Origin of the sequence: Flavobacterium ovatum, from assembly GCF_040703125.1 — a bacterium.
GTDB classification, from domain to species: Bacteria; Bacteroidota; Bacteroidia; order Flavobacteriales; family Flavobacteriaceae; genus Flavobacterium; species Flavobacterium ovatum.
The window spans coordinates 1,787,812-1,845,482 of record NZ_CP160035.1; the positions used below are offsets into that span (position 1 = coordinate 1,787,812).

Sequence of the window (57,671 nt, forward strand, 5' to 3'; positions counted from 1 at the left end):
GAATTGAACGAAGATGATAATCTTGATGGATTTATCGTTCAATTGCCATTGCCAAAACACATTGACGAAGAAAAAATACTTTTAGCTATTAACCCAGAGAAAGATGTAGATGGTTTTCATCCAACCAACTTTGGAAGAATGGCGCTAGATATGGAAACATTTCTACCTGCTACTCCTTATGGAATTATGGAATTACTAGAACGTTACAAAGTAGAAACATCGGGTAAACATACTGTTGTAATTGGTCGTAGCCACATTGTTGGACGTCCTATGAGTATTTTGTTGAGTCGCAAAGGATATCCTGGAGATTCTACGGTTACTTTGGTACACAGTAGAACCAAAAACATCGAAGAATTCACCAAAAATGCGGATATTATTGTTACTGCGTTGGGTGTCCCAGAATTTTTAAAAGGGGATATGGTTAAGGATGGTGTTGTTATTATTGATGTGGGTATTACTCGTGTTGATGATGCATCAAATCCAAAAGGATATGTAATTAAAGGAGATGTTGATTTTGCTTCTGTAAGTCCAAAATCATCTTTCATTACGCCAGTTCCTGGTGGAGTAGGGCCAATGACCATTGCGATGTTACTTAAAAACACACTTCTGGCTCGAAAGATAAGAGCTCGAAATAATCAATAAATTTTAAAGAAAACCTACTTTTTAAGTAGGTTTTTTTATGAATTGGCTATTTTGATTTCTTTTTTCAGTAAAGTAAATACTATTTTAGAATATAAATAATTCTATATTTGGGAATGACAAAGATGCTGATTAAGCACTTTTAAAAAATAGTAACTTTTAAAAATAGTAAATAAAAATGCAAACAGCAGCTGTTTACACCTTGAGTCCACCAGGGATTGAGCTTAGTAATGTAGAAGTGAAATTAAGTGGTCAAATTTCATTTTCACAAGCTCGTTCTAAAACGCCTTTACCAGCTTTAGTAGAAGCTTGTAATAACCCGGACCATTCTGAAATATGCGTTAGTGCAGTCGTTTTTATTGATGCCGCACAACCAGCGCCATCCATTTCAGTAAATCAATTGTATGTGATTAGTAGTGTTGGAACACCACAATTACAGTTTTTTATCAGTTATGATTTGCCGGAAACTGAAGCGAGTAATTTTCAAGCCTATGAGGTGAATTTTGAAGCGAGTACTGAGGGACTTCCTGTAGGAGTGTCAATAGATATGATTCACACTATAGAAACTTTTTTATGGGATACAGATCCCGTAGCTTCGAGAGGTACAGTTGCAAATGTAAATCAACCATAATAAATTATTTTTTTTAATGATTAAAAAAATCTTTTTTTGTTTTTATTTAGTACCAATCATTTTATTTTCTCAGGAAAAATCTACGGATTATTTGGTGGGAAAGGAAATGCAGAAAATAATGAAAACCTATCCAAAAGAAAAAGACTTTATAAAATCCCATTCTTTTTTTACGAAAAAAGAGTGGGATTCTACTTTGTATTACACAGCCCGGCATTTGGCACAGTCTAAAAATATTGAGTTGAATACGTATTCTCATTTTATGAGAGGAACTGCTTTCTATCAAAAAAAAATTTTTAAACAAGCGCAATCAGAGTTCCTTGCGATTTCTTCTCATTTTCTTTTTGCTTCTGTTGTACAATACAAAATAGGAACCTCTTTAATTCAGCAAGAAAAATACAAAGAAGCAATCCCTGTTTTTTTAGCTATTCAAAAAGACAGTACTAATCTTTATTACCCTTATTTAGGCAAAGAATTATTGAATAATTTGAGTGTTTGTTATTTGCTTTTGAAACAATTGGATAAAGCAGAAGGTTATTTACTTAAATACAAAGAACTAGTAGAAAAAAGTAAAGATACGCTCAAATTGATTCTGTTATATAATAATTTGGGAACAATGTATTATGAACAATACAAGGATAAACAAGCCATCCCATATTTTATAAAATCCTATCATTTAGCACAAAAAACCAAAGATTTAAGTTTTAAAAAAGATGCGGCCTTGAATATGGCAGTTGTGGAAGAAAATCGCAATAATTTGTCAAAAGCTATTGCCTATAGAAAAGAATATGATCAATGGAAAGATTCCGTAAATGATCAAAATAAAGTGTGGGCGGTTGCACAACTCGAAAAGAAATTTGCTGTCAAACAAAAACAAAAAGAAGTAAACTTACTCACTGCCGAAAATAATACCCGTTTGGCAGAGCGTAGGGGTTTGCTGTCATCAATGACTTTGATGTTACTATTATTAGCAGGTGCGGCTTATTTTTACCGTCAAAAAACAAAACAAAATAAAATTATATCAGAACAAAAAGCCATTTTGGATGATTTGAATGCAACCAAAGATAAATTGTTTTCGATTGTTAGTCACGATTTGCGGTCATCGGTTAATGCTTTGAAAAGTAGTAATTCGAAACTTCAAAAAAATCTTTCTACTCAGGATTATTCGGCTTTAAATAATCAATTAGAAACCAATAGTGCTATTGCTAATGGTGCTTATAATTTATTGGATAATTTGTTAAACTGGGCACTGCTCCAAACCCAGCAGTCGTTTTTTTATCAAGAATCGGCACATTTATTATCGTTGGTGAATCAAGTAGCTTATAATTACGAGCCCATTATGAAAAATAAAGGGATTGTTTTTGAAAATAAAGTAAGTAGTTCCCTTTTTGTTTTTGTGGATACGGATTCGTTTAAAATTATTCTTCGCAATTTAGTTGATAATGCAATTAAATTTACTCCTGAAAACGGAACAGTAAAAGTATATTCACAAGCTTTTACAGAAGGTTTTGTTACGCTTGTAATTGAAGATTCTGGAACAGGAATGCCGGAAGAAAAACGCCAAGAGTTATTGAGACCTACTGTTTTACTTTCTAAAAAAGGAAAAGAAGAAGGTGTAGGAACAGGATTGGGAATGCAGTTGTGCAAAAGTTTGATCGAAAGGAATGGTGGCGAATTTGATATTGAGTCAGAGGTGAATAAGGGTACTAAAATGATTGTGCATTTTAGATTGCCTGTTGTTGTAGATTAATACTGCCGTTTTTTATCGAAATGAGTGCTGATAATTCCATTTTTTCCTGTTATAACTAATGTTTACTGATCGCTTGCCCCAGGTAGTAGCGGCAGCCCCGATTGAAAAAGACTATTTTTTACGGGAAGTACAGAGCGACCAACGGAAGCTCCTGTACTGACCTAGTAAAAAAAGGATTTTGAATGAGGGCTAAAGCGAATGACTGGAATAAGGCACTAAAAATCATTGTTGCGGAAAACGTCATTCTGATTAGTGGGAAGTCCAAAGTTTCTTTATATTTGTGACTCTAGAATTACAAATAAATTCCCTATAATAGACTGATGGATACTATTAATGTGTTGATTATTGAAGATACGCCTGCGGAGAGTGATGCTCTTGTAGAAGTGCTAATGGAAAATAATTATGCCGTGGTTGGTGTGGCGCGTACGAATGCCGAAGCCTTACAACTATTTTATAATAATCCTGTTGATATTGTGGTGATTGATGTTTTCTTGAACGGAAACCCCGATGGAATTAATTTTGCCGAGACTATTAATCTTGTTCCTAATGCTTCCAAACCTTTTGTTTTTTTAACTAGTTCGAAAGACAGACAGATTTTTGAAAGGGCAAAGTTAACCCAACCTTTTAGTTTTTTAATGAAGCCTTTTAATGAATTGGAAATTCTCTATGCTCTGGAAATGGCTGTAGAAAAATTTTATGGGCAGCCCAATGTTTTTTTGAGCGAAGATCAGGATACGGTGGTGACGAGCGAATTCCTTTTTATAAAAAAGAACAAAGCCTTGAAAAAAGTCCAACTCACCGATATTTTATACGTTGAGGTAGAGGATAGGTATTGTAACATTGTGACCGAGGCTGAAAAGTTTGTGGTGATGATGTCATTGACCAAAATCATGGAACTCTTAGATCCGAAGATTTTTAATCGTACGCACCGAAATTTCTTGGTGAATGTGGAAAGAATTGTTGAGATTGTACCTCAAGATAATTTGATTCTATTACAAAATAATCATAAGGTGCTGTTGAGTGATAAGTACAAAGACTTTGCAAATCAATTTCGAATTTTAAAATAAAACTTGTTTATAAGGAGTTGTAATTCTGGATCAGTTAGTAAATGTTTTATGTATGATTAATGTCAAGCGTTAATTTAAAATCAAAAAGTGATTTCGCTTTCAAATAAAGCGATACTTTTGTAACGGTTTAAAAACTAAGAATACAATGAACGATTATTATAAGCAATGGTTAAACTGATGTAGCTCTGGAAAATATTTCAAGAAGCATATCTTAATATATAATTTTGAAATGAGAGTTTTTTACAAAAATAACATTGGTTTGATGGAGACTCCTACTTGGGAGCCAAATTGCTGGATTAATATAGTGTCTCCAACTGGAGAGGAAAAAAGATATTTACTTGATGAACTTCAATTTCCAGAAGCTTTTTACAATGATATAGAAGATATTGACGAGAGACCTCGTATTGAAATTGAAAACGGTTGGTGTTTAATTTTGATGCGAATTCCTGTAAAAAGTAATGATGTAAAATTACCTTTTAATACTATACCAGTTGGAATTGTGTTTAAAGATGATGTTTTTGTAACGCTGAGTTTTCATCAAACGGAAATGCTGACAGATTTTGTACTTTATACCCAAAAGAAGAAAATCATTATTAAAGATCACTTTGATTTGGTTTTACGATTGTTATTATCTTCAAGTATTTGGTATTTAAAATATTTAAAGCAAGTCAATCAAAAAATTAAGTTGGCTGAAGATAATCTCGAAAAATCAATTAAAAATGAAGAATTACAAGCGCTGTTACAGATAGAAAAATGCTTGGTGTTTTTTATGACTTCCCTAAAAGGGAATGATATTCTGCTACACCGTATTCGAAATATTAAGTCTATAAAAGTTGTTCTTGATGCTGAGTTATTGGAAGATGTGGAGATAGAGTTGCGTCAAGCACAGGAAACCACAAATATTTATAGTGATATCTTGACAGGGACGATGGATGCTTATGCCTCGGTGATTTCTAATAATATGAATACCATCATGAAGCAAATGACTTCCATCTCTATTATATTAATGATTCCCACGGTTATTGCTAGTTTTTACGGAATGAATGTCCCCAATACATTACAGGGAAATCCTTTTGGGTTGTGGATTATTGTGTCCATATCAATAGTGTTTTCTGTTTTTGGAGTCTTGTTATTTAAAAGAAAACGTTGGTTTTAATCTAAAACTAGCCGAGGTATCTATCTCCTGACATAGTTTTACCATCTTATGTCATCTTTTTTATAGAAGCGCTTTTTCTGAAGTAGTTTTAAAGTATTAAATCACTTTGAAATGAAAAATATCAATCTTAAATTTAATAGTATTCACCAGTTATTTGAAGATGTTAGTCTGTTAAATAGGTTTTCTATTTTGGGGATTTTTTTTTTATTAATAGCCTTTTTTGGTCTTTCTATCGAGTTTTTGTTGATGGACTAATATTTCGTATTATTAAATAATTCTTAGTTCCATTTGCTTCGCAATTGTCTCTTCTAAGTTCTTTAAAACAATTGGTTTGGTGATAAAGTCGTCCATTCCATTGGCAATAGCTTTGATTTTATCTTCGTCAAAAGCACTTGCCGTTACCGCGATGATTGGGATACTCTTCCTTTTGTATTTGGGAGAAGAATGAATTTTTTTCGTAGCTTCAAATCCGTCCATTTCAGGCATGTGCAAGTCCATGAAAATAATGTCATAATCATTTTGTTCAAAAAGAGGAACGGCTTCTTTTCCGTTATTGGCAATATCTACAGGTATGCCAAGTTTGTCTAGTAATTTTCGTAGTACTTTTTGGTTGATTAAATTGTCTTCAACAATCAAGGCCTTGTGTACTATTAAATCATTAGTAGTGAAGGTGGAGTTGTTTTTATTTTCAGTAAGTATAGAATTAGTGTCCAGTTTAAATGGAATGTCAAAACTAAAACTAGAACCGCCTTCTTTCAAGGCTATAATGTTTAATTTACTACCTCCCATTAAATGAATAAGTTGGTTTGAAATGGTTAAGCCTAGTCCTGTTCCTCCATATTTTCTAGTGGTTGTTAAATCTGCTTGTTCAAAGGCTAAGAGGAGTTGCTCCGTTTTTTGTACATCAATACCAATGCCTGAATCCATTACTTTAAAATTCAAATATTGAATATTGTCTTTTTTTTCAATAAGTTGGATTTCTAATTTGACATCACCTTCTGAAGTGAATTTAATAGCATTGTCTAATAGATTGATCAAAACTTGTTGTAATCTTAAGTTATCACACAGAATGTTATTGTTAATTTGGTCATCAAAATTAAAATGTAGTGCGATATTTTTATCCTTGATACGGTATTCAAATAATCGGATTAATTTCGATAATTCTTTTTTCAAATGAATAGAGTGTTCACCCAGTTTCATTTTTCCTGCTTCCATTTTAGAATGATCCAAAATCATGTTGACAATTCCTAAAAGATGATCCGCACTATGTTCAGCAATTTCTACATATTCAGATTGTTCACTGTTTAAAGGGCTTGTTTTAAGGATGTTTAACATGCCAATTACACCATTAAGTGGCGAGCGAATTTCATGGCTCATATTGGCTAGAAACTGCGTTTTGAATTTGGCAGTATTGTTTGCAACTTCTGTATTCTTTTCCAAAGAAAGTAAATTTTCAGTTATTTTTTCTTTTAGGATATTATAACTATTTAATAAATAATCGACTTCCTTGATGGAAGATTGATGGTGTATTGTTGTAGTGGTATTCTTAAAATTGGAAAGAATAAAATTAGAGATGTCTAACGAAAGTAATTTTATGTCTTTTGTGAAGTATTTAGAAATATAAAGGCATAAGAACAATGCAATTGCAATCATTAATAGTGTTTGCCCTAATTGAAAATAAAACAACATCATTTTTAAATGATTAATTCGGTTTTCATTATGACTAATGATGAGTTGAAAAAGTTTTTCAATTTCATCATTTAGCTGGTTTATTTTACCATTTAGACCTTGGTTTTGATTGTCGCCAAGCTGGCTTCCTAGTGATACTAAGGTGTCAAAGTAATTTTTATAAGATTGTACAGTTACTTTAGTAGTTCTGTCAATTTCGTTTGAAGTGATAGTGTTATAGTATAGATCTTCAAACTTTTGAATATAGCTGTTTTCGGAGCGCAATAAGTAATCTTTCTCATGGCGGCGGAATTGCAGTACAATGGAGCGTTTTAATTTTTTTTGATTTTCTAATAAATGCGCTTGGTCTCGCATTTTTCCTTCTATGCCATAATCTTTAAAGCCTCGAATTAATGCAATCCTTTTGTATTCAGTAATAGTAGAAGAGAGGCTGTCAATTTTGTTAAATAGACTAACCATAAGTTTTTGGTTAATATCAATATTGAGCTCTTTCGATTTATTTAAAATTATATTGACTTCTTCTCTTTGGTTCTTTAAGTTTGAAGTATATTGTTTTAAATCCTTTTGATTATGGTTGATATAAAAATCTTTCTCTTTATATCCATAGAGTAAAAAAGTTTGGAATCGTTTGATATTGGTGCTAAAGTCTTGTGAAACACGATAGGATTTATAACTAAAATCGTTTAGATGATCAATTTTTCGGTCAATAGCTAAGTAAAATAGAAACCAAATAACGATTAAAAAAATCATTATTGTGAACGATAAGAATATTTGAACTCTAAAATCACGAACGTTAGGTAGTGAAAATTTCAATTGCGGTATATTAAATTATAGACGCAAAATTATGAGGATACTAAAGAAAAGAGATTAAAATAACTCGAACAAAAGGTTAACTAATTGTTTTCAGTTTTTTCGAATTCAATTACTGAGGCACTTGGATTTGGGAATAAAAAAAGGAAAATCTAATTTTCCTTTTTTTGTAGTTTTACATTTATGTTTTAAATATTTGACCTCTTAATAATCCCCACGTTTTCTAAACCTTGGGTCGTTTTTATTGATAAATTCGGTTCTTCTATTGGTAGATTCTGCTTTAGGCAAGCTAGCTTCTTCAGTTTTACTCGAAGGCTCGATAAGTTCGTTTAACTCCTTTATTTCAGCTTCGGTCAAATCACGGTAGCGTCCAACAGGTGTATCGAGTGAAATATTGATAATTCGAATACGTTTCAACGCCGTTACATCATACCCTAAATACTCAGTCATTCTACGAATCTGGCGATTCAGTCCTTGCGTTAAGACAATTTTAAAAATGTATTTTGAAATTTGTTCTACTTTACATTTTCGAGTAACAGTGTCTAAAATAGGGACACCATTTCCCATACGTTCTATGAAGCGGTCTGTAATTGGTTTGTTAACGGTAACGGTATATTCCTTCTCGTGATTGTTTCTAGCGCGTAGAATTTTGTTAACAATATCGCCATCATTGGTCATGAAGATCAAACCTTCACTGGCTTTATCCAATCTTCCAATCGGGAAAATACGTTTAGGGTAATTAATATAATCTACAATATTGTCGTGTACATCGAGATTAGTAGTGCATTCGATGCCTACGGGTTTGTTGAAAGCTAGGTAAACTGGTTTTTCGCGACTTTCACGAATCAATTTACCGTCAATACGTACTTCGTCAGATGGGCTTACTTTAGTTCCTAGTTCTGGAACTATTCCGTTAATAGTAACCCTTCCTTGTTCGATGTATTTGTCGGCTTCTCTTCGAGAACAGAATCCTGTTTCTCCGATGAATTTATTGAGGCGTTTTAGATTGTCTTCCATCTTGCAAAAATAGCAAAATTAGTTCGTCTGTTTACTATGGTTTTGTGAAAATCAATGAATCGTAAAAGTGCGGTAGAAACTAATTTTTCTAGATTTTATTTGTTGTCAAACAAAAAAGAAACCACTTGATTGTAAAGATTTTCATCATGTAAACCATGTCCCAAACCTTCAGTTTCAATAAAAACAGCATCTTCCCATGCATTTGCTATTTTTTTTCCTTGGTCAAAAAGAACAACCGTGTCATGAATATCATGTGCAATAAACCCTTTTGTTTTGAATTTGGAAACAAAGTGTTTTCCAGTGAATTCGTCTAATTGTCGTTGGAATACTTTAGAATACTTTACTTCTAGTCCTTTTACGATAGAGGAATTTAGGCACAACAGGTTGGTGTAATTATGAAGAATGGTCTTGAAGTCATTTGGCGCTCCTAGAATCACTATTTTTTCGATAGAAGTATTTTGATAATGAGATTGGTAATACAAACAAGTTTGTCCACCAAAGGAATGTCCAATAAGATATTTAGGCTGGTATTCTTTGACTAAAACATTTATCCATTCCGCATATTTTGGGACTGTAAATTCTTTTCCGCCAGAAAGTCCGTGACCAGGTGCGTCCAAAGCAATAATAGTGCTGCCGGTTGCTTGTAAGTAAGGGAGTGTTTTTTTCCAACGTGAGGAGTTGCTTTCCCAACCGTGGACTAATAAAATGACGGTGTCATTACCTTTCCAAGTATAGGTAGCTATTTCTTCATCCTTATAATAGAATTTTTTGAAATCTGCTTTAGCTAGCGTTTTGGATGATTTTTTTGTAGATAATTTTCCTTTTCTTGGTTGGCTAAAAAGATTAAAAGCCAATAGGTTTGCTTTTTCTGGAAAGGCAAAGCTTATCAAGTTAAGATAAAAACCAATTGATTTGGTAAAAATAAAATAAAAGGCTCTTTTCATATAAAAAAAAGCCACGCTTGTGTGCGTGGCTCATATTGTTTTTAGAAAGTAGAAAATAAATTTTCCATTTTTTCTTTTTCTTCTTCAGCTAGTGAGCTATCAACTAAGATTCTTCCAGAATGTTCATCAGTGATGATTTTCTTTCTAGAAGCAATTTCAACCTGTGTTTGAGGTGGAATTGTAAAGAATGAACCTGCAGAAGCTCCTCTTTCAATAGATACTACTGCTAATCCATTACGAACACTAGAACGAATTCTATCATAAGCAGCTAATAATCTGTCTTCGATAGTTCCTCTGAATTCTACAGATTTTTCAGTTAAGAAAGTTTCTTCTTTGGCAGTTTCAGACAAAATTGATTCTAATTCTGCTTTTTTATGTTTCAAGTGGTTTGATTTTACTTCTAATCTTTCTTTAGATTGTGAAATAACTTCTTTTTTATGCTCGATAGTAGCTTTCATTTCTTTGATTTGCTTGTCAGCCAATTGAATTTCAAGTTCTTGAAATTCTACTTCTTTAGTCAAAGAGTTGAATTCTCTGTTGTTACGAACAGTTTCTTGTTGTTTGGTGTATTTTTTTATAGACTCTTTGTGTTCATCTATGGCATTTTTTTTCGATTTGATTTGATCTTCAATACTCTCAAGATCAGTTTTTAATTTTTCAGAACGTGTAGTTAAGCCTGCTACTTCATCTTCTAAATCCTCTACTTCTAAAGGAAGTTCTCCTCTCACGTTTCTAATTTCGTCAATTCTAGTGTCGATTAATTGTAAATCGTAAATCGCTCTTAACTTTTCCTCAACGCTTAATTCTTTCGTATTCGTCATATTCTATAGGTACTTAACTGGATTTGTATTTTCTTCTGATAAAATGATTGCAAAATTAAGTATTTTTTTCCTAAGATACTCAACAATATAGTTTTTTGTATAGCGTTCTGATTCAAAATGTCCAATATCTGCCAAAATAAGTTGATTTTCGGCCTCATAAAACTGATGATACTTCAAATCAGCGGTCAAAAAAGCATCTGCTCCAGACATAATTGCATTTTTGATAGCATAACTTCCAGAACCTCCGAGTACCGCAACTTTCTTGATTTCTTTTCCCAAAAATGCCGAATGTCGAATTCCGTCCGCCTGCATTTTATCTTTAACCAATAGTAAAAAATCCTTTTCGTTCATGGGTTTTACCAATTCGCCTACCATTCCTAAGCCTATATTTTGATGTGTGTTTAGAATATCATAGATTTCATACGCCACTTCTTCATATACATGATTGGCAAACAAGGCTTTCAGGATTTTACTTTCCAAATGTTTTTCAAAAGTTATTTCGATCTTGACTTCGTGACTTTCTACAAATTCAAATCGAGCGCCAATCTCAGGATTACTATGTTCGTTGCCCATATAAGTTCCAATCCCCTTGGAGTTGAAACTGCAATTTTCATAATTTCCAATCATTCCCGCACCAGCATCAAACAGGGCATTACGAACCTTTTCTGCATTTTCTGCAATGGTATAAGTGATCAATTTTCGAATAAAATTCGTTTTCGGAATCAATATTTTAGTGTTTTTTAGCCCCAAGGCATCACAAAATATTTTATTCACACCATTTTGATGATTGTCCAAGGCCGTATGAACCGCATAAATCGCTATATCATTTTTAATCGCTTTGACCACTGCGCGCTCTACATAGTTCTTGCCCGTTATTTTCTTAAGCCCCGCAAAAAGTATCGGATGAAAACAAACCACCAAATTACAATCTTTGGCAATCGCCTCATCAATCACGTTTTCGAGTGCATCATGACAAACCAAAACACCAGTAGCTTCGGTATTGGTATCACCAACCAATAAACCTACATTGTCAAAATCTTCGGCATATCCCAAGGGCGCCATCTCTTCAAGTACAGAAAGGATTTCTTTTATTTTCATTTTGATTTTTTTTCGAATAAACAAATTAACGAATAAACCAATTAACTATAAAATGAAACCTACACGAATTTTGTATCTTTGTTATTCAAAACTACAGTTATGACCACTATTACCTTAAAAATCGATAAACGTACCAAAGCGGGGAAAGCTTTTATGGCGATGGTGGAGTCTGTCTTTAAAAATGTAGAAGGAATTGAAATTGTAGAAAACCAACTTGATGAAGTTCGTGAAGAAGGAAGTGTTTACAATCCTGAGTTTGTCAAAACGGTGTTGGAATCTGCAAAAAGTAAAAAAAGAACTGTTATAGATCCGGATGATATATGGGGAAGTATATCGTAGATTTTGAAGATGTTGCATGTAAAGATTTGAAAGATCATTATAAATCAGAAAATCAATCTACGATAAAAAAAATCGAAAAAATATTATTAGAACTTACTGAAAACCCTTTTTTAGGAGAGAGACAACCAGAGGGATTAAAATATAATTTTAAAGGATATTGGTCAAGACGAATTAATAAAAAAAAACAGAATGGTTTATCGAGTAGAAACGAATATAGTTACCTTATATGTGGTTTCTGCAATGGGGCATTTATTCGGATAAATAATTATGAAGATACTTAGAAAATTACTCTTTCCATTTGCGTTATTATATGGTTTGATAACTGCTATTCGAAATTTTCTTTTCGATCAAGGATTAAAAAAACATACCACTTTTAATGTTCCAGTAATTGCGGTGGGAAACCTGAGCGTAGGAGGAACTGGTAAAACACCACAAATCGAATATTTAGTTCGTATGTTAAGTGATTCTTATAAAGTAGCGACTCTAAGCCGTGGTTATAAAAGGCAATCCGAAGGTTTTATTTTGGCCGATGAAAATGCCAACGCGTTAATTCTAGGAGACGAACCTTTTCAATATTATCAAAAATTCCCGAAAATTCAAGTCGCAGTAGATGCCAATAGAACCAACGGAATCTTCCTATTGCTTTCACAAAAAGTAAAACCCGAGATCATTTTATTAGATGATGCTTACCAACACCGAAAAGTAAAAGCAGGATTGTATATTTTACTCACAGCTTACGGAGATTTGTACGCGGATGATTTTATTTTACCGATGGGAAATTTAAGAGAAAGCAGGAGCGGAGCCAAAAGAGCCAAAGTTGTTGTCGTGACCAAATGCCCTGCAACACTTTCTGTCGAAGAACAACAAGAAATCACAAACAAACTTAATTTAAATTCCAATCAAGAATTGTATTTTTCGACCATTCAATATGATACAGTAGTATATGGAAAAAATGAGCAATTAACCGTAGAGGCTCTCAAAAGCAAGCAGAAAGTTTTATTAGCCGGAATTGCAAAGCCCAAGCCATTCTTTGAGTATTTAAAAAACGATCATGATCTTTGTTTAACCTATCCCGATCACCATCATTTTTCCGATAAAGATTTGATAACTATTCAAGAACAGTCTAAGGGGAAAATCATCATTACAACCGAAAAAGATTATGTCCGATTAAAAGATAGTATTCTTAAAGAACAATTATATTATCTGCCTATTCAAAGTAAATTATTAACGAAAGTAAATCAATTTGAAAACTCAGTTTTATCGTTTGTAAAACAAACTTTTAAAAGTTAGTTACCATACATTTTAAAAAAAAATCAACCTTGTCTATCTTTGATAAGGTTGGTTTTTTATAAATAACCGTATAAATTAGCATTGTCTTAATGCTGTTTTATACGGTTAAAATTTGTTTTATTGTTACAATTTAAACCCATAAGCCAAACGCAATGCGATTTGATTAGTATCGTATTCTGTATATCCTTCGTATCGTACACTTACGTCAATATATTTGGTTGCGTAACCAATTCCAGGTGCAAATAAATAAGTATGTTGGTTTACATTATTGGTAACAGCAAAAGCCCCACCTACTTCTCCCAAAACATAAAACTGATCTTCCCAAACAAAGGCTTTAAATCCGGCTTTAACTGGAATAATACCTAGATCAGGTCGGTTATTGCTAATGAATAAATTAGTGAAACCTGTTGTTAAAATCAATGAAGTCTTTTTTGATAGATCGTATTGTAATCTTGCATCGGCTCCTAAAGCATAGTTGTAAAAATCTTCATTAGTAGGTGCTCCAACATTTAGGCCAAATCCTAAACGGAAGCCTTGATCGTAATTAGCTTTTTCCTTTTGTTGCGCAGATACTACATTACATAATAAAGAAGCAAATCCTACTATAGCTAAACTTTTAATTTTCACAGTCGTTTTCATAATTTTTTAATTTTGATTTATAATTTTATTAAGTTAATAATAACCTTGATGTCACTTCAAGATTGTTTAAACAAATGTATTGGTTTAACAAAACGCAATGTTATAGCATTTATTTTGATTGTTATATAATTTTTAGATTCTAATAAATATGCCTGTTATAATAATGATAAAATTCTATAATGGGAATGAAATTAAAAGCTTCTGCTTACCTTTGCCCACTCAAAAAAAAAACAATTTGACTTTATCTATTTATACAAAAGAATTCTCTTATAATTTTAAATTAGCTTATCCTATTATTATTGGAATGCTAGGGCATATTATCGTAGGTATCGTTGATAACGTCATGGTGGGACATATTGGACCTACAGAGTTAGCAGCGGCTTCTTTAGCTAATAGTTTGGTTTTTGTTGCTATGTCATTGGGAATTGGTTTTTCAACAGCGATTACGCCAATGGCTGCTGCAGCCGATGGTAAAAAAGATATTAAAGAAGGGAGATCCACCTTTCATCATGGATTGTATTTATGTACCATTTTAGGATTGGTACTTTTTGGTGTGATTCTAATTGGGAAACCTTTTGTCGACATGATGGGGCAGCCGGAGAATGTAGTGGTTTTGGCTAAGCCTTTTCTGGATATAATTGCTTTTTCGTTAGTGCCTTTAATTATTTTTCAAGGCTACAAACAATTTGCCGACGGAATGAGTGAGACCAAATACTCCATGTGGGCAACATTACTAGGGAATGTGGTCAACGTGATTTTGAATTACGTTTTGATATACGGTTTTTGGATTTTCCCTGAATTAGGGTTTATAGGTGCTGCAATAGGAACCTTAGTGTCTCGTTTTGTGATGTTAGGGTATATGCATTATAAAATGAAAAATAATGAAAAATTTCATCCCTTTTTTGAAGGATTTTCGATAAGAAAAATTAAGAAATCAGTCAATATAGAAATCATTAAACTAGGAGCTCCTTCAGCTATGCAAATGTTTTTTGAAGTTGCCTTGTTTACTGGAGCTGTTTGGCTTTCGGGTCTTTTAGGAATTACTAACCAAGCGGCAAACCAAATTGCTTTGAGTTTGGCATCTTTTACCTTTATGTTTGCCATGGGGTTGAGTGTTGCGGCCACGATTAGAGTAGGAAATCAAAAAGGATTGGGTGATTTTAAAAAATTGAGAATTGTAGCATTGTCCATATTTTTATTAGCGATTTTACTCGAAATATTTTTTGCGATCATCTTTGTATTGTTTCATGATTATTTACCGCTTTGGTTTGTAGATAAAAATAATCTTGCTGATCTAGTTCAAAATACAGAAGTTTTAACCATAGCATCGCAATTATTATTAGTAGCCGCTGTGTTCCAAATTTCTGATGGGATTCAGGTGGTTATGCTCGGGGCATTACGAGGGTTACAAGATGTGAAAATCCCCATGTATATCACCTTTATTGCTTATTGGGTGGTTGGGTTTCCAGTTTGTATTTGGTTAGGTTTGTTTACAGAATTGAAAGCAACTGGAATCTGGATTGGACTTTTGGCAGGATTAACAACAGCCGCTTTATTTTTGTACCTTCGCTTTAATTATTTGACCAAAAAATTAATTGGTTAACAAACTCCAAAACAAATTAAAATGATTGTATTAGTTTTTATCGGTATAGTTTTAATAATTATTAGTTATTCTGTCAATGCCAATCCAAGTCCGTTGACGAAATTCTCAAATATTTTTAGGATTATCGGTTTCTTGTTGGCTTTAATTGGTGTTTTTGCTACAGCTTTTAAACAAGTTGACGCAGGAAAAGTTGGGGTTAAGTCGTTATACGGAAATGTACGCCCAGATATATTAGAAAGTGGTTTGCATGTGATTAACCCATTGCTAGATGTGACTATTTTTGATGTTCAGACTCAAAATTATACGATGTCTGCGGATCATGCTGAGGGAGCACAAGAAGGGGATGATGCCATTCGAGTTTTATCTAATGACGGACTGGAAGTAGTGATTGATTTGACTGTTTTGTATAAAGTGATGCCTACTGATGCACCAAAGATTTTTAAGGGAATTGGAGTGAATTATATTGATAAGATTGTGCGTCCAGTGACGAGAACACGTATTCGTGACAATGCAGTTTATTATGATGCCATAGCTTTATATTCGACTAAAAGGAACGAGTTTCAAGACCGTATTTTCAAAAGTATCGAAGCCGATTTTAAAACAAGAGGTTTGATTTTAGAGCAGTTGTTAATTAGGAATATCAATTTACCAGCTTCGGTAAAAACGACTATCGAAAGTAAAATAAATGCAGAGCAAGATGCGCAAAAAATGCAATTTGTACTCCAAAAAGAGAAACAAGAAGCGGAGCGTAAACGTGTAGAAGCGCAAGGTATTGCCGATTACCAAAGAATTATTTCCCTTGGTTTGACCGATAAGCAATTGCAATATGAAACCATAAAAGCTCAAAAAGAATTGGCCGCATCACCCAATACTAAAATCATTTTTATGGGTAGTAAAGGAAGCGCACCAATTATTTTATCAGATAAATAATTTAAAGATTTTTGATCAACGATTAACGATTTTTGATTTTTATCCCATTGCTCATAACTTATAATTTATAACTCATAATTCATAACTCATAAAATGGAATTACCGAAATTTTTACTTGGAGACAATACAGATTGTCCAGACGACATTTTTATCGTTCACTTAGATTACCCAAGATTCATTATTAACCTAAAAGATGATGAGGTAGAATTTATGGAAGAAGCTGAAGATCTAGACGAATCGGAACTGAACGTAGAAATGGAGGGTTTAATCGAAGCAGCCAATTCTTTTTATGATCGTGAAATGGAACGCTACGAGAAGGAATAAGTATTAAGTATAAAGTAGTATTAAAGTATCCTCAACAAGCAATGTTGGGGATTTTTTTTGGATTAAGTGAGGTAAAAAAAATCCGATTCACTTTCGTAAATCGGATTTTTATATATTTAAAAATGTTATTCTTACAAGTGAATTACTTCTCCGTAAGCATCTGCAACCGCTTCCATAACCGCTTCACTCATGGTTGGGTGAGGGTGAATCGATTTTAGGATTTCGTGTCCAGTCGTTTCTAGTTTACGCGCTACAACTGCTTCAGCAATCATATCAGTAACACCAGCACCAATCATGTGGCATCCTAACCATTCGCCGTATTTAGCATCAAAGATTACTTTTACAAATCCGTCTGAGTTTCCAGAAGCTTGTGCTTTTCCAGACGCTGAGAATGGGAATTTTCCAATTTTTAAGTCGTATCCTTTTTCCTTAGCTTGTTTTTCGGTCATACCAACCGAAGCAATTTCTGGAGTAGCATAAGTACACCCTGGTACGTTTCCGTAATCAATTGGGTCTACGTGCATTCCTGCAATTTTCTCTACACAGTTGATTCCTTCTGCAGAAGCTACGTGAGCCAATGCTTGTCCTGGAGTTACGTCACCAATAGCGTAGTAACCTGGGATGTTTGTTTGGTTGTAAGCGTTTACTAAAATTTTATCTCTATCAGTAGCAATTCCTACTTCTTCAAGTCCTATGTTTTCGATGTTCGTTTTGATTCCAACAGCAGATAATAAGATGTCAGCTTCAAGAACTACTTCACCTTTTGCTGTTTTAACAAATGCTTTAACTCCGTTTCCTGTAGTGTCAATTTTCTCAACAGAAGAGTTAACCATTACATCAATTCCTGATTTTTTCAATGATTTTTCCATTTGTTTAGAAATATCTTCGTCTTCTACTGGAACAACGTTTGGCATAAACTCAACAATAGTTACTTTTGTTCCCATTGAATTGTAAAAGTGAGCAAACTCAACTCCAATAGCTCCAGATCCTACAACGATCATTGATTTTGGTTGTGTAGGTAAAGACATTGCTTGGCGGTAACCAATTACTTTAACGCCATCTTGTGGCAAGTTTGGCAACTCACGAGAGCGAGCTCCTGTAGCGATAATGATATGGTCTGCACTGTATTCCGTTACTTTGTTATCTTTATCAGTAACATCAACTTTTTTACCCGCTTTTATTTTTCCAAAACCATTGATAACGTCAATTTTGTTTTTCTTCATCAAGAAGGTAACACCCTTACTCATTCCAGAGGCAACACCACGGCTACGTTGTATAACTGCAGGGAAATCTTTATCGAATGATGAAACAGTCAAACCGTAGTCAGAAGCATGTTTTAGATAATCAAAAACTTGAGCTGATTTTAATAATGCTTTCGTAGGGATACAACCCCAGTTCAAACAAATTCCACCAAGGTTTTCTTTTTCAATTACAGCAACTTTAAATCCTAATTGTGATGCTCTAATGGCTGTAACATATCCGCCTGGGCCACTTCCTAAAACTATGATGTCGTATTTCATTTTATTTCTGTTTTATGTTTTTTAAGTTGTAAAATTGGAATTAGCAAAAGTTCCTTTCAATTTTGTTTTTTCGCTGTTAATTGATTGGGCGAATTTAAGAATTTATTCTGTTTTGAGAAAGTTTCAATGTAATAAAGTATTAAACTAACAAAATTTCAAAAAATCACGATTATTTTAAAATGCTTTGCATTATTGATAATTAACGGATCCTTTGCTGTCACTTGGGTGGGGACTTATTGAATAATTAGTTAGCTACTGAAAACTGCGAATCATATAAGTTTTTATAGTAGCCGGATTCTTTGTTGATTAATTCTTGATGTGTTCCTTGTTCTACGATCAATCCTTGGTCCATAACTACAATTTTATCAGCATTGACAATAGTTGCCAAACGGTGTGCAATCACAATCGAAGTTCTACCTTGGGTAATGGTCTCGGTAGCGCGCTGAATTAATTCTTCAGAATAAGTATCAATTGACGAAGTAGCTTCATCTAAAATCAAAATACTAGGATTGCTCACATACGCACGCAAAAACGCAATCAGTTGTCTTTGTCCTGAAGATAACATGACGCCACGTTCTTTTACATCAAAATCATAATTGTCAGGTAAAGTCATGATAAAGTGATGTACACCAATTTCTTTGGCCGCTTCATATACCTGTTCTCTAGTGATTTCAGGGTTGTTCAGTGTAATGTTGTTGTAGATGGTATCAGCGAATAAAAAAACATCTTGCAATACCACGGCAATTTGCTTTCGCAAAGAACTCAATGTATATTCTTCGATGTTATGATCATCAATACAAATCGTACCACTGTTGATTTCGTAAAAACGATTCAGTAAGTTGATGATAGTAGATTTTCCAGCACCTGTAGAGCCTACAATCGCCACGGTATCTCCCGCTTTAACTTCTAAATTAACACCTTTAATCACCTCTTCATTAGGAATGTATCCAAAATGTACTTTCTTAAACGAAATATTTCCATCAAAAACTGGAGCTTCTTTTTTACCAGTATCTTGAATTTGGTCTTGAGTATCCAAAATTTCAAAAACACGATTGGCAGCGATCATTCCCAGTTGCATCTCGTTGAATTTATCTGCAATTTGTCGCAGTGGATTAAACAGCATTCCAATAAACATGGTGTATGAAAATAGATCTCCAAAAGTGGTGAAGTTATCGCCGTTTAAAATTTTGATACCACCGTAAAGCACTACGAATCCTAATGTTAAGGATGAAATAATATCAGCAATTGGAAAGAAAATTGAGTTGTACAAAATTGTTTTGATCCAAGCCGTCTTGTGTTTGTGGTTAATATCTTTGAATTTATCAGACTCAATAGTTTCACGGTTAAAGAGTTGAACGATTTTCATTCCCGTTACACGTTCTTGAACAAAGGTATTCATATTGGAGATTTCCGTACGTACTTCCTCAAAAGCCACTTGCATTTTGCGTTGAAAAATACGAGTAAAAAACACCAAAATAGGCATAGCGATAATGACAATCCAAGTTAGTTTCCAGTTCATGTATAGCATAAAACCCAGAACTACCACCATTTTCATCAAGTCACTGATAATCATAAAAAGTCCTTGACTAAAAATACGAGCAATCGCTTCAATGTCAGAAACTGAACGGGTTACCAATTGTCCAACTGGAACCATGTCAAAATATTTCATCCTAAAACTTAAGATATGTTTGAATAGTTTGACACGAATATCTTTGACAATATCTTGCCCGAGCCAGTTGGCCCAGTACACAAAAAAAAATTGTGAAAAAACCTCCAATAGCAAGACAATCCCCATCAAGCAGATATAGAGTAAAAGGCCATGTTGATCCTCTGTTTGGATGTAGCCATCTACCGTTTGTTTCAATAAATACGGACGTAAGGCCGCAAAAATAGATAAGGAAATGGCGAAAATAACCACACCATTAAAACGCCATTTATAAGGCTTGGTATATTCTAAAATTCGTTTGAATAATCGTATGTCGAATGCTTTTGCTTTCATTTTCAATGCTGTTTAGTTCCTTTTTTTAGGAGCTATTTATTTTTATATTTCATTTACGCCTTGACCTGCTGTTCGTTTCAATCTTTTTATCCCTGAAAAATCGGGATAAAAAGGATTTCCACTACCATCAGGGCTAGGGAGGAAATTTTTATTTTCAAAATTACGCCTTACTCTAAATAAGGATATACAATTTTGGTCAAGTACAAGCCGTGAGCAGGTACGGAAATACCGGCTTTGTCTCTGTTTTTACTTTCAATAATTTTTTCAAAATCATCCACGCTGATTTTATGCATGCCCACGTTGACCAAGGTGCCCACAATGGCGCGCACCATATTTCGCAAAAAGCGGTTGGCTGAAATCGTGAAAACTAAATCGCTTCCGTTTTCTTGCCAATGCGCTTCAAAAATCGTGCAATCAAAAGTATTTACATCTGTATTTACTTTGGAAAAACACTGAAAATTGGTGTGATTGAATAATATTTTAGCAGCTTGGTTCATCAGTGCGACATCTAACTTTTGATTGAGAAACCAACTTTGTTCGTTCAAAAAAACGTTTTTTATCGTGTTGATGTGGTATTGATAGGTTCTTTTGGTCGCATCAAAACGGCAATGGGCTTCGTCTGTAACCAATATAATGTCGAAAATCGCGATGTCTTTGGGTAAAAACGAGTTGAGTTTGTATATCAGTTTTGTAGCATCGATGATTTTATCACAGTCAAAATGCGCAAACATTTCACGTGCGTGAACACCAGTATCGGTACGACCAGCACCCATGGCGTTGATTTCGCTATTTAGCAAAACAGACAGCGCTTTATTCAGTGTTTCTTGCACAGAGGCTGCGTTGGGCTGGTATTGCCATCCGTGATAAGGTGTTCCGTTATAGGCTAATTTTATAAAATATCTCAAGGCTGTGGTATCGCAAATTTCTAAAGCTTCAAAGGTACAAAGTTTTTGTGTTGTGAAAAGGTTAAAAATTCAGGAATAAGGATTTGTGATTTAGGATTTTTGAATACAGAATGTATATCGGATAAATAACAACTTGTAGGTTTTATTGAATGGTTTTATTTTGAAACGTTTCGTTAATTAGAATTTTCAGCCGTACCGAAATCCTTATTCAAAAATCCTAAATATTTAACAGATCAAATAGTATCTTTGGTTTTTTAAATTTGAAAATGAAGAAGATTTTACTGCTTTCGGACACGCACAGCCATATTGATGATACCATTTTGAAATACGTAGCACAAGCCGATGAGGTTTGGCATGCGGGTGATATTGGGGATTTGGTAGTTACAGATACATTAAAAAAACACAAACCCTTGCGCGCAGTTTATGGGAATATTGACGATGCGCAGGCGCGAATGGAATTCCCGTTACACAATCGTTTTATGTGCGAAGGGGTTGATGTTTGGATTACGCACATAGGTGGGTACCCGGGGAAATACAGTTCAAATATTCGAGCGGAATTGACGGCTAATTCTCCCAAATTATTTATTTGTGGGCATTCTCATATTTTAAAAGTGCAGTTTGATAAAAAACTCAATTTATTGCATATGAATCCCGGTGCTTGTGGTAAAAGTGGTTTTCATCAAGTGCGTACGATGTTGCGTTTTGTGATTGAGGGTGATAAAATAAAAGATTTGGAAATTATAGAAATCGAGCAAAGAGTCTAGTTACGTTCTATATTCAATATGTGCTAAAATTGAGATTGTAGTTCCGGAATTAATAGTTGATTTTATTTTGAGTTTTCCCTCCATATTTTTGATTCGAGCTCGAATTTGGTTGAGCCCAAAACCTTCAATGATATTGAATTTTTTAGTGTCAAAACCTTGGCCATTGTCAGTTATTTGAATTATTAAGTTGCCATTCTTTTCGGTAAGTTTGAGTTTAGCCTGATTGGCTTGACTGTGTTTGATAATGTTATTGAGGAGTTCTGTGATTATAAAATACATTTTCATTTCAAATTCTTCGTTATATCGAGTATGAGTGTCTTCAGGGCCTTCGTATTCAAAATGTAAGCTCGAATTAGAGTTTTTTTCGCATAAGTCGTGAAGTGCATAATAAAGTCCAAAACGCGCTAGCAGAGAAGGAAGCAATTGGTGTGATAGATCTCTTACCTTGTCATGAGCATCGCGAAGTATTGATTTAGTTTTGATTAACTCTTCTGAAGACTCGGGTTTTTTAGCATTCAATACACTAAGATGCATGTCTGCGGAAGAGAGTAAAGCGCTGATGTTGTCGTGAAGAAATGAAGCTATTTTTTTTCGTTCCATTTCTTGGCCGTTCATAGAGGCGTTGATAATGTTTCTTTGAATTTTACTTTGAATGTTTTTCAGGTCGTTTTTTTGTTTCAACTTGGTGTTTTGAAAGAAAAAGTAAAAAAGAATGATGATGACAATCAAAGCCGAAATTATAATTACGCTTATGCGCTTATTTTTGGTTTGGTTTTCAATCATCAATTGTTCTTTGGTTTTAAATTTAGTTTCGATGTTGTCAATCTCTCTTTTGTATTCATCTAATTCCAAATTGATGCCTGCAACATTGGCCTTTTTTAGCTTTTCTTCATCATTTATTTCAGATGTGAGGGTGTTGTATAAGTTTAGATTCTGATATGCTTTTTGAAATAGTTTGTTTTTGAATAAAAATTTCGAATATTCTAAATGGGAAAATGATAAATCCGATTTTTCGTTTTCTTTTCGACCGCATTCTATCGCTTTTTCGAAATATTTTACGGCTAATGCATTATGTTTGATATGTGAATGATACATTCCGTTTAGCATGTTTAAAGCTATAATAGAGGACTCTTTTCCGTATTTTAGATGGTGTTTATTGATGAATTCTAGATAAGGCAATCCTTCGTCAAAGCGACCGATGTCAAAATAAGCCCATGTGATATTGAGTTTGGTAAAAACAATTTGTGTGGTGTCTTTGATTTTATTGCTGTATTGAAGTGATTTTTTATAGTAATAAATTCCTTTCGCATATTCTTTTTTATCAAAACAGTAGATGTTGGCAAGGTTGTTATTAAGCCAATTTTTGAGTTTATTGTTATTTGTTTTTTGGGCATACAATAGTCCTTTCTTGTAATAAAAAAAGGCTTTTTCAAACTCAGTTAATTCATCAAAATTGGCCGCAATAGTATTGTAGCAATTGGCAATTAAATTGTTGTTTTTGATTGCAATAGCATATTTTAAAGCTTTGCGGGATTTTTTTAATGATTCTTCATGTTTTTCTTCCAGCATTAAGCGAGTCGCATCCTGAACTAGTTTGGTAGTTTCTTTTTCAGTTGGGATGTTTTCTTGAGAAAAGATAGCTTGGTTAGCAAAAAATAGTGTTATGTGAAGAAATAAAACAAGCCGTATTGTTCTCATAAAAGGAGTTTGTGATTGGTCTACGATTTGATTAAATTGTTCTTAATAGCAAATTTAACGATGCTTATCGTATTTTTGGCTTTCAGTTTTTTGATGATATTTTTTCGATGCGTTTCAACGGTATTGGTACTGATGAATAATTTTTCGCTAATTTCCTTCCCGCTGAATTCTAATGCTATTAGGGTGGTGATTTCAATTTCTCTGTCTGTTAAAAGCGAGGTGGTGGAGATTTTTTTGGGAATTAATTGCGGGTTATTTTGGGTAGCGGTATTGAATATCTTTTCTCTTACAACTTTGCAAAAATACTCTTCGCCATTCGCAACGGTTTGTATGGCTTCGACGATGTTTTCACCCGCACACTGTTTCGTTAAATAGCCAGAAGCACCTAAATTCATTACTTCTTTGATGATTTTTAAATCATCATAACTAGAAAGAATGATTACTTTACAAGGGAAACCTTTTTTATTAAATTCCTTTATAACTTCAATTCCGTCCTTTTTAGGCATACTGATGTCTAAAATTAAAATGTCGCTATTGTTGGCTGTGACTTCTTCAAAAATCGAACTACCATCAAGAGAAAACCCTACCACTTCAAAGTTTGAAACAGTGTTTAATAAAGTCTTCATGCCATCAATAAGAACATGATGGTCATCAGCAAGATGGATTCGTATTTTTTCTTTCATTGGACTGTAGGTGAATTTTCAAATTTAATAAAAAAAAACGTTAGAATAATTTATTGATGGATTGACTTCTGTATGAAGTGATGATGTAATTCAATCGCAGTCTATTAGTTATTCAGTTCAGTTAATTTTGGGTAATCTGCCTGATGAATGGTCGATTATTTAAAAGTAAGGTATTTTTGCTTAGGGATACAAAAAAACCCGAATATAAAATTCGGGTTTCCTTCGCACTAATAAACTAAGTTTATAGGTTTATCTCAATCTATCCACAGATTTTACAAGATCTTCGTCCTGTTTGATGGCCTTATTAGCAAGTACTAATAATACGATAGTAACAATAGGAAGAAACATCCCAATACCTTTCTCCGAAACTATTTCAGTTCCTCCAGATAAGTTTAGTGAATGATATACAAATAATCCTAATAAAATTAAATTTAATATGATATTCAATCTGCCAAGGACAAATTGACTTTTTCTCTTTTTAAAGGAAATAATACTAAATATACTGAGAGTTGTACTCAGTCCAAACAATATAACGAACAATTGATTTTGCATAAAAAAATAATCATCACCATTGTTTATTGTCCATAAAGGGAAAATAAAGGGTAGAATACCTGTAGTTGCAAAAGCAAGAAATAAATAAATAGTTTGAATTCTCTGTATCATTACGGGTTATTTGTAGCACAAAAATATATTTTCTTTTTTTAAAATACTATTGTATCATAAAATTTTATTCGTATTATTGCATAACAATACCGTAAGCACTTCATACTGCGGTCTATTCAAATTAAAAATATACTACCTATTTTTTTAGTGTTTCCAAATTAATTAAATTCAAAGAACTTTCATGTTTGATATTTCTGCATTAAAAGAAATGAAGCTAGCTGAGCTTCAAGAAATAGCTAAAGCTGCTAAAACTATAAAATTTAATGGTGTTAAAAAAGAGACTTTAATTGGTCTAATTTTAGGCCATGAAACAAGTGTGAAGGTTGACTCAGGATCTGACGTCAATACTGAAGCAAGTGATGATTCAGATAAGCCTAAGAGAGCACGAATACTTCCTGTGAAAAAGGCAGTTATATCTAAAACTACATCAAAAAAAGCTATAGAAAAGGAATCGTCAAATGGTGACAATGATTCTGTAGTGGAAACTGAAGCAGTTCAAGAAAAAGCAATTGTCGAGGTCAATGCTGAAGCCGGAGATCCAGAAAAAAAAGGTCCTAAAATTGTAAAGTTTAGTAAGTCAGCTTACGAACAGAAAATTGCACTAAAAAAGGAAAAAGAGGAATCTAAGGAATTAGTCAAAGAAACTGTAGAAGTCGTTGAAAATACGGAAGCAACAGAATCAAATAGTCCAGCTAAAAAGATAAATCCAAATCAATTAAATAAGCAAAATCCAAATTTTAAAAGTAAGAAAAGTAACTTTAGAGATGCTGATTTTGAGTTTGATGGAATTATAGAAAGTGAAGGTGTGTTAGAAATGATGCCTGATGGGTATGGTTTCTTACGTTCTTCTGATTACAATTATTTAGCTTCGCCAGATGATATTTATTTGTCAACTTCACAAATTAGATTGTTTGGACTAAAAACGGGTGATACTGTAAAAGGAGTCGTAAGACCCCCTAAGGAAGGAGAGAAATTTTTTCCTTTAGTTCGAGTTCTCAAAATTAATGGTCACGACCCACAAGTGGTGAGAGATAGGGTTTCGTTTGAACATCTTACTCCTGTTTTTCCTTCAGAGAAATTTAAATTAGCCGAAAGACAAAGTACGATTTCAACTCGTATTATTGATTTGTTTTCTCCAATTGGTAAAGGACAACGTGGTATGATTGTCGCTCAACCTAAAACGGGTAAAACTATGTTGTTGAAAGAAATAGCAAATGCTATTGCGGCCAATCATCCTGAAGTTTATTTAATCGTTTTGTTAATTGACGAACGTCCTGAAGAGGTTACTGATATGCAACGTAGTGTAAGAGGTGAGGTTATTGCTTCTACTTTTGATAGAGAGCCTCAAGAGCATGTAAAGATTGCTAATATTGTTCTTGAAAAAGCTAAAAGATTAGTGGAGTGTGGACATGATGTAGTAATTCTTTTGGATTCGATTACTCGTTTGGCAAGAGCTTATAATACAGTGCAGCCAGCTTCTGGAAAAGTATTGAGTGGTGGTGTGGATGCGAATGCGTTACAAAAACCAAAACGTTTTTTTGGTGCTGCCCGTAATGTAGAGAATGGCGGTTCGTTAAGTATTATTGCAACAGCTTTAACTGAAACAGGTTCTAAAATGGATGAAGTTATCTTTGAGGAATTCAAAGGTACAGGTAATATGGAGCTGCAGTTGGATCGTAAGATTGCAAACAAACGTATCTTCCCGGCTATTGATTTGACTTCTTCTAGTACAAGACGTGATGATATGCTTTTGGATGAAAATACATTACAAAGAATGTGGATCATGCGTAAATATCTTGCTGATATGAATCCTGTTGAAGCAATGAGCTTTATAAACGACCGTTTTAGAAAAACTAGAAATAACGAAGAGTTCTTGATTTCGATGAATGATTAATTCAAAATTCAATTTCAAAAGGCAATGAAAAATAAATAAATTCAATTTCCGATGAAATTTCTAAAATAAAATAAAAGTAAAAGCTCCGATTTCATATTGAAATCGGAGCTTTTTTATTATAGATAATTCAATTGCTTTTTGACTTTTGAAATTGACCTTTGATTTTTATTTACTGTTTTCTTTCTAATAAAGCCATGTAAAAACCATCAAATCCAGATTCTGAAGCTAAAATTTTATCGTCTTTAATGAAGGTAAATTGCTTTCCGATTTCAGTAGTTAAAAAACGTTCTACTTGTTCTTGATTTTCGGATGGTAAAATAGAACAGGTAGCATAAACTAGTTTTCCACCTGGTTTTACAATTTTAGAATAACTTTCTAAAACCTCTGCTTGTATTTTACGAATATTGTCGATGAACTCTGGTTGCAATTTCCATTTTGCATCTGGGTTTCTTTTTAAAACACCTAAACCACTACAAGGAGCGTCAATCAAAACACGGTCTGCTTTTTCGTGTAAACGTTTGATTATTTTTGTGCTATCAATAATACGGTATTCAATATTAAAGGCGCCATCACGTTTAGCTCTTATTTTTAATTGCTTTAATTTACTTTCGTATAAATCCATAGCAATTAACTGCCCTTTGTTTTCCATCAAGGCAGCAATATGCAATGTTTTTCCTCCAGCACCAGCGCAAGTGTCTACTACTCTCATTCCTGGTTTTACATCAAGGAATGCGGCAACCAATTGCGAATTGGCATCTTGTACTTCAAAAAAACCTTGTTTGAAAGCATCAGTCATAAAGACGTTTGCTCTTTCTTTTAAAACCAAAGCATCGGGTTGTTTCTCTAAGGGATCTGTGTGGATATCTAAATCCATCAAGATAGCTCTTAGGTTTTCCTTAGTCGTCTTAAGTGTATTTGTTCTCAAAATCACTTTCGCAGGTTGGTTTTGAGCTGTAATTTCTTTCGACCAAACTTCTTCCCCTAGTTCTTTGACACATGCCTCATCCATCCAATCTGGAATAGATTCTTTGATAGCGCGTGTTTTTGATAATTCAGCAAAACGCCCTTTAATTTTTCTCTCCGGTGTACCTTCCAATTGACGCCAGTCAGGAATTGGATACCCTCTTAAAACTGCCCATACTGAAAACATTCGCCATAAGTTATCACGGTCAAAAGGTTCTTTTACTTCTGCAACTTCTGCGTATAGTCTTTTCCAACGAACAACTTCGTATATAGTTTCGGCAACAAATTTTCTATCTGAACTTCCCCAACGTTTGTCTTTTTTTAAAGCTCTTGCAACCACTTTGTCAGCGTATTCTCCTTCGTTGAAGATGGCATTTAGAGAATCGATTGTGGTGTAAACTAAATTTCTGTGTAATCTCATTTTAATTAATTGAGCTGCAAAGGTACTATTAATTGATTTGAAAGTTTAATTTAAAATTCATGAAATTAATTTATTCTTTTTGGGATAAAAAAACACCGTTTTTAAAAGGACGGTGTTTTGGAATTTTTATGTTTTGGTGTTATTCTACACGTGTTAATCCTACAAGTTCAGGGGCGTGAAGCACCATTGGAAATTTCTCTATTTTAACGGAACTACTGTCTAGTCCAAAGGCTCTTTCTTCTGATAAGCTTAGTTTTTTGATGAAAAAATATGAGTTCATCACAATTTTTTCATACCATCTTAAGTCACTGTCGTTAGAAAGAAATTTTTCTGATAATACAAATTTGAAATCACCAAGGATATTGTTTTTGTTCAAAGATTCATATCTGCTGGTAATATCTACTTCGCCTTTCTGGACCATATCCTTAATCACCTCTTTGAACATAAGGTTGATTTTAGTAGGTTCTCTAAACCCTAAGTTGAAATCGATACGATATAAATCGTCTTTTAATATTTCGGTTACTCGGTATTCTGTTTTATAAGGTTCAGTCAGAATATTCACATGGACAAACCAATAAATATCTGCCCTTTTAGGTCTTTTTTGTAAAATGGAATACATTACCTTTTCTTCAATTTCATCAGAGCGATTGGCGTTAGTCATATAGACTAAATGGGTAGCATATTTAGGAATGCTAAGATCAACACTCAATTCTTTTAGAACTTTTTTATAGTCTTCTATTTTTACAATTTTAGTATAGCTTTTATTTATTTTTTTGGCAAGATACCAAGTTGTCATTATTGAAATTAGTACAATTGCAATCATTAATGTTACATAGCCACCATCTGCAAATTTGGTTACGTTGGCAGCAAGGAAGCTTAGTTCGATCATTAAATAAATTGTGATCAAAGGAACCATGAAGTATAGTTTTACTCTTTTCATTATCAAATAAAAGTTGAGTAAAATAGTGGTCATAATCATGCAAAGGATAATCGCTAATCCATAAGCATGTTCCATGTTACTTGATTCCTCAAAATGGATCACAATACCTACACAACCAAAAAATAATAGCCAGTTGATAGAGGGTATGTACAATTGTCCTTTGAGTTCAGTAGGGTATTTAATTTTTACCTTTGGCCAAAAATTTAAACGCATCGCTTCGTTAATTAAAGTAAACGAGCCTGTAATTAAAGCTTGGGATGCAATTACTGCTGCTAATGTGGCAATCATGATTCCAAAAGGTTGAAACCAATCAGCCATTATCAGGTAAAACGGATTTCCATATTTTCCGCCTAAAGTTTCTAAAGTCTGTCCTTCGTGGTGAATCAAATAAGCTCCTTGTCCAAAATAGTTTAGTAGTAAAGTTGCTTTGACAAAAATCCAGCTGATGCGAATGTTTTTTCGTCCACAATGTCCCATATCTGAGTAAAGAGCTTCAGCTCCCGTAGTACATAAAAAAACTAATCCTAAAACGAAAAACCCTTCCGGATGTATGGTTAGTAGGTGATAGGCATAGTAAGGGTTGAATGCTTTGACAACTTCAGGGTGTTTTACTATTTGTATGATTCCAAGAATTCCTAGCATGCTAAACCAAATTAACATCATGGGAGCAAAAAACTTACCTACCAATTTAGTTCCAAATTGTTGAATTGCAAATAAAACAAACAAAATTCCGATTACAATAGGTATAGTGTTTATTTCTGGGTAAAAAGTTCTAATTCCTTCTACCGCTGAGGAAACTGAAATGGGGGGTGTGATAATTCCGTCAGCAAGTAATGCACTTCCTCCAATAATGGCGGGGACTATTAGCCAAGTAATTTTTGTTTTTTTTACTAAAGCATAAAGGGCAAATATTCCACCTTCTCCATGATTGTCTGCACTCAAAGTGATGAGGACATATTTGATAGTTGTTTGTAGTGTTAATGTCCAAAAAACAGCGGAAATACCGCCTAAAACGACATCAGCGTTAATGGTATGGTCGCCAAGAATAGCTTTCATTACATACAAAGGTGAGGTTCCAATATCTCCGTATATAATCCCTAATGTTATTAATAGGCCTCCTAAAGATAATTTAGTATGTAAATCTTTATGTGATATGCTCATGTAGTATTTTTAAAAACAGTTCAAATTTACTCTTTTTTAATAAATTAGATTAGTATTCTTAAAAAAAGCACAAAAAAAACACGGTCTGTTAAACCGTGTTTTATTTCTGTATTTAATTTTGGTGTTAGGTTCTTCTGTTGCTCATGCTATTAGAAGAAGAATTTCTACCGTTATTTTCTGAATTTTGTGGTCTACTTTCTCTTACTGAGTTAGATTTACTTTCGGAAGAACGACTTTGTTGAGGAGCTGATTCTCTAGCCGAACTGGATCTACCTTGAGAATTGTCTCTAGAACTTCCACTTGATTGAGGAGCGGACTCTCTAGCCGAACTGGATCTACCTTGAGAATTGTCTCTTGAGCTTTCACTTGATTGAGGAGCGGACTCTCTAGCGGAACTAGATCTACCTTGAGTGTTGTCTCTTGAGCTTCCACTTGATTGAGGAGCGGACTCTCTAGCTGAACTAGATCTACCTTGAGAATTGTCTCTTGAGCTTTCATTTCTTTGAGAAGATGATTCTCTTGATGTACCAGACTTGTTTGGAGTATATCCTCTTTGTGATGATGATCTGTCTGAATTGCTCACTCTTGGAGAGCCATTTCTATAAGAATCACTTTCATTTCTTGAAGTCGAAGTTCTACTGCTTCTTCTCTGGTCAAGCTCATAACGATTTGTTACAGATGAGTTTCGTCTTGAAAAATTATGATCAGGATGCATACGCTCATAGCCATTAGAACGTCTTGTGCTGTATAGTGTTGCCGCATAACTACTACGTCTGTAGTTTACGTAGTTGTAAGAGTTGTGAAAATTAATAGACACTTGGATATTAGATCGGTATCTATAAAGTGGGTAAGGATTCCATGCATAATAATAAGAAGGATAGAAGTTCCAATACCAATTAGATACATAAGGACGATAATTGCCTACATAAAAAGAAGCGTAGATTAATGGTTGGCTATAGTATACAGGCTCATAAATATAATTAGGACCATAAATGTATTCGTTCCCTACAAATTGTATCTGAATATTATTGTATCTATCTCGTTCAACATCGATTGTAGCAACATCTTGATAGACATCACGATCAATTACAGACTGTATAACAATCAAATGAATATTACGATCTACAGTTTCTATTACTCGTAAGTAATCAACACGATTATCATAATTTAAATCCAAATTAGATATTTGAATTTCAGGGTCGTTAAGTCTTCTTTCAAAGTCTTGTAAATTTCTTGAATCACCAAAAAGCGAAGCTACAGCTCTTATATCTAAATTGTCGCTTATTTCATCATTCATAGTATTTACTCTTCCATATTGTGCTTGTGTTTGAAAAGCAAAAAGGAGGGTTATTAAGCTTGCTATTAGAGTTTTAGTTTTCATGACGGGTAGTTTTATATTGAATAATTACTGATATCCAATTACTGTGCCAATAACTTTTTGTAGCAATGTTGTTTTTTTGATTTAGGTTGTTTTAACTTTTAAATATAAGTTTAACTTTTATTCATAATGGGTGAAAATCCAGTATTTGTAATTTATAAAACAATAGAAATTATTTGGAAATTAGTAGAGTTTTGCGTAAAAAAAAATCCCAATCTCGAAGCGATAGCTACTTGATTGGGAATAATAAAATTAATTTTTTGAGTTTTTTTCTTTATACTGTTGAAGTAGTTTTCGGTTAAAGTCTTCTTCAGCTTTTTTTAATTTAATGATTTTGATTTTGGGTAATACCCTCTTTAAATTGTTAATCAAATTTTTTCTAAGTTGATAAAGCTCCTCATCAGTGCTTTCAATTTGTGAAAGTAAATCGCTGGCTTCCTTTTCTTTCATTTTATTTAAGATCTGATCTTTCATTAAATTCCGATAAGTTTTGATTTTTTGATGCCTGATTTCGAATTGTTTGTCATCAAAAGTGTTGTAAATAGGCCAAAATTTATCTGATTCAGTAGAGGACAAATTTAACTCTGAATTGAAAAAAGCAACTTTTAAATCTTTAATTTGGTCTCTTTTTTCGGACATCCCTTGCTGAGCATATGAATAAAATGACAAGGTTAGTAAAAGAAAAAGTATTTTTTTGAAATTCATTTCGTTATGTCTTTAATTAGATTCTGTTGATAAATCAATATCCATTTCATTAATATCAATCGCAACTGTGGACTTCAAGTTGTCGATATCTTCATTGTCCAGTAAATTAATGATATCGTATTGGGTAACATTTGATTGATAACTCAAATAATTTTCAATAGCGCTATCGTCAATTTCTGTTGTTTTTGTTGCTGTAGTATATATGATTGGTATCAATAATGCAATTACAAAAACAGCTGCCACCATTAATATAATATGCTTTCTATTTCTGAAAATAGAAATTAAGTTTGACTCTTTTTCAGGTTCAGGTAAATGTTGCATTACTCTTTCTGATAAAGTATCAAAATAATTATCTGGTGTTTTAAAACCAGTACTTATTTTAGGGGTTGTATCTAATTTAAATTCTTTCATGATATAGTTTAGACTAAATAAGCTGCTAAAGGTTTAATTGTTGGTAATAAATGCTTCAATTTTTTTTACAGCATGATGATAAGACGCCTTTAAAGCTCCTACTGAGGTTCCTACTATTTCAGAAATCTCTTCATATTTTAACTCTTCGAAATATTTCATCTTGAATACTAATTGTTGTTTTTCAGGAAGTAGGGTAATTGCTCTTTGTAATTTTATTTGTAATTCGTCCCCATCAAAGTAAGTGTCTGATTTTAAGTTATCAATGACTTTGTTTTGCAATGTTTCTGAAGTTATTCCACTTTTTTTAACTTTTTGGTTCAAAAAAGTAAGTGCCTCATTGGTAGCAATCCGATACATCCATGAAAACAACTTACTTTCACCTTTAAAATTTTTTAAATGTTGAAATACTTTTATAAAGGTATTTTGCAATACATCATCAGCATCGTCATGATTTAGCACAATGTTTCGAATGTGGTTGTATAATGGTTTCTGATAATCAAACAAGAGTTTTTGAAACGATTCGTTTTGCGTTCTAGGATCTAACAATCGTTCAATAAAATCTTTTTCTTCGAGCAAAACAGTAATGGATTCAGATGTGAGTTGAAAATTAATTTAAATTTTTTGCATTGAGTTTATTCGGAACTAAAATTCAGATGGTTCTTCTCTTTTCTCAATCACAGGCATTTTTTTAGGTTCAATTTTTTTGATTACAGGTTTAATGCTTTTCAAAGGGTGAACTTTAATGGAAATAGGCGTTGCAATAGGTGTTTCTTCTTCTTTTACTTCAACAGTTTCGGGTGTGGGTGTTACTGTTGGTGTAATTGTGACCTTAGGAGCAATTATTTTAGGCGTAAGTGGAATATAAATTTCGGTAACCCATTTGGATGGATTTTTCACTTCATTTCGATCAAGAGTAAACCATTCAATATGTGAAATAGTTGGGTCTGCTTTAATTTGGTTTTTATTTAAAAAGGCAATGCCTTTATCTATGGCTTTTTGCATATGGGAATAATCACCAGTCAATACTGTTTTAACAGCTTCAGTAGCTTCCAGTTTTCCGGAGTTAAGATCACTACCTGGACTTATGAAAATTTCCGTTTTTATAGGGATGCAAATAGTGATTTTGGTTATTTGCTTAATTAAATCATAGGTGTGGTAAATGATAAAAGGTTTTCCTGTAATACTAATATTGTTTTCTTGGCAAAAACCATTAATATTAGGTGTTGCAATCTTTGCGTTTTTATAAACCTTCTCAATCTCGGATGTAAATGTTTGTCCAATATAGTAGATATTAGGTCTTTTAACTAAACCATATTCTTTGACTGTATAAGTATTGATTTCATAATCTAATGCTTTGTCTAAGTTGTTTAGACTTTTTTCATACATCTGACCAATGATTTTGTCAGGACCACCATTTAGTGCAGCATATATCTTGAAAAAAAAGCTCATTTCTCCAGTAGTTTTCCATGTCACTTTAGTTCCTCCAACAGTGTCTTTAAAGCTCCATGATACACTGGATGAAGTGTCATTAAAACTCATTTTTTGAGCAATGCTGTCATTTTCTTTTACAAAAAGAGTTTTCATCTTTCCACTTCCTTCGTTTCCTTCCCATGAATATGAAGCGCCAGGGCCTATAGTTGTTGGCGCATATACTATTTTTATTAGGGTATCTTCTTCCATCCAAGAACCAAAATCTTCCCAATTTTTCAAGTCATTTACATAGTTGTAAACGGATGATTTTGAGCTATTAATGACTTTGCTTCTTTCAATGTTAAATTCGCCTTTTTGTGTAGCAACAAAAATTGACAAGGTTACAAAGCTTAGTAGTACTAAAAGGATTAGATATTTTAGAATTCGCATAATAATAGGATTGTTTTCTGATGTAAAGTTATATATTTATTTATATACTTTGGCGCCCAATGTAAAAAATGTAAAGGATTGGTTTTCTAAGGGATATTTGAAAAGTAAATAGTATAAATTGCTTAGCTAGTTCTAACGGATTTTTGATAATTATATTGTTTAAAAAATCCTGTTTGATTTGAATAATAGAGGTGCTTTATGATTCTAAGTTCTTGTATCCCTCTATCTTATTGCTTTTTTTATAATGACTATATTTGTTAATTAGTAATAGAAAATAAATTAATAATGAAATTTCAATACAGTTTAAATTTGTTTGTAATGCTACTAGTGTCGGTGGTTATTCATTCTCAAAAAGAAAATAAACGGGCATTCAAAGTTAAAGACAATACTTCTTTTGAATATGTTGTAGAGCAATTTGCGGACATTAAAGTGTTGCGTTATCAAATCCCAGATTGGGAGAATTTAACGTTGAAAGAACAACAACTGGTTTATTATCTAACTCAAGCTGGTACTTCGGGGCGAGATATTATGTGGGATCAAAATTACAAACATAATTTAAAAATAAGAGAAGCCTTGGAGCAAATTTATACTAAGTATAAAGGTGATAAGTCAGTTGCAGATTGGGTAAATTTTGAAATATATTTAAAAAGAGTTTGGTTTTCAAACGGGATTCACCACCATTATTCCAATGATAAAATCAAACCTGAATTTTCTGAAAAATATTTTATTACGCTTTTGAAGGGTACTAAAACTTTTTTAGAACCCAATATTATTGCTGTACTTTTTAATGAAAAAGACAGTAAAAAAGTAAATTTGGATGAGTCCAAAGGATTGGTGGAAGGCTCCGCAATAAATTTTTATGGAAACGGAATTTCACATAAAGAGATTGAGGTTTTTTATGCTCAAAAGAAGAGTCCAGATCCAAAGAAACCCTATTCTTTTGGGTTGAATTCTAAGTTGGTTCGAAATAAACAAGGTCAGCTGGAAGAGAAAGTTTGGAAAAGTAACGGTATGTATGGTGCTGCGATTGATAGAATCATTTATTGGTTGGAAATGGCCAAAACGGTTGCTGAGAATAGTATGCAAGCTGATGCTTTAGGGTTGTTAATTGAATACTATACAACAGGAAATTTAAAAACATGGGACGATTATAATATTGCATGGTTGCGAGCTACTGATGGGAATATTGATTATATCAATGGATTTGTTGAGGTGTATAATGATCCCTTGGGTTATCGTGGTTCCTACGAAAATATTGTACAAATTAAGGATTTTGATATGTCGCAGAAAATGGAAGTAATATCCAAAAATGCACAATGGTTTGAAGATAATTCTCCATTAATGGAATTACATAAAAAGAAAAATGTAGTTGGGGTATCTTATAAAACAGTGATTGTAGCAGGGGAAGCAGGTGATTCCTCGCCTAGTACACCTATTGGAGTAAATCTGCCCAATGCGGATTGGATTAGAGCTCAATATGGGTCTAAATCGGTATCATTAGGAAATATTGTTGAAGCTTACTCAAAATCGGCTGGAAAAGACAGGGTCGCCGAATTTGTTAATGATGATGAAGAACTTGAATTAGCAAAAAAATACGGTGCGACTGGGGATAAATTGCATACAGCTTTACATGAAGTGGTAGGGCATGCCTCAGGACAAATTAATGCAGGTGTTGGGACTCCTAAAGAAACATTAAAAAGTTACGCTTCAACAATGGAAGAAGGTAGAGCTGATTTGGTGGCTTTATATTACTTGTACAATCCTAAAATTGAAGAACTAGGATTGGTGGTTAATTGGCAAGAAGTAGGAATGGAATCTTATGACGCCTATATTCGAAATGGGTTATTTACACAATTAATCCGAATTAAATTAGGTGAAAGTATTGAGGAAGCTCATATGCGAAACCGCCAGTGGGTGAGTGCATGGGTATATGAAAAAGGCCTTCAGGATGAGGTTATTGTAAAAAACACTCGTAACGGTAAAACTTATTTCAATATTACGGATTATGGAAAACTTCACGAACTGTTTGGACAATTATTGAGAGAAGTACAACGCATCAAATCCGAAGGTGATTATGAAGCAGCCAAAGCTTTAGTTGAAAATTATGGAGTAAAAATTGATGCCAAACTACATGCTGAGGTTTTAGATAGAAACAAACAGTTTCCTTCTGCTCCTTATAGTGGTTTTGTTAATCCAGTTTTGGAGCCAAAATTAAATTCGAAAGGTATAATTATTGCTGTTGAAGTGAAGCAACCCAAAACGTTTGCGGAGCAAATGTTGTCATATTCTAATAATTTTAGTTTTTTGCCTTTAGAAAATTAGGTTTTAGTAGAATGTGAAAATTAAGATTTTTTTTTAAAGAAGTTTTTTATTTTGAAGTAAATAAAATTAAATCAATAATTCTAGAGGAATAGCCGATTTCATTGTCGTACCAGCCTACAACTTTCACCATTTTATCAATAACGGAGGTCAATTGAGCATCAAACAAACACGAATGCGGATTTCCTAAAATATCTACAGAGACGATTGGGTCTTCTGTGTAGTCTAAGATTCCTTTTAAATTGGTTTGGGCTGCTTTTTGGAAAGCTTGGTTGATCTCTTCAATACTTACTGTTCGTTTTACGTTAAAAGTAATATCAGTCAAAGAACCATCGGGTACAGGAACACGAATTCCACAACCTCCTAATTTATTATCTAATTCAGGAAATATTTTGGTCAATGCCTTTGCTGCTCCTGTAGTTGTAGGGACTATAGATTGACTTGCACCACGAGCCCGACGTAAATCTCTGTGTGGTTGATCGTGTAAACTTTGGTCAGTGGTGTAGGAGTGTATTGTAGTGATGTATGCTTGTTCTATTCCACATAGTTCATCAATCACCTTAATCATTGGTGCCGCATTGTTAGTCGTACAGCTGGCATTAGAAATAATAGTTTCAGTTCCGTCAAGGATTTGTTCGTTGACTCCTAAAACAACTGTTTTGATATTTTCTACTTCAGCAGGAGCAGAAAGAATTACTTTTTTGGCTCCAGCCAAAATATGCGCGTTTATATCGTCAAAGGTTTTGTATTTCCCGGTGGACTCAATCACATAATCGAGGTTTAGGCTTTTCCAGTCAAGATTGGAGATGGTTTTTTCGTGGTAAAATAAAAAATGTTGCTCATCAACAGAAAATCCAGTTTCATCAGCAGTTACTTTAGCGGGTAAAACGCCGTGAATACTATCGTATTTTAGTAAATGCGCCATCGTTTTAGTGTCAGCAATATCGTTGATAGCGATGACCTCGATAGTAGGGTGGTTGAGTAATAATCGAAAAAGATTTCGACCGATGCGTCCAAAACCGTTGATGGCAATTCTAGTTTTCAAATGAAAAGGTTATATGGTTAATCGTTTAACAGCTTAATCGGTTAAACAGTTAACCGATTAAACCATTGTTTATTTATAAAATATGTTTTTGCGCTTTGTATGAAGAACGTACTAATGGGCCGCTTTCGACATGACGGAAACCTAATTCTAATCCGTATTGTTCGTATATAGCAAATTGTTCGGGTGTTATGAATTCTTTTACGGGTAAATGCTTTTTACTAGGTTGTAAGTATTGACCAATGGTTACTACGTCTACATTGGCATCGCGAAGGTCTCTCATAGTTTGGTAAACTTCTTCTTCTTGTTCACCAAGACCTAACATGATTCCAGATTTAGTTCTCTTGATTCCTTTTTCTTTTAGGTAGCGTAATACTTCTAGACTACGGTCGTATTTAGCTTGAATACGTACTTCACGAGTTAATCGACGTACGGTTTCCATATTGTGTGAAACCACTTCTGGGTTTGCTTCTACAACACGGTCTATATTTCTTTCAATTCCTTGAAAGTCAGGAATTAAAGTTTCAAGAGTCGTGTTTGGGTTCATTCTACGAATGGCTTTTACGGTTTCTATCCAAATGATAGATCCTCCATCTTTCAAATCATCACGATCCACACTGGTAATAACCGCGTGTTTGATGTTCATGATTTTGATTGAACGAGCTACTTTTTCAGGTTCGTCCCAATCTACTGTTTCAGGACGTCCTGTTTTTACGCCACAAAATCCACATGAACGGGTACAAGTATTTCCTAAGATCATAAAGGTAGCAGTACCTTCGCCCCAGCATTCGCCCATGTTTGGGCAACTTCCTGAGGTACAGATAGTGTTTAAACTATATTTGTCAACCAAACTACGAAGTTCAGTATATTTTTTTCCTATTGGGAGTTTTACTTTAAGCCATTTTGGTTTTGCAACAGGTGCAGTAGTATCTAAAACAGTTTCCATATATCAATTTTCAGGCTACAAAGATAAGGAAACTGTATTTAAAAAGAGTGTTTAAGTTATCGTTGCTTTGCTATAGATATGTTAAAAAAAAACAGCATCATTTAAGTGCTGTTTGACGTTTATTGGTTGTGGAAATTGAAGGAATTTGTCATAAATTGAAATGATTCTTCGCTATTACGAGTTTTTAATAGTTTCGGTTTACGTATTAATTCATTTGAATGGTGATGGGTAAGGTGTAAGCGGTGCGTACAGGTTTAGATTCTATTGTTCCAGGAGTCCATTTAGTCTTTAGTGATTTTAATACTCTAATGGCTTCTTTATCTAAGCCATATCCAGGATTATTTTTCACTTGGATGTCCGTCATACTTCCGTCTTTTTCAACGACAAAATAAACCATGATTCGAACATTTTTTTCTTCATTGATTTCGGGAGTTTCAAAATTGCGCCCTACATAATTGTAGAATTTTTCTATTCCGCCAGGAAATACGGGTTGTTTGTCTAAGTTCGCAATGGTAACAATAGTATTGCTATAATCGGTGTTGGTGTTTGCGCTATTTCCAGTGCCAGTTCCATTTACGGCACTATTTCCTGAATAAACTGTTGGTGTTGTTCCTATAATTGCATTTGGATCAACTGTTGTTGGACTAATAGTATTGTTTTTTGGAATATCTGGCGTGGCTTCATTAGCTTGAACAATAGTAGGTTTTTTTAAAGTTTGAGTGTCTACTTTTTCTGTAATAATTTGGGGTTTCACCTCTGGAGATGTGTTTTTTAGTATCGGTTTTGTTTCTTCAATAAAAGGAGTCAAATTGACTGGTGTTATGGTTTCGTTTATTGTAGGGAGTACGTTTTCAATGATGGTTGTGTTTGTGTTATGAAAGCTCTGTAACACTTTTGGGATTACTAATAAAACGGCACATAATGAAAGACTCACTAATAGGGCAAGAAGAGAGGTTTTGGTGGTTTCGTGGCGCAGTTGATATGCTCCATACTCTTTGTTTCTGTTTTCGAAAACTAGATTAATCCAGTTGGCTTCGTAAATGCTTGATTTTGACATAATTCATTAGGTTTTAATGGTTAGGTAGCAATCAAGTCATAGGCGGTATGTATTTATATTTTAACGCATTAGTAAGAAAATTATTGTGTTGATTTTGGATATATTTTCATTTTTGAATACGATTCGTCTCCGCCCCTGATAATAGCGGTAGCCCCGAGAATTAGGATGCTATTTTTTACAGTTGCTACAGAGCGACTTTAGAAGCTCCTGTAGTGACTAGTAAAGAAAGCATCCTAATGGAGGGCTAAAGCGGTTAGCAGGAATAGGCGCATTATTATAAAACGGAATATTGTTAGCGTTTGTCTCGAATGATTTCGGCTAGGAGTTTTTTGGCACGTAGGAGTTTGACTTTGACGTTGCTTAAAGGTTCGTTAATAGAGTTTGCAATTTCTTGATAGCTCATTTCCTGAAAATAGCGCAGTTGAATCACTTCCTGATAATGTGGTTTCAGCTCCTTGATATAACGTAAGAGTTGGGAAAGGTTTTGCTCTGTGATGAGTTCGTCTTCGGCAGAAGGTGTAGTGTCAGCAATATTGTGTGCTTTTTGATCTTCTTTCTCGGTTATTTCAACAAAAAGACTGGCTTTGTTTTTGCGCAACAAATCTATATGTACATTTTTGGCAATACTAATGAGCCATGTATTGAATTGAAATTCAGGGTTGTAAGTGGTGATTTTGTCAAAAGCTTTGGAGAAGGTTTCGATGGTGATATCCTCTGCATTGGTTTCATTCTCAGTTCGTTTGAGCATGAAACCATATACTTCGTTCCAGTAATAGTTCAATAGAAAGGTAAAGGCAGTTTGATCCCCTTTTTTAGCTTTTTCTATTTGATTATTTATTTCCAATGGACTGGTTTTGAGAATAAGTTAGCGATAAAGATATTCATTTGTGACAATATAAGAAACAATTCAACAATGGGAAACCAGTATTTTATATCATTTTCTTTAAGTTTTCCTGCTGAAAAACCTACCACGGTCCAGGTACCGAGGTATCGAATTACAATTAAACTCAAAACAATTATCCATTGAAATTGTAGTGATAGTAAAAGAATAGCTAGAGTGAAAAATAAAATTTGAGAACAATAAAAAGTACCTAACTGCAATTTGTCTAATGTTTTATAGTGATTGGCAGTAGATAAGTGTCTTCTCTTTTGTACGATCCACTCTTTGTAGGTTGATTTAGGCTTTGAATAAGTAAAGCTCTCTGGTGTATAGGCTATGGTGGTGTTTTTTGAACTAGCAGCTTCATTGATGAATAAATCATCATCACCAGAACGTACTTGAATATGATTGATGAAGCCATTTACTCTGAAAAACTCTTCTTTTTTATAGGCTAAATTTCGACCTACGCCCATATATGGATTTCCTGATTTAGCCCAAGATAAATATTGGATCGCCGTTAAAAGGGTTTCAAAACGAATGATTTTGTTTAAAAACGAATTGGAAATTTTTTCATATCCGCCATATCCTAACACAATTGTTTTATGCATAGTAAATTGAGAACTCATTGCGGTTATCCATTCTTTTGAAGTAGGATAGCAATCAGCATCAGTAAATAAAAGATAGTCTTTTTTAGCGGCTTTTATTCCGAGGGTTAAGGCGTATTTTTTGTTTCCCCAAAAAGCTTCATTGTTTTCTACTTTTACGATGCGGATATTTGTGTATAGTTTTTCAAATTGTTCAAAAATTTCCAAAGTGCTATCACTAGACGCATCATCAATTAAAACAATTTCAAAGTCAGGATAGTTCTGTTCAGCGAGTAGTGGGATGAAATCGGCTACATTTTTGGCTTCGTTTTTAGCACAAACAATAACCGAAATAGGGATTCTTTTTGGTGTTGCTTTTTGCGCTTTCGCAAAAGCAAATTTCCCAAAAATGCCAAGATAATACACTAGTTGAACAATAACAATAAGTATAAAAAAGTAAAGTAATAGTATAAGCATCGGACTTTATAAGGTTGTTTTAAATCGAGTGCAAAGGTATGAATAGAATTATGAATTTTATAATAAAATTTCAAGCTTATTATAGTGTTTAAATGACATTCACTTCAGCTTCTATTTGAATACCAAAGGTTTCAAATATAGTTTGTTGTATTTTTTTGGAAACGGCTAGTATTTCTTGACCTGTAGCATTGCCGTAATTTACTAGAACGAGTGCTTGGTTCTTGTGGATTCCTGCGTCACCAAAGCGTTTGCCTTTGAATCCTGCTTGTTCAATTAACCATCCTGCGGGTACTTTAACCTCAGTTTCAGAGATGTCATAAAATTTCATTTCAGGAAATTTCAGATGGATTTTTTCAAATTCTTTTTTGCTAACAATGGGGTTTTTAAAGAAACTACCACTATTACCTAATTCTTTAGGGTCTGGAAGTTTGCTTTTACGAATGGAGATAACAGCATTACTCACCTCTTTTATCGTGGGAGTTGTAATGTTGTTTTTTGTTAATTCAGTCAAGATGTCACCATAAGAAGTATTGGTTTTATGATTGCGTTTGGTCAATTTAAAAACAACAGATGTAATGATGAATTGGTCTTTGACTTGGTTTTTAAAAATACTTTCTCGGTATCCAAATTGACATTCGTCTTTGATGAAAGTTTTGTTTTCTTGATTTTCAATTTGTACTGCTTGACAAGAAATAAAACTATCTTTCATTTCAGCGCCATAAGCGCCAATGTTTTGAACAGGAGTTGTCCCTACGTTACCAGGAATGAGGGACATGTTTTCAAGTCCACCAAAGTTTTGCTCAATGGCCCAAAGAACAAACTCATGCCAGTTTTCCCCAGCTTGACATTCAATCCAAACTGAATCTTCGTTTTCCTGAATTACTTTTTTTCCTTTTAAGTCAATATGAATGACTAGTGCCTCAATATCTTGAGTTAATAACATATTGCTACCTCCACCAAGGATGAATTTTTTTTCGTTTTTGTTTTGTGCTAAAACGGTTTTTAATTCTTCAGTAGAATGAACTGCGATAAATTTTTTTGCTTTGGCTTCAATACCAAAAGTATTATAGTTTTTTAATGAAAAATCGTGTTGTATTTCCATAAAAGAAAGGCGTTTTTAAAAATGAATTCAGAACCCAAAAGTAAGAATAAATAAGTTGTTTGGGGTTTATTTAAAGTAGATTTTGTCAATTAATAATTACTGATTAGCATCTATAAGTTTATGGTACTTGTCTGCAATAATTTTCATGTTTTTTTTGTAATTGGCATGTTCTTCTATGAAATTTCGATTGTTAAGAATTGCTTCATTACGGTGTGATGGGTTTTCAAAAGCCCAAATAATAGAATCTGCCAGGGTTTTGAAATCATTTTTAGGGATTAGTTGGCCGTTTTTACGATGTTTGAGCCAAGTTTGATTGCCTTCGACATCTGAAACTATTGGATAACAATTAGAGGCCATGGCTTCAAATAAAGAGCCGGAAACACCTTCAGTGAGTGGCATGCTGATGTAAAAATTGGAGTCTTGTAATATTTTTGGTAAGTCTGTATTTAAGATTCTTCCAGTAAAGATTACTTTGTCTTCAATATTTAATTCTCGTGATAAATTTTTTAAAGATTCGAGTTGGGTTCCATCTCCTATAATAGTGAGCGAGAAATTAAATCCTTTTATATGCAGTATTGCAAATGCTTTTAAAATAATGTCATGACTGTAAACCGGTAAAAGAGAGCGCGTGACAATGGCACATATTTTATTTGGATTAGCGGTGTTTATATTCTCAAATTTAGATAAATCAATTCCTTTAGGTAATACTAAGACTTTAGACATGTTTACTTTGGCTTTCACCATAGAATTAGCCATAACGGGTCCCCAAGCATGAATAAGCGTGGCTTTTTTGAAGGCGTAATTCTGAATTATTTTTTTAAGGGGATAATAAATAGACTTTTTTGGCCACAAATCGGTTCTTCCTTGTTGGGCGATGGCAGTTAACTTGACACCGCATATGACAGCGAGAAAACCATAACTGGTCGTTCTTTCTGCAATAATCATATCAGGTTGATGTGTTTTAATTATTTTTTTGGTTTGAATAGGGGCAAATACATATTCAAAAAGCCTCATAACTCTACGGAATTTACCGTGCGAAGGTGTTTTTAACTCCCAGCTAATAATTTCGAAATCTCCAAATTCTTGCAGACCATTCATCCAGGTGATGGCATCGGCTCTGTAGGTTTCTCCAAGGAAAAGTATTTTTCTTTTTTTCATTCCTTTTTTTATTAGTCGTCAGCAGTTAATGCGCGATTCATGAACTCATTTAGAGGTTTTAATATTATTAATTTCTTAGTCATTTTAGTTACAAAATCCTTTTGGGTAATTTCAGTAATATCAAATTTTTGTAATACTTCAAAGCTTTTTAATTTTAACAATTCAATGGCAGGGTGCTCTTTATCATATCCTCTTGGAGGGTTTTTTAGGCAGCTTTTTTCGGTTCGTGCAAAAGTGTCAAATTCCTTTCTAAACGTTTTGTTTCTTAAAATAGCTTCTAAATCTTCATGGAAAAAGGCGATTTCTTTGCGTACTTTTTTTAAATCATCAGATTCAGGAGCATAAAATCCTCCTGCTATAAAACTAGCCCCTTTTTCGATATGAACATAATACCCAGCTCTGTTGTTTCCTTTGGTACCAGAGGATAACCAAACTCCTATATGAGATTTGTAGGGTGATTTGTCTTTTGAAAACCGAATGTCACGATTAATTCTAAAGGTGCAATGTTTTATTTCTAACATTTCTAAAGAAGCATCTAATGGTTTTATTTCATCCAAGAAATCTGAAACTAATTGATGATAGTCTTTTTTGAAAACCTCGTATCTTTTTTTATTTGTAATAAACCAATCTCTATTATTGTTTGCTTTTAAATCGTCAAGAAATTGTAAACTGTCCTTTGATAACATAGGGTTAGTATTATGATTTTAGTTTTTATTGCTTTTTAAACCTTCTGAACTCCATTGTAAAAATCCACCATCCAATTCATATATGTTTTCAAAGCCCAATTCAGTTAGTTTAGCAGACGCTTTTTTACTTCTTCCTCCGCTTTTGCAATATACAAAAACAGGTTTTGATTTGTCTAGTTTTTCTGCTTCAGTATCAAAATTATCTCCGTTCCAATTGATGTTTTTAGCGCTGATGAGGTGTTCTTCTTCAAATTCTTCTGGGGTGCGTACGTCTATAATTTGTGGTTTTTCAGTTGCTTCTATTTTTTTTGAAAAAGTAGCTGCATCAACAATAGTGCGGTTTTGAGAATGTTGTTTTTGACAACTTAACAATATAAATGCTGGAATTAGGAAAATAAGATTACGGAATTTCATTAGGATTTAATTTTAAATATGTGTTTTACTAAGGTAAGTAAAATTTACTTTTAATATAATTTACAAGTTGAATATTTGATAGGATTGATGGGTTGATTTGACAATTGCCTCTGTGCGTTCTGGATGTGTGTCAGATATAAATAGTTGACCAAAAGCATCACTATTTACCATTTCGATGATTTTAGAGACACGACTTTCGTCTAATTTGTCGAAAATGTCATCAAAGAGCAACAGTGGTTTGACGCCACTTTGTTTTTTTAGAAAATCAAATTGTGCTAGTTTTAGAGCTATCAAAAAAGATTTTTGTTGTCCCTGTGAACCGAATTTTTTAATAGGATGATTGTCGATTTCAAACAATAAATCATCTTTGTGGGTGCCAACACTTGTATATTGTAAAGCACGGTCTTTATTGATGTTTTCTTCTAACAGCGTTATGAGGTCTTTGTTGAATAAATGACTTTCATACACTAATTGTACATCTTCGGCTGAACCTGTTATGGCTTGATGATGTGCATTGAAAATAGGTAGAAATTCAGCTATGAATTCTTTTCTTTTTTCATGAATGTAAGAGCCGAAGCCTTCTAATTGTTCATTGTAAATGGATAAGGTTTCTTTCTCAAAAACGTGGTTTAATGCAAAATACTTCAATAAAGCATTGCGTTGACTCATTACTTTTTGGTAATGTATTAATTGTTGGAGGTATTTGGAGTCCAATTGTGAAATCACACTGTCCATGAATTTCCGGCGGGTTTCACTTCCTTCTACAATAAGGTCTCTGTCCGCAGGTGAAATAATTACAAGAGGTATAAAACCAATGTGATCTGAAAATTTATCATACGCTTTTCCATTGCGTTTGAGGACTTTTTTCTGACCCTTTTTCATGCTACATACTAGTTGTTCTGTGCGTTCTTCTTTAATGAATTCAGCATCAATGACAAAAAACTCTTCACCGTGTTTGATGTTTTGAACGGCTAAAGGATTAAAGTAACTTTTGCCGTAGGAGAGATGGTAAATAGCATCTAAAATATTGGTTTTTCCAATGCCGTTTTTTCCAACAAAACAAATAATCTTACCATCAAACTCAAAATTGACTTCAGAAAAATTTTTATAATTGAATAAGGAAATTTTTTTTAAATACATTTTTTAGGAGACAGCTGATATTATGCTGTTTATTGTTTTTTGTTGTGTTTTCTATAAGAGCTCGCAAATTATTGAAAAAAAATGATAAAAGAGAGGTTTGGGTTGTTTAAGTATCATAAAAAAAGAGGTGTTAATTTGCTGTGTTTAGTGTTAATTGAGATATATTATTTAATTAAATTATAAAAAGCTAGTTTTTATGTGTGAGTTTGAATAAAAATTTTATTTTTGCGGTTCACTAAATTTAATTGAAATGGCTACTTATAATAAAAGAGGATATAAAACACCAAAAGAAAAAGGAGTTAAAGATGCTGCTGGAGATGTAATAATTGATGAAAAAGACAGTACAACTGCTGAAGTTTTTTCTAAATTAGACGAAACAGCTTCTAAAACGGAAGACTGGGTTGCTAGAAATCAAAAAGCTATTATTGGTATTGTAGGAGCTGTAGCTATATTTACAGTAGGTTATTTAGTGTTTCAAAAATTTATTGCAGAGCCAAAACAAAATGAAGCTGCAAACGAAATGTTTTTAGCACAACAAAATTTTGAAAAAGCAACAAATGGTGTCGCTAGTGACTCTCTATATAAATTAGCATTGAATGGTTCAGAAGGTAAATTTGGATTTATCAAAATTGCTGATGAATATTCAGGAACTGATGCTGGAAATTTAGCTAATTATTATGCAGGTATCGCTTTATTGAATACAGGTAAATACGCTGAAGCAATTGACTATTTAGATAAGTTTAAATCAGATGATATGATTTTGAGTGCTTTGGCTAAAGGAGCAATTGGTGATGCTTACTCTGAGAATAACAACGCAGAAGAAGCTTTAAGCTATTATGTGAAAGCAGCTGGTGTGAATAAAAATGATTTCACTACACCACGGTTTTTATTAAAAGCAGGGAAAACAGCCTTGGCTTTAGGTAAAAAAGAAGATGCTTTGAAATATTTAACAGACATTAAGGATAATTACGATACCACTCCAGAAGCTGCTTCTGTTGATGCATTGATTGGATTGGCTCAATAATTTTTTGAGTTTATAATAACAACTATCTAAAATCTTAATTGACTATGGCAACTGAAAATAAAAATCTATCGGTTTATGATAAAAGTACACTACCTAATGCGAAGGATTTTCGTTTTGGAGTAGTAGTGTCCGAATGGAACGAAGAGATTACAGAAGGATTGTATAAAGGAGCTTTAGATGCTTTTTTAGATAACGAAGTGCCTTCTACTAATGTTACTCGTTGGAATGTACCTGGAAGTTTTGAATTGATTTATGGTTGCAAAAAAATGCTTCAAACTCAAAAAGTGGATGCTATAATTGCAATTGGTTGTGTAATCCAGGGTCAAACAAAACATTTTGATTTTGTATGCGAAGGAGTAACACAAGGAATCAAAGACTTAAATGTACAAACAGATATTCCTGTTATATTTTGTGTTTTGACAGATAATACCTTGCAACAGTCTATTGATAGAAGTGGAGGGATTCATGGGAATAAAGGGACTGAAGCAGCTATTGCAGCAATCAAGATGGCTTATATTCGTCAACAGGCTTCCTTAGCACATGAATATAAAAAACCAGCTTTATTGGCCTCTGGTCAATTACAAATAGAAAATGAGCCTCTTAAATTAGAGGAATAAAAAATTATAAATATTTCATTTATAAACCTATACTGTGAAAAATTACAGTGTAGGTTTTTTGTTTTATTTATGATTTAGGAAGTCCTAAATCCAAGTATAAATTTCTTAAATTTGGAACTTTAAACCATAAACCCGAAATAATTTTCAATGTCCAGTATCATTCAATTACTTCCTGATCATGTTGCCAATCAAATTGCCGCTGGAGAAGTCGTACAACGGCCGGCTTCGGTAGTGAAGGAATTGTTGGAAAATGCAGTTGATGCCAAGGCCACTGATATCAAGCTAATTATTAAAGATGCAGGGAAAGCATTGGTACAAGTCATTGACAACGGATTAGGAATGACAGTTACAGATGCTCGTTTGTGTTTTGAGCGCCACGCCACTTCTAAAATCCGTTTGGCTGAAGATTTATTTTCCATAGGTACAAAAGGTTTTCGTGGCGAAGCATTAGCTTCTATTGCTGCGATTGCCCATGTAGAAATGAAAACCAAGCAAGATCAAGAAGAGCTAGGAACTCAAATTGTGATTGAAGGAAGTAAGTTTATCTCACAAGAGGTAGCGGTTTTACCTAAAGGAACCTCATTTTCGGTCAAAAATCTGTTTTTTAATATTCCAGCTCGTCGTAATTTTTTAAAGTCGGATACGGTGGAATACCGTCATGTTATTGATGAGTTTCAACGAGTAGCCTTGGCGCACCCTAATATCTATTTTACTTTTTACCATAATGGCAGCGAAATGTTTAATTTACCACCTTCCACATTAAGGCAACGTGTAGTAAATGTTTTTGCTGGTAAAACCAACGAAAAGTTAGTTCCTGTTCAAGAGGAAACCGAGATTGTAACCATTCAAGGTTTTGTGAGTAAACCGGAATTTGCCAAAAAAAGTAGGGGAGAGCAATTCTTTTTTGTTAATGATCGATTTATAAAAAGCGGTTATTTGCACCATGCAATTATGGCGGCTTATGATGGGATTTTAAAAGATGGTGCGCAGCCGAGTTATTTTTTATACTTAACCGTGCCACCAAATACCATTGATATTAATATTCATCCTACCAAAACGGAAATTAAGTTTGATGATGAACATGCTTTGTATGCTATTTTAAGAGCTTCTATAAAACATAGTCTAGGTCAGTTTAATATAGCACCTGTTTTGGATTTTGATAGAGATTCGAATCTTGATACGCCATATAGTTTTAAAGATCTGGAAGGAGCAACACCTACGATTCAAGTGGATCGTACCTTTAATCCCTTTTCAGATGATAAAGTAAATAAGCATTATTCAGGAGGTTCTAGTTCGAATTATAAAAAACCAATTGCTACGGCACAATGGGAAAGTTTGTATGTTGGCCTTGGGAAAGAAGATGAATTTGCAACTAGTGGTATTGAATTTGAAAATGAACTGGTAACAGGTTCTTTATTCAATGATGGTGAAGTAGAACAAACGGTACGAAACACCTACCAAATTCATAAAAAATATATTGTGTCACCTATAAAGTCTGGAATGGTGATTGTGGATCAGCAACGAGCACATCAGCGCGTGTTGTATGAGCAGTTTTTGACGAATATGACCGTTCATCAAGCCTCTAGTCAGCAATTGTTGTTTCCTTTGGAGTTGTATTTTTCGACTACCGAAATGGAATTGATTGCCGACTTGAAATTGTCTTTGGTCAACACTGGATTTATATTTGACGATTCATACACAGAGCATGTTGTGATTTCTGGAATTCCAGTCAATGTGGTCGAAAGTGAAGTGTCGATTTTATTAGAACAATTATTAAGTGACTTACAAGATGGTATTCCTGAAAATAGTTTCAGTCAAAATGATTCAATTGCTAAATCCATGGCAAAGAGTTTAGCCGTCAAAACAGGCACCGCTTTAACCATTAAAGAACAAGAAAATTTAGTTAACGGACTTTTTGCTTGCAAAGAGCCTAATGTTTCCCCTTTTCAAAAACCAACTTTCATCACCATGCGTGTGGAAGATATAGATAAAAAATTTGCAATATGATGAATGTAACCGATACGGTAAAACAAATAATTATAATAAACATCCTGTTTTTTATAGGTACTCAATTTGTAGGTGATCCTGCGTATAAAGTCTTAGCCATGTTTTTTCCTGAAAACTCAGATTTTCATGGTTGGCAAATTATCACACACATGTTTATGCATGGTGGATTGATGCATATCTTTTTTAATATGTTTGCTTTGTATTCTTTTGGTTCGGCGATGGAACATTTTTGGGGAGGACGCAAGTTTCTGTTTTTTTATATTTCCTGTGGATTGGGTGCGGCAGCATTGCATACAGCAATTAATTACTATTATTTTAATCAAGCTATTGATATCATTACTTCTAGTGGATTTGCGAAAGAAGATGTTATGCAACTTTTGAACCAAGGGAAAATCAATACACAGTGGCAAGAGATTCTTACCGTTTCACAATTTCAAAACTTTATGAGTTCTTTTGGTGGTGTAATGGTTGGAGCTTCTGGGGCTATTTATGGAGTGATCGTTGCTTTTGCTTTTATGTTTCCTAATGCTGAATTATCATTAATGTTTATTCCAATTCCAATTAAAGCGAAGTATTTTGTACCTGGATTGGTGTTGATTGATTTGTATTTGGGAGTTTCAGGACAATCTATTTTTGGAGGTTCTGGAGGTGGTGGAATTGCTCATTTTGCTCACGTAGGTGGTGCGTTATGCGGGCTTTTGATTATGTGGTATTGGAAGAAAAATCAATTCAATGACAATCGTTGGAACTAGTTTTTAGGAATTAATTCAGAAATTAAAATGAATATTTTAGAAGATTTAAAAGTACAATACAAACTCGGAGGAATAGCCTATAGATTAATCTACTGGAATGTGGGTTGTTTTCTGATTTCATTAGTTTTTTTCTACCAATATCAAGGAGGCAATTTTAATTTCCCTTCTTGGATTGCATTGAAAACAGATCCAGCTCCATTTATTTATGCTCCATGGACTTTTTTAACGTATGCTTTCTTTCATGACGGATTTCTGCATTTGTTATTCAATATGATAATATTGAACTTTTCCAGCCAGTTATTTTTAACTTATTTTACCCAAAAGCAGTTTTTAGGACTTTATTTTCTAAGCGCCATTTTTGCAGGTGCTGTTTTTGTAGGGAGTTATTATTTTATGAATATAAGTTCTGGAATTGTAGGAGCATCGGCTGCAATAATGGCTATTTTGGTGGCGGTAACTACATATCAGCCTCTAATGAATGTTCGCTTAATGTTGATTGGAAATGTGAAATTATGGCATATTACAGCTGTTATTTTGATTTTAGATTTAATGCAATTTCGTTTAGGTAATACTGGTGGACATATTTCGCATTTGTCAGGAGCTTTGTTCGGTTTGGTTTTTATTAAATTATTACAAAACGGAACTGATCTAAGTAAGTTGGTGTCTGGAGTGATTGATTTTGCTGCTAATTTGTTTAATAAATCTGGAAAAATGCCGTTTAAGAAAGTACATAAAAATTATTCTAAACCTATCGAAAAGAGAGAATCTAGAATTGTCACAAAAGATAAATCACAACAGCAGATTGATGAAATTCTAGATAAAATCAGTCAATCAGGGTATGATAGTCTGACCAAAGAGGAAAAAGAATTTTTGTTTAAAGTAGGAAAGTAGGAATAGTAAATTGATGTTTACAGCTATTTCTAAAATGTAAATATTAGGTTTTCAAACCGAAAAAGGAATGATATGAAGAAGCTTTCATGGTTCAATAGAGGGATGTTTTTTTTTAATATTGTATTAACTATCGTCACGTTTATCGCTTACATTTTGCCTTTTTTGGCACCCAAAATGTTTCCGATATTATCTGTGTTAACACTCTTCATGCCCGCTTTTTTTATTTTCAATACGCTGTTTTTTCTTTATTGGGCAATACAATTCAAAAAACGTATGGTGCTTTCTGGATTAGTACTGTTGATGGGGATTACTTTTATAAATAAATTTTATAAATTTTCTACTAAAGAATATCCAGAAGACGAGAAAGATTTTGTGGTAATGAGTTATAACGTTCGTCTGCTGAACCTTTTCAAATGGTTAGATAAAGAAGATGTGCCACACAATATTTTGTCTTTCATTAATGATAAAAACCCTAATATTCTCTGCATCCAAGAATATTCGCATTCGGCTAATATTGATTTGAAAATTTATCCTCATAAGTATATTTACATGACGGGGAATAAAATTAAAACTGGACAAGCTATTTTTTCTAAATTCCCTATTATTGACCAAGGAAATATAGTTTTTCCCAACTCGAATAACAACGTTATTTATGCTGATATAAAGAAAGGGAAAGATATTATTCGTATTTATAATATGCATTTACAATCCATTAAGATTTCTCCAGATGTCAATGAGATTTCTGAAAATATTGACGCAATGAATCAGGGGAAATCCCAAATAATGCTTTTTAGAATCAGTAAAGCATTTAAACAACAGCAAGACCAAGCTGAAATTTTAAAGGAACATAAGAGACAATGCAAATACCCTGTAATCATCTGTGGAGATATGAATAACAGTGCTTTCTCTTATGTGTATAGAAATATTAAAGGAAACCTAAAAGATAGTTTTGAAGAGGCCGGTCTTGGCTTTGGGCAAACGTATAAATTCAAATATTACCCAGCTAGAATTGATTATATTTTTGTGGACCAAAGCATAAAAGTCAAAACTTTTGAGAGTTTTTCAGATTTTGAAAACTCGGACCATTATCCTATTATGGCTAAAATCTCTTTGGACTAGTTGGTGTTTTTTGCAGGAAAGGCACAAAGTTTTTAAAATAAATCCATTTTAGATTTTTTAAATTTGCAGTATCTGTCTGCTAATCCCTTTATATTTTAATTATGGGAGTAGCAAAGTTTGGTTCTTTGCATAATCAATCGTGAACTTTCCTTCATTAAATATCAAATCCAAGACGCTCAAGTTATTTATAAAACCGTGTTTATCATCAAAAACTTGTTGATAAGGTTCAAAAACCGAACTGTCTTTTTTTCCGTTGGCCAAGAAACGATAATCTTTGGTAACATTAGAATCGATTTCATGAAAATATTCGGTGGTGGTAGTAAAGGCTAGTTTAATGCGTAAACATTTGGTTAGAAATTCGAATACTTCAAAATTCAAATCGAGCAAAAATTTGTGTTTTTTCTCGAATAAAGGAGTGATATCATCTTCAAAATGTTCAAAAAAAGGCGAACTTCTATAAGCTGCTTCTAAGGATTTGAAATGCTGCTTTTGCCAATCGAAGTCAGAATCAATCAAAATTTCCTTTGTTTTTTGATGATTGTCTTTGGAATGTTTGATAGGGATATTTAATAACTGAATTCCATTTGGACTATATATATAAGTGCGGTTTCTATTGGTCTGTTTTTGGAAATTGTCTTCCACTTCAAAAACAATTTCATCTGCCTGCACCATAGCCGAAAAATGACTGATAGACGGAAAATAAGTAGGGTGAAGTAAGGTGTCCATTTGTTTAATTGTTTAAAGTTTACAGTTTAAGATAGTTTTGGGAAACGTTTTGTCTCAAACTGTAAACTTTTTGACTAAAGATCTTTGTTCTCTTTTCTTTTTTTATAAAAATGTTCTCCTACGAAATAGAGCGCTAAGAAAATCAAGAAATATTTGAAGTATGATTGTGGTTGTCCTTCGCCGCTTACGGTTGTGAACACACGGTCCCAACGCACTTTGTTGATTCCTTTACCGTTAGTATCCCAACTCATCCAGATGAAAACAGGTTTTCCTACAATATGGTCTTCTGGAACAAATCCCCAGTAACGACTATCTTCAGAGTTGTGACGGTTGTCACCCATCATCCAGTAGTAATCTTGTTTGAAAGTGTAGGTGGTAACAATTTGACCGTTTAATCGGATTTCGTTTCCAGTTACTTTTAGGTCATTGTTATTGCCGTTCTCGTCTTTTTCGTATGCTTTGATGATTCTTTCGTAAAAAGGAAGTGTTTCAAGTGTTAACGAAACCTTTTTCCCTGCTTGGGGAATGTATATTGGTCCAAAATTATCTCTATTCCATTTGTTTATATGGGGAAAAATTCCACTTTCAGTACCTCTTGCAATTTCTTGTTTTACAGCTGTAATTCCAGCGGTATTTTTTAATACTTCGGCACTAGTAGCAGTTAATGCTCTGAAATAAACCGTATCACGAGAAGTTTCGTCCTTGAAACCGGCACCATCTGTAATGTCTAATTTTTTGATTAATGATTCAAAATCAATAGGCGTTTTTCCGTCTATAGCGACTGCATAAGAAAATTGCGGTTTAGCTCTTTCTGGCAAAACCAATACTTTCCCGTCAATATAAACGATTCCGTCTTTGATAGATAAATTATCTCCAGGAATACCAACACATCTCTTTACATAGTTTGATTCTTTGTCGATAGGTTTGATAACACCAGGACGACCTTTTGGCTCAAAAAAGTAATGTACAGTATCTACCGGCCAGTTGAAAACCACAATGTCGGTACGGTTGATTTTTTCTATGGCTGGTAATCTTAAGTAAGGTAATTGCGGCCATGATAAATAAGATTTTCTTTTGGTTGCTGGGATAGAGTCGTGAACCATTGGTAATGCTACGGTTGTCATTGGTACTCTAGCTCCATAATTGACTTTGCTCACAAAAAGGAAATCTCCAACTAGTAGTGATTTTTCTAAGGATGAGGTTGGGATTGTATAAGGTTGAACAAAATAGGTGTGAACTATAGTTGCTACCACAATGGCAAATAGTAATGAGCTTACGGTATCAGCTGTTTTGTTTTCAGGACTTAAGCTACGGTCTGAAATGTATTCTAATTTTTGAGTGTAATTGATGTATCCCACATACAAACCACAAGTAAAAATAGCTAAAAGTGTGTCAACTGTACTACGTTTTCCAAAACTTCTTAGGGTTTCTACCCAAATTACAGGAAACATAATTAGGTTAATGATTGGGATAAAAAGTAAAATGGTCCACCAACTAGGGCGACCTATAATTTTCATAAGTACGATCGCATTATAAACAGGAATTGCAGCTTCCCATTTATTCCTTCCTGCGGCTTCGTATAATTTCCAAGTACTTATAAAGTGAACGACTTGGATGAAAAGAAAAAACACAAACCATTGAATTAGTGTCATAGATTCTTAGTATTAGTAGTTAGTTATTTTGTTGTTATTTGATGTTTAATACATCTTTCATAGAGAAAACCCCTTGTTTCCCTGCTAACCATTCTGCAGCAACGACAGCCCCAAAAGCAAAACCTTCGCGAGTATGAGCAGTATGTTTGATTTCGATACTATCTACGTTTGAGTTGTAATTTACAGTATGTGTTCCAGGAACTTCATCTAAACGAACGGCTTCAATATGAATTTCGTTTTCTTTTGCTTCTTCTAGTGTCCAGTTAGTATAGTTACTGTTTTCAATCACGCCTTTGGCTAGTGAAATAGCAGTTCCGCTTGGAGCATCTAGTTTGTGAATGTGGTGAATCTCTTCCATCGTCACGTTGTAACTGTCTAGATTGGCCATCATTTTAGCTAAATAATCATTAAGTTCAAAAAAGATATTTACACCAAGACTAAAGTTAGAACTAGAAATAAATCCTCCGTTTTTTGCGGCACACAAAGCAATCATTTCGTCATAATGTTCTAGCCATCCTGTTGTTCCAGAAACCACTGGCACATTAGCATGAAAACAACTAGAGATATTGTCCACTGCGGCCATAGGGACGCTAAAGTCAATAGCGACATCAGCCGTTGCTAGTCCATCATAGGTGTTGAATTCGTCTTTTTTCAAAACGATTTCATGACCTCTTTCTAGAGCAATTCTTTCGATTACTTGACCCATTTTTCCGTATCCTAAAAGCGCAATTTTCATTTGTTATTTTTTATAAATTAAAAATATAAGGTTGTGATTATATTTTATGTTCTGTTTAAAAGTTGTAATTCAATGTCAATCCCAAATTGGTTTTAGCATTTAGTTCATTTTGATACAAACTTGGTTTAAGCGATAGATTTTCATCTACATTAAACTGTAATAAAGCCGCGTCTACATTGGCATCAATAATATTGAGTACATAAAAACCAACAACAAATAGGGCCGATAAATCTCGGTTGCGTTGGTAGAATTTTTGAGCACTTATCAATCTGCTATCATCTAGGTAACTGTACTTGTCGTCAGTAAAACCTTCAAGTCTTTGTTTGTAGGCATTGCGAAACAAATTATACTTTTTTTGACTATCTAAATAAAAATATAAACTAGTTCCAATGGCTCCATAAACCAATGGGATTTTCCAATATTTTTTATTGTAAGCTTGGCCTAATCCAGGCAAAATAGCCGAATAAAAGGCTGCTTTTGCTGGAGTCAAAGGATCGATGTCGTTTGATTTGACCAAGTTTTGGGTGGTGACAACAGGTTCTGCTTTTCCTCCTTGCGCAAAAACAAAAGTTGTTCCAAGTATAAAAAGGAGTAAGACTATGGAAACTATTTTATTCACTATCCTTTTATTAATTCAATAATTCGATTAAAATCTTCTTCTGATTGAAACGGGATGGTGATTTTTCCTTTTCCGTTACCAGCTACTTTGACATCTACTTTGTTTCCAAAATACCTGTTAAATGTATTTTTTTGTTCGTCATCGATTTCAAACGAAGAAACTTTAGCTTTAGTCGCTGGTTTTGGTTTTAAACTCTCGTGGTAATTCTTCACCAAAGCTTCGGTATCACGTACCGAAAGATTTTGACTTACAATTTTTTGATAAATATCAGTTTGTATGTCTAAGTCTTCGATGTTGATAATGGCACGTCCGTGTCCCATACTGATAAAACCATCACGAATTCCGGTTTGAATTATCGGGTCTAGTTTTAAAAGACGTAAATAGTTAGCAATCGTAGAACGTTTTTTTCCCACACGGTCACTCATTTGTTCTTGAGTCAGCTGAATTTCATCTATCAAACGTTGGTAAGAAAGTGCAATTTCAATTGGATCTAAATCGTGACGTTGAATGTTTTCAACCAGTGCCATAACTAATGATTCGTTATCATTAGCAATACGAATATAAGCAGGAATCGTGGTCAATCCCACAAGAGTAGAAGCTCTAAGACGTCTTTCTCCAGAGATTAATTGGTATTTATTGAAATCTAATTTACGGACAGTAATTGGTTGAATAACACCTAGTTCCTTAATGGAAACAGCGAGTTCTTTCAGCGCCTCTTCGTTGAAATTACTTCTAGGTTGAAACGGATTGATTTCGATAGCATCAATTTCAAGCTCAATGATATTTCCAACGACTTTGTCAGCGTTTTTATCAGTTGCTGATGTAATATCGTTTTCGGGATCTTTTAATAAGGCAGATAAACCTCTTCCTAGGGCTTGTTTTTTTATTGCTTTTGCCATAAAATTAGTTGCTGTTTTTCTTTATTACTTCTTCAGCTAGGCTTAAATAATTAGTAGCACCTTTACTGGTTGCGTCATAGTTGATAATGCTTTCTCCAAAACTTGGTGCCTCACT

General features: G+C 33.6%; 55 protein-coding genes (2 of these 55 only partly in view). 20 read left to right on the forward strand and 35 right to left on the reverse strand.

The genetic code is table 11. The features are described 5' to 3' along the window. From ABZP37_RS07660 to ABZP37_RS07680, 5 genes are all read left to right on the forward strand, one after another. On the forward strand, positions 1-642 hold the 3' portion of the coding sequence (locus ABZP37_RS07660; RefSeq protein WP_366187003.1) for a tetrahydrofolate dehydrogenase/cyclohydrolase catalytic domain-containing protein. Its footprint begins 246 nt before the window's first position; 642 of the gene's 888 nt are visible here — the last part of the coding sequence; the start codon falls outside the window, past its left edge; it ends in the stop codon at positions 640-642. Between the two features lie 175 nt (positions 643-817). After that, positions 818-1,270, forward strand: coding sequence for a hypothetical protein (locus tag ABZP37_RS07665; protein WP_366187005.1), 453 nt, complete (start codon positions 818-820; stop codon positions 1,268-1,270). 118 nt (positions 1,271-1,388) lie between these two features. Beyond that, positions 1,389-3,017 carry an ATP-binding protein gene (locus ABZP37_RS07670; RefSeq protein ID WP_366187006.1) on the forward strand — a complete coding sequence of 543 codons (1,629 nt, stop codon included), beginning with the start codon at positions 1,389-1,391 and terminating at the stop codon, positions 3,015-3,017. Positions 3,018-3,337: 320 nt separating this feature from the next. After that, positions 3,338-4,084 carry a response regulator transcription factor gene (locus ABZP37_RS07675; protein WP_366187008.1) on the forward strand — a complete coding sequence of 249 codons (747 nt, stop codon included), beginning with the start codon at positions 3,338-3,340 and terminating at the stop codon, positions 4,082-4,084. Between the two features lie 229 nt (positions 4,085-4,313). Continuing rightward, entirely contained in the window at positions 4,314-5,240 is a 927-nt protein-coding gene (locus tag ABZP37_RS07680) for a magnesium transporter CorA family protein (RefSeq protein WP_366187009.1), read from the forward strand. 267 nt (positions 5,241-5,507) lie between these two features. Here the strand turns inward: ABZP37_RS07680 and ABZP37_RS07685 are convergent, their stop codons facing one another. From ABZP37_RS07685 to ABZP37_RS07705, 5 genes are all read right to left on the reverse strand, one after another. Continuing rightward, positions 5,508-7,679, reverse strand: coding sequence for a response regulator (locus tag ABZP37_RS07685; protein ID WP_366187011.1), 2,172 nt, complete (start codon positions 7,677-7,679; stop codon positions 5,508-5,510). A gap of 264 nt (positions 7,680-7,943) precedes the next feature. Next, positions 7,944-8,756 (reverse strand): 23S rRNA pseudouridine(2604) synthase RluF, encoded by an 813-nt coding sequence (gene rluF / locus ABZP37_RS07690; RefSeq protein WP_366187013.1) that lies wholly within the window; start codon positions 8,754-8,756, stop codon positions 7,944-7,946. Positions 8,757-8,851: 95 nt separating this feature from the next. Continuing rightward, positions 8,852-9,700, reverse strand: a complete 849-nt coding sequence (locus ABZP37_RS07695) for an alpha/beta hydrolase (RefSeq protein WP_366187015.1) — start codon at positions 9,698-9,700, stop codon at positions 8,852-8,854. A 41-nt stretch (positions 9,701-9,741) separates the two neighbouring features. Continuing rightward, positions 9,742-10,521 carry a C4-type zinc ribbon domain-containing protein gene (locus ABZP37_RS07700; protein WP_366187017.1) on the reverse strand — a complete coding sequence of 260 codons (780 nt, stop codon included), beginning with the start codon at positions 10,519-10,521 and terminating at the stop codon, positions 9,742-9,744. 3 nt (positions 10,522-10,524) lie between these two features. Next, the gene (locus tag ABZP37_RS07705; RefSeq protein ID WP_366187019.1) at positions 10,525-11,619 is read right to left on the reverse strand and encodes a Nif3-like dinuclear metal center hexameric protein; all 1,095 of its coding nucleotides are present in this window, start codon (positions 11,617-11,619) and stop codon (positions 10,525-10,527) included. A gap of 99 nt (positions 11,620-11,718) precedes the next feature. On the opposite strand from ABZP37_RS07705, the gene ABZP37_RS07710 reads away from it, so the two are divergent. From ABZP37_RS07710 to lpxK, 3 genes are read left to right on the forward strand one after another with little or no spacing between them, the layout of a single operon-like run. Beyond that, entirely contained in the window at positions 11,719-11,958 is a 240-nt protein-coding gene (locus tag ABZP37_RS07710) for a DUF2683 family protein (protein WP_366187021.1), read from the forward strand. Beyond that, the gene (locus ABZP37_RS07715; RefSeq protein WP_366187023.1) at positions 11,940-12,239 is read left to right on the forward strand and encodes a type II toxin-antitoxin system YoeB family toxin; all 300 of its coding nucleotides are present in this window, start codon (positions 11,940-11,942) and stop codon (positions 12,237-12,239) included. Before ABZP37_RS07710 ends, ABZP37_RS07715 begins: the two co-directional genes overlap by 19 nt. After that, the gene (gene lpxK, locus ABZP37_RS07720) at positions 12,226-13,248 is read left to right on the forward strand and encodes a tetraacyldisaccharide 4'-kinase (RefSeq protein WP_366187025.1); all 1,023 of its coding nucleotides are present in this window, start codon (positions 12,226-12,228) and stop codon (positions 13,246-13,248) included. Before ABZP37_RS07715 ends, lpxK begins: the two co-directional genes overlap by 14 nt. A 123-nt stretch (positions 13,249-13,371) precedes the next feature. Here the strand turns inward: lpxK and ABZP37_RS07725 are convergent, their stop codons facing one another. Next, positions 13,372-13,887 (reverse strand): hypothetical protein, encoded by a 516-nt coding sequence (locus ABZP37_RS07725; protein ID WP_366187026.1) that lies wholly within the window; start codon positions 13,885-13,887, stop codon positions 13,372-13,374. 235 nt (positions 13,888-14,122) lie between these two features. Between ABZP37_RS07725 and ABZP37_RS07730 the strand changes: the two genes are divergently transcribed. The 3 genes from ABZP37_RS07730 (at position 14,123) to ABZP37_RS07740 (ending at position 16,744) form a co-directional block, all read left to right on the forward strand. Continuing rightward, positions 14,123-15,490, forward strand: a complete 1,368-nt coding sequence (locus tag ABZP37_RS07730) for an MATE family efflux transporter (RefSeq protein ID WP_366187027.1) — start codon at positions 14,123-14,125, stop codon at positions 15,488-15,490. 21 nt (positions 15,491-15,511) lie between these two features. Next, positions 15,512-16,420 (forward strand): prohibitin family protein, encoded by a 909-nt coding sequence (locus ABZP37_RS07735; protein ID WP_366187029.1) that lies wholly within the window; start codon positions 15,512-15,514, stop codon positions 16,418-16,420. Positions 16,421-16,513: 93 nt separating this feature from the next. After that, the gene (locus ABZP37_RS07740; RefSeq protein ID WP_366187031.1) at positions 16,514-16,744 is read left to right on the forward strand and encodes a hypothetical protein; all 231 of its coding nucleotides are present in this window, start codon (positions 16,514-16,516) and stop codon (positions 16,742-16,744) included. A gap of 131 nt (positions 16,745-16,875) precedes the next feature. Here the strand turns inward: ABZP37_RS07740 and lpdA are convergent, their stop codons facing one another. The 3 genes from lpdA to truA all read right to left on the reverse strand — a co-directional run bounded on the left by lpdA (position 16,876) and on the right by truA (position 21,168). Then, entirely contained in the window at positions 16,876-18,264 is a 1,389-nt protein-coding gene (gene lpdA, locus ABZP37_RS07745) for a dihydrolipoyl dehydrogenase (protein WP_366187034.1), read from the reverse strand. A gap of 244 nt (positions 18,265-18,508) precedes the next feature. Next, a complete protein-coding gene (locus ABZP37_RS07750; RefSeq protein WP_366187036.1) occupies positions 18,509-20,263 on the reverse strand; it encodes an ABC transporter ATP-binding protein in 1,755 nt (584 codons plus the stop codon). Positions 20,264-20,430: 167 nt separating this feature from the next. Beyond that, complete coding sequence (gene truA / locus ABZP37_RS07755; protein WP_366187038.1) at positions 20,431-21,168, reverse strand: tRNA pseudouridine(38-40) synthase TruA; 738 nt, start codon at positions 21,166-21,168, stop codon at positions 20,431-20,433. A gap of 266 nt (positions 21,169-21,434) precedes the next feature. Between truA and ABZP37_RS07760 the strand changes: the two genes are divergently transcribed. Next, complete coding sequence (locus tag ABZP37_RS07760; RefSeq protein WP_366187040.1) at positions 21,435-21,932, forward strand: metallophosphoesterase family protein; 498 nt, start codon at positions 21,435-21,437, stop codon at positions 21,930-21,932. Here the strand turns inward: ABZP37_RS07760 and ABZP37_RS07765 are convergent, their stop codons facing one another. From ABZP37_RS07765 to ABZP37_RS07775, 3 genes are all read right to left on the reverse strand, one after another. Further along, positions 21,933-23,630, reverse strand: coding sequence for an ATP-binding protein (locus ABZP37_RS07765; RefSeq protein ID WP_366187041.1), 1,698 nt, complete (start codon positions 23,628-23,630; stop codon positions 21,933-21,935). It lies immediately after the preceding gene. A gap of 20 nt (positions 23,631-23,650) precedes the next feature. Beyond that, positions 23,651-24,313: a response regulator transcription factor gene (locus tag ABZP37_RS07770; RefSeq protein ID WP_366187042.1), complete on the reverse strand. Its 663-nt coding sequence runs from the start codon at positions 24,311-24,313 to the stop codon at positions 23,651-23,653. 249 nt (positions 24,314-24,562) lie between these two features. Then, a complete protein-coding gene (locus ABZP37_RS07775; RefSeq protein ID WP_366187044.1) occupies positions 24,563-24,976 on the reverse strand; it encodes a DUF4293 domain-containing protein in 414 nt (137 codons plus the stop codon). Positions 24,977-25,157: 181 nt separating this feature from the next. Here ABZP37_RS07775 and rho point away from each other — a divergent pair, with 181 nt between their 5' ends. Continuing rightward, positions 25,158-26,870, forward strand: a complete 1,713-nt coding sequence (rho, locus tag ABZP37_RS07780; RefSeq protein WP_366187045.1) for a transcription termination factor Rho — start codon at positions 25,158-25,160, stop codon at positions 26,868-26,870. Positions 26,871-27,039: 169 nt separating this feature from the next. Here the strand turns inward: rho and ABZP37_RS07785 are convergent, their stop codons facing one another. The 7 genes from ABZP37_RS07785 to ABZP37_RS07815 form a co-directional block, all read right to left on the reverse strand. Continuing rightward, positions 27,040-28,254: a methyltransferase domain-containing protein gene (locus ABZP37_RS07785; protein WP_366187047.1), complete on the reverse strand. Its 1,215-nt coding sequence runs from the start codon at positions 28,252-28,254 to the stop codon at positions 27,040-27,042. A 139-nt stretch (positions 28,255-28,393) separates the two neighbouring features. Beyond that, complete coding sequence (locus ABZP37_RS07790) at positions 28,394-30,355, reverse strand: KUP/HAK/KT family potassium transporter (RefSeq protein WP_366187048.1); 1,962 nt, start codon at positions 30,353-30,355, stop codon at positions 28,394-28,396. Positions 30,356-30,479: 124 nt separating this feature from the next. Then, positions 30,480-31,736, reverse strand: a complete 1,257-nt coding sequence (locus tag ABZP37_RS07795) for a hypothetical protein (RefSeq protein WP_366187050.1) — start codon at positions 31,734-31,736, stop codon at positions 30,480-30,482. A 249-nt stretch (positions 31,737-31,985) separates the two neighbouring features. Continuing rightward, positions 31,986-32,438 (reverse strand): sensor of ECF-type sigma factor, encoded by a 453-nt coding sequence (locus tag ABZP37_RS07800; RefSeq protein ID WP_366187052.1) that lies wholly within the window; start codon positions 32,436-32,438, stop codon positions 31,986-31,988. 12 nt (positions 32,439-32,450) lie between these two features. Then, positions 32,451-32,849: a hypothetical protein gene (locus ABZP37_RS07805; RefSeq protein ID WP_366187054.1), complete on the reverse strand. Its 399-nt coding sequence runs from the start codon at positions 32,847-32,849 to the stop codon at positions 32,451-32,453. A 33-nt stretch (positions 32,850-32,882) separates the two neighbouring features. After that, positions 32,883-33,425, reverse strand: coding sequence for a sigma-70 family RNA polymerase sigma factor (locus ABZP37_RS07810; protein ID WP_366187055.1), 543 nt, complete (start codon positions 33,423-33,425; stop codon positions 32,883-32,885). Between the two features lie 66 nt (positions 33,426-33,491). Then, entirely contained in the window at positions 33,492-34,709 is a 1,218-nt protein-coding gene (locus ABZP37_RS07815) for a transcriptional regulator (RefSeq protein ID WP_366187057.1), read from the reverse strand. Positions 34,710-34,994: 285 nt separating this feature from the next. On the opposite strand from ABZP37_RS07815, the gene ABZP37_RS07820 reads away from it, so the two are divergent. Beyond that, positions 34,995-37,031, forward strand: a complete 2,037-nt coding sequence (locus ABZP37_RS07820; protein WP_366187058.1) for a dihydrofolate reductase — start codon at positions 34,995-34,997, stop codon at positions 37,029-37,031. A 46-nt stretch (positions 37,032-37,077) separates the two neighbouring features. On the opposite strand, the gene gap is transcribed toward ABZP37_RS07820, so the two are convergent. The 10 genes from gap to recF all read right to left on the reverse strand — a co-directional run bounded on the left by gap (position 37,078) and on the right by recF (position 46,514). After that, positions 37,078-38,073: a type I glyceraldehyde-3-phosphate dehydrogenase gene (gap, locus tag ABZP37_RS07825; protein WP_366187060.1), complete on the reverse strand. Its 996-nt coding sequence runs from the start codon at positions 38,071-38,073 to the stop codon at positions 37,078-37,080. A 73-nt stretch (positions 38,074-38,146) separates the two neighbouring features. Next, positions 38,147-39,016 (reverse strand): lipoyl synthase, encoded by an 870-nt coding sequence (gene lipA, locus ABZP37_RS07830; RefSeq protein WP_366187062.1) that lies wholly within the window; start codon positions 39,014-39,016, stop codon positions 38,147-38,149. Positions 39,017-39,221: 205 nt separating this feature from the next. After that, positions 39,222-40,073: an energy transducer TonB gene (locus ABZP37_RS07835; protein ID WP_366187064.1), complete on the reverse strand. Its 852-nt coding sequence runs from the start codon at positions 40,071-40,073 to the stop codon at positions 39,222-39,224. A 292-nt stretch (positions 40,074-40,365) separates the two neighbouring features. Beyond that, positions 40,366-40,917, reverse strand: coding sequence for a sigma-70 family RNA polymerase sigma factor (locus ABZP37_RS07840; RefSeq protein ID WP_366187066.1), 552 nt, complete (start codon positions 40,915-40,917; stop codon positions 40,366-40,368). Continuing rightward, positions 40,908-42,014 carry a glycosyltransferase gene (locus tag ABZP37_RS07845; protein WP_366187067.1) on the reverse strand — a complete coding sequence of 369 codons (1,107 nt, stop codon included), beginning with the start codon at positions 42,012-42,014 and terminating at the stop codon, positions 40,908-40,910. Before ABZP37_RS07845 ends, ABZP37_RS07840 begins: the two co-directional genes overlap by 10 nt. Before the next feature lie 88 nt (positions 42,015-42,102). Continuing rightward, positions 42,103-43,116, reverse strand: coding sequence for a UDP-N-acetylmuramate dehydrogenase (murB, locus tag ABZP37_RS07850; RefSeq protein ID WP_366187069.1), 1,014 nt, complete (start codon positions 43,114-43,116; stop codon positions 42,103-42,105). A gap of 96 nt (positions 43,117-43,212) precedes the next feature. After that, entirely contained in the window at positions 43,213-44,274 is a 1,062-nt protein-coding gene (locus ABZP37_RS07855; RefSeq protein ID WP_366187071.1) for a glycosyltransferase, read from the reverse strand. A gap of 11 nt (positions 44,275-44,285) precedes the next feature. Further along, positions 44,286-44,960 carry a DUF2461 domain-containing protein gene (locus ABZP37_RS07860; protein ID WP_366187073.1) on the reverse strand — a complete coding sequence of 225 codons (675 nt, stop codon included), beginning with the start codon at positions 44,958-44,960 and terminating at the stop codon, positions 44,286-44,288. Between the two features lie 18 nt (positions 44,961-44,978). Next, complete coding sequence (locus ABZP37_RS07865; protein WP_366187075.1) at positions 44,979-45,374, reverse strand: rhodanese-like domain-containing protein; 396 nt, start codon at positions 45,372-45,374, stop codon at positions 44,979-44,981. Between the two features lie 60 nt (positions 45,375-45,434). Then, entirely contained in the window at positions 45,435-46,514 is a 1,080-nt protein-coding gene (gene recF, locus ABZP37_RS07870; RefSeq protein ID WP_366187077.1) for a DNA replication and repair protein RecF, read from the reverse strand. A gap of 250 nt (positions 46,515-46,764) precedes the next feature. Between recF and ABZP37_RS07875 the strand changes: the two genes are divergently transcribed. The 6 genes from ABZP37_RS07875 (at position 46,765) to ABZP37_RS07900 (ending at position 52,924) form a co-directional block, all read left to right on the forward strand. Beyond that, positions 46,765-47,538, forward strand: a complete 774-nt coding sequence (locus ABZP37_RS07875; RefSeq protein ID WP_366187079.1) for a tetratricopeptide repeat protein — start codon at positions 46,765-46,767, stop codon at positions 47,536-47,538. 44 nt (positions 47,539-47,582) lie between these two features. After that, positions 47,583-48,155 carry a 6,7-dimethyl-8-ribityllumazine synthase gene (gene ribH / locus ABZP37_RS07880; protein WP_366187081.1) on the forward strand — a complete coding sequence of 191 codons (573 nt, stop codon included), beginning with the start codon at positions 47,583-47,585 and terminating at the stop codon, positions 48,153-48,155. A 147-nt stretch (positions 48,156-48,302) separates the two neighbouring features. After that, a complete protein-coding gene (mutL, locus tag ABZP37_RS07885; protein WP_366187083.1) occupies positions 48,303-50,162 on the forward strand; it encodes a DNA mismatch repair endonuclease MutL in 1,860 nt (619 codons plus the stop codon). Beyond that, positions 50,159-50,914: a rhomboid family intramembrane serine protease gene (locus ABZP37_RS07890; RefSeq protein WP_366187084.1), complete on the forward strand. Its 756-nt coding sequence runs from the start codon at positions 50,159-50,161 to the stop codon at positions 50,912-50,914. Before mutL ends, ABZP37_RS07890 begins: the two co-directional genes overlap by 4 nt. A gap of 27 nt (positions 50,915-50,941) precedes the next feature. Then, positions 50,942-51,805: a rhomboid family intramembrane serine protease gene (locus ABZP37_RS07895; protein ID WP_366187086.1), complete on the forward strand. Its 864-nt coding sequence runs from the start codon at positions 50,942-50,944 to the stop codon at positions 51,803-51,805. A gap of 72 nt (positions 51,806-51,877) precedes the next feature. Next, the gene (locus tag ABZP37_RS07900; RefSeq protein WP_366187088.1) at positions 51,878-52,924 is read left to right on the forward strand and encodes an endonuclease/exonuclease/phosphatase family protein; all 1,047 of its coding nucleotides are present in this window, start codon (positions 51,878-51,880) and stop codon (positions 52,922-52,924) included. A 99-nt stretch (positions 52,925-53,023) separates the two neighbouring features. On the opposite strand, the gene ABZP37_RS07905 is transcribed toward ABZP37_RS07900, so the two are convergent. The 6 genes from ABZP37_RS07905 to ABZP37_RS07930 all read right to left on the reverse strand — a co-directional run. Further along, positions 53,024-53,650, reverse strand: a complete 627-nt coding sequence (locus ABZP37_RS07905; protein WP_366187090.1) for a WbqC family protein — start codon at positions 53,648-53,650, stop codon at positions 53,024-53,026. A 74-nt stretch (positions 53,651-53,724) separates the two neighbouring features. Next, entirely contained in the window at positions 53,725-55,302 is a 1,578-nt protein-coding gene (gene lepB / locus ABZP37_RS07910; protein WP_366187091.1) for a signal peptidase I, read from the reverse strand. Between the two features lie 34 nt (positions 55,303-55,336). Then, a complete protein-coding gene (gene dapB, locus ABZP37_RS07915; protein WP_366187093.1) occupies positions 55,337-56,038 on the reverse strand; it encodes a 4-hydroxy-tetrahydrodipicolinate reductase in 702 nt (233 codons plus the stop codon). A 55-nt stretch (positions 56,039-56,093) separates the two neighbouring features. Continuing rightward, the gene (locus ABZP37_RS07920; RefSeq protein ID WP_366187095.1) at positions 56,094-56,657 is read right to left on the reverse strand and encodes a DUF5683 domain-containing protein; all 564 of its coding nucleotides are present in this window, start codon (positions 56,655-56,657) and stop codon (positions 56,094-56,096) included. Then, the gene (locus ABZP37_RS07925) at positions 56,657-57,556 is read right to left on the reverse strand and encodes a ParB/RepB/Spo0J family partition protein (RefSeq protein WP_366187096.1); all 900 of its coding nucleotides are present in this window, start codon (positions 57,554-57,556) and stop codon (positions 56,657-56,659) included. Before ABZP37_RS07925 ends, ABZP37_RS07920 begins: the two co-directional genes overlap by 1 nt. Positions 57,557-57,560: 4 nt before the next feature. Next, positions 57,561-57,671, reverse strand: partial view of an AAA family ATPase gene (locus ABZP37_RS07930; RefSeq protein ID WP_366187098.1) — the 3' end only. 657 nt of this gene lie beyond the right edge of the window; only the last 111 of its 768 coding nucleotides appear in the window; its start codon lies off the right edge, out of view — the gene reads right to left on this strand; it ends in the stop codon at positions 57,561-57,563.

What these genes read in the sequence shown, in the direction of transcription:
- ABZP37_RS07665 (WP_366187005.1), top strand. Translation starts at nt 818, where the DNA reads ATGCAAACAGCAGCTGTTTACACCTTGAGTCCACCAGGGATTGAGCTT.
- ABZP37_RS07670 (WP_366187006.1), top strand. Translation starts at nt 1,389, where the DNA reads ATGAAAACCTATCCAAAAGAAAAAGACTTTATAAAATCCCATTCTTTT.
- ABZP37_RS07675 (WP_366187008.1), top strand. Translation starts at nt 3,338, where the DNA reads ATGGATACTATTAATGTGTTGATTATTGAAGATACGCCTGCGGAGAGT.
- ABZP37_RS07680 (WP_366187009.1), top strand. Translation starts at nt 4,314, where the DNA reads ATGAGAGTTTTTTACAAAAATAACATTGGTTTGATGGAGACTCCTACT.
- ABZP37_RS07685 (WP_366187011.1), bottom strand. Translation starts at nt 7,679, where the DNA reads ATGATTTTTTTAATCGTTATTTGGTTTCTATTTTACTTAGCTATTGAC.
- rluF (WP_366187013.1), bottom strand. Translation starts at nt 8,756, where the DNA reads ATGGAAGACAATCTAAAACGCCTCAATAAATTCATCGGAGAAACAGGA.
- ABZP37_RS07695 (WP_366187015.1), bottom strand. Translation starts at nt 9,700, where the DNA reads ATGAAAAGAGCCTTTTATTTTATTTTTACCAAATCAATTGGTTTTTAT.
- ABZP37_RS07700 (WP_366187017.1), bottom strand. Translation starts at nt 10,521, where the DNA reads ATGACGAATACGAAAGAATTAAGCGTTGAGGAAAAGTTAAGAGCGATT.
- ABZP37_RS07705 (WP_366187019.1), bottom strand. Translation starts at nt 11,619, where the DNA reads ATGAAAATAAAAGAAATCCTTTCTGTACTTGAAGAGATGGCGCCCTTG.
- ABZP37_RS07710 (WP_366187021.1), top strand. Translation starts at nt 11,719, where the DNA reads ATGACCACTATTACCTTAAAAATCGATAAACGTACCAAAGCGGGGAAA.
- ABZP37_RS07715 (WP_366187023.1), top strand. Translation starts at nt 11,940, where the DNA reads ATGGGGAAGTATATCGTAGATTTTGAAGATGTTGCATGTAAAGATTTG.
- lpxK (WP_366187025.1), top strand. Translation starts at nt 12,226, where the DNA reads ATGAAGATACTTAGAAAATTACTCTTTCCATTTGCGTTATTATATGGT.
- ABZP37_RS07725 (WP_366187026.1), bottom strand. Translation starts at nt 13,887, where the DNA reads ATGAAAACGACTGTGAAAATTAAAAGTTTAGCTATAGTAGGATTTGCT.
- ABZP37_RS07735 (WP_366187029.1), top strand. Translation starts at nt 15,512, where the DNA reads ATGATTGTATTAGTTTTTATCGGTATAGTTTTAATAATTATTAGTTAT.
- ABZP37_RS07740 (WP_366187031.1), top strand. Translation starts at nt 16,514, where the DNA reads ATGGAATTACCGAAATTTTTACTTGGAGACAATACAGATTGTCCAGAC.
- lpdA (WP_366187034.1), bottom strand. Translation starts at nt 18,264, where the DNA reads ATGAAATACGACATCATAGTTTTAGGAAGTGGCCCAGGCGGATATGTT.
- ABZP37_RS07750 (WP_366187036.1), bottom strand. Translation starts at nt 20,263, where the DNA reads ATGAAAGCAAAAGCATTCGACATACGATTATTCAAACGAATTTTAGAA.
- ABZP37_RS07760 (WP_366187040.1), top strand. Translation starts at nt 21,435, where the DNA reads ATGAAGAAGATTTTACTGCTTTCGGACACGCACAGCCATATTGATGAT.
- ABZP37_RS07765 (WP_366187041.1), bottom strand. Translation starts at nt 23,630, where the DNA reads ATGAGAACAATACGGCTTGTTTTATTTCTTCACATAACACTATTTTTT.
- ABZP37_RS07770 (WP_366187042.1), bottom strand. Translation starts at nt 24,313, where the DNA reads ATGAAAGAAAAAATACGAATCCATCTTGCTGATGACCATCATGTTCTT.
- ABZP37_RS07775 (WP_366187044.1), bottom strand. Translation starts at nt 24,976, where the DNA reads ATGATACAGAGAATTCAAACTATTTATTTATTTCTTGCTTTTGCAACT.
- rho (WP_366187045.1), top strand. Translation starts at nt 25,158, where the DNA reads ATGTTTGATATTTCTGCATTAAAAGAAATGAAGCTAGCTGAGCTTCAA.
- ABZP37_RS07785 (WP_366187047.1), bottom strand. Translation starts at nt 28,254, where the DNA reads ATGAGATTACACAGAAATTTAGTTTACACCACAATCGATTCTCTAAAT.
- ABZP37_RS07790 (WP_366187048.1), bottom strand. Translation starts at nt 30,355, where the DNA reads ATGAGCATATCACATAAAGATTTACATACTAAATTATCTTTAGGAGGC.
- ABZP37_RS07795 (WP_366187050.1), bottom strand. Translation starts at nt 31,736, where the DNA reads ATGAAAACTAAAACTCTAATAGCAAGCTTAATAACCCTCCTTTTTGCT.
- ABZP37_RS07800 (WP_366187052.1), bottom strand. Translation starts at nt 32,438, where the DNA reads ATGAATTTCAAAAAAATACTTTTTCTTTTACTAACCTTGTCATTTTAT.
- ABZP37_RS07805 (WP_366187054.1), bottom strand. Translation starts at nt 32,849, where the DNA reads ATGAAAGAATTTAAATTAGATACAACCCCTAAAATAAGTACTGGTTTT.
- ABZP37_RS07815 (WP_366187057.1), bottom strand. Translation starts at nt 34,709, where the DNA reads ATGCGAATTCTAAAATATCTAATCCTTTTAGTACTACTAAGCTTTGTA.
- ABZP37_RS07820 (WP_366187058.1), top strand. Translation starts at nt 34,995, where the DNA reads ATGAAATTTCAATACAGTTTAAATTTGTTTGTAATGCTACTAGTGTCG.
- lipA (WP_366187062.1), bottom strand. Translation starts at nt 39,016, where the DNA reads ATGGAAACTGTTTTAGATACTACTGCACCTGTTGCAAAACCAAAATGG.
- ABZP37_RS07835 (WP_366187064.1), bottom strand. Translation starts at nt 40,073, where the DNA reads ATGTCAAAATCAAGCATTTACGAAGCCAACTGGATTAATCTAGTTTTC.
- ABZP37_RS07845 (WP_366187067.1), bottom strand. Translation starts at nt 42,014, where the DNA reads ATGCTTATACTATTACTTTACTTTTTTATACTTATTGTTATTGTTCAA.
- murB (WP_366187069.1), bottom strand. Translation starts at nt 43,116, where the DNA reads ATGGAAATACAACACGATTTTTCATTAAAAAACTATAATACTTTTGGT.
- ABZP37_RS07855 (WP_366187071.1), bottom strand. Translation starts at nt 44,274, where the DNA reads ATGAAAAAAAGAAAAATACTTTTCCTTGGAGAAACCTACAGAGCCGAT.
- ABZP37_RS07860 (WP_366187073.1), bottom strand. Translation starts at nt 44,960, where the DNA reads ATGTTATCAAAGGACAGTTTACAATTTCTTGACGATTTAAAAGCAAAC.
- ABZP37_RS07865 (WP_366187075.1), bottom strand. Translation starts at nt 45,374, where the DNA reads ATGAAATTCCGTAATCTTATTTTCCTAATTCCAGCATTTATATTGTTA.
- recF (WP_366187077.1), bottom strand. Translation starts at nt 46,514, where the DNA reads ATGTATTTAAAAAAAATTTCCTTATTCAATTATAAAAATTTTTCTGAA.
- ABZP37_RS07875 (WP_366187079.1), top strand. Translation starts at nt 46,765, where the DNA reads ATGGCTACTTATAATAAAAGAGGATATAAAACACCAAAAGAAAAAGGA.
- ribH (WP_366187081.1), top strand. Translation starts at nt 47,583, where the DNA reads ATGGCAACTGAAAATAAAAATCTATCGGTTTATGATAAAAGTACACTA.
- mutL (WP_366187083.1), top strand. Translation starts at nt 48,303, where the DNA reads ATGTCCAGTATCATTCAATTACTTCCTGATCATGTTGCCAATCAAATT.
- ABZP37_RS07890 (WP_366187084.1), top strand. Translation starts at nt 50,159, where the DNA reads ATGATGAATGTAACCGATACGGTAAAACAAATAATTATAATAAACATC.
- ABZP37_RS07895 (WP_366187086.1), top strand. Translation starts at nt 50,942, where the DNA reads ATGAATATTTTAGAAGATTTAAAAGTACAATACAAACTCGGAGGAATA.
- ABZP37_RS07900 (WP_366187088.1), top strand. Translation starts at nt 51,878, where the DNA reads ATGAAGAAGCTTTCATGGTTCAATAGAGGGATGTTTTTTTTTAATATT.
- ABZP37_RS07905 (WP_366187090.1), bottom strand. Translation starts at nt 53,650, where the DNA reads ATGGACACCTTACTTCACCCTACTTATTTTCCGTCTATCAGTCATTTT.
- lepB (WP_366187091.1), bottom strand. Translation starts at nt 55,302, where the DNA reads ATGACACTAATTCAATGGTTTGTGTTTTTTCTTTTCATCCAAGTCGTT.
- dapB (WP_366187093.1), bottom strand. Translation starts at nt 56,038, where the DNA reads ATGAAAATTGCGCTTTTAGGATACGGAAAAATGGGTCAAGTAATCGAA.
- ABZP37_RS07925 (WP_366187096.1), bottom strand. Translation starts at nt 57,556, where the DNA reads ATGGCAAAAGCAATAAAAAAACAAGCCCTAGGAAGAGGTTTATCTGCC.